Here is a 55770-nt window from a genome sequence, read left to right on the forward strand (position 1 = left end):
CTCAGGGGATAGCACCGAAGATACGCCCTTGCGCACGTCAGGGTGGGTTAAAAAGCGATCTGCTTCGATAATGGCTTTACGGGTAGTGATGTCCCTGATCTCGTCCTTTAAGATCCTAGGCAAGGTATCAATCGAGAGCAACATCGGCTTAGCGTAGTTTTCATTACGCGTATTCTCACGGCCAGTAGAGGTATCGGCTTTAGCAAAAATATTATCTTCAAATAAAGAAGCTTCATGCTTTGCGTTGCGCTCCTTGACGGAATGGCTACGCGCTGGGTCATAGCTGATTGGCCAATACCAACCAGGCATATCGCCGTGCTGGGTTTTGAAAGCGATCTTATCTACTAGCTTAGGCTCAGTGCTACCGAGTTCGCGCATCATTTGTGCTTTTAAAGGGGCAAGCTCTTCAAAGGTTTCCGATAAGCCTTTTACAAAACCCCATTCTTCCTTAGCCATGTTCTTATCTAAGAAATCAAGAACGGCATCAGCGCTCCACTTCTCGCCTTTAAGCAACTTGGCAAAGTGGCCAGCATCGCCACGAATACCAGCTAATGCAATCTTCTCGCCCCAAGTCAGCTTTTGAGTTTCGCCAGTTAGAGCATCGATAACGCCAGGCATTTCAATTGCCCCGCGGTTATTCTTAATTAGCTCTTTAGGTACCGAAGCTACATAGCTCTCAACCATCTTAGAAATCTTTAGGTCAAGATCATTGCGCTTGCCTTCTGCATCAGCAATCTTACGGAACACTAAGCGGTTAAATACGCCGTTAGAGTCGTGGTTATCAAGCCAATCGCACATTTGCTCAGTCTTCATTAGCGAAGCAGCAAAGCTTCTACCGAGAGATTTAGCCCCTACCCACTTTTTAGCGATCATGGATAGGCCACGGTTGCCATCGACTTTACGCTGAGGCAGCGCCTCTAATTGCTTTTCAGCCTCTAAAGCGACATCGGCTAGTAAGCGGTTCTCAGCGCCATCCATTACTTTTTGGGTGGATCTTCCTAAATGCTCAATGGATTTAATCGCGTCAATCATCCCGCGGAATTGATCTACCGTGAGGTCTTTGTAGTGCGTGCGGTTAGTGGCATCGAGCATCCACTCAGGGACATCCACAGCAAACTTCATCGCAGATAGCTTTTCAACAAAGGACTCAAGAGATTGCAAGCGATTCTCTCTAGCCGCCTCAGGTGTCATGCTCCTACGGAAGTCGTACTGCGCACGGATCGCATCAATCTGATCCCGAAACGCTACGTCGATATTCTCACGCACGCTTGGTTTATCAAACTTGGCTTGATAGTCCAATCCCTTGCGCACATCGGCAATAGCTTGTTGCGAAGACTTGACCAATTGATTGTTTAATAATGCAGCGCGTTGAGCCTGCACTGCCGTTGCTGGGTCTTTGGCGGCATCTTTGATAGCCTGCTTATTGGCTTTGGACTCTGCTACCTCATACTGGCGTGGGTTTAGGTCTTTTACCTTCTTGCTACCCACCGCCGTATCGGCGGCTTCTCTTGCGCCTTTAAGCAGCTCTCTAGCGGATACTGAAGACTTGGCCAACACCTTAAGGCCCGTAGCCATGAAGCGGGCGCGAACGTCATTATGTATGGCTGCACTAGCGGCATCATCAATAGCCCGATCCGTAGCGAGTTCGCCGTGTTGCTCTAGCATGCGGCGGTCAGTAAGACCCTCAATGATTGCCTTAGGGTGCTCAGTTTCAACCAAAGATTTAACCAGGTCTTTGCCGGAAGGCAGGCCAAATAGCTCTGCCACAATTTGCGGATCTAGGCCGTCTTTTTTGCTAGTCATTTTGAGCGCTTCTAGCTTACGCCATGGCGCATCTTTAGCATCACCGAACATGTACTCAATGTCTTTAACGCTAAGCTTGCCGTATGCCATATCAGGCAAATCGGGGAGAGCTTGCCAGCCATCACCGTAGGCTTCATTCATATCACGGTTAAATGAATATCGATCTACGCCACGACGTTGATCTTCAAACATGGCTTCGAGTTCAGCCACATCGGCTTTGCCGTGCTCGTCCTCAGTTAGGTAGCCTTCACGCGCTAGCTTCTCAGCCATTTCGTCAATTTCTACGCCACCAGTTTTATGAACCACTGGCTTGCCCTTAGAGCCGTGCTCGTTAATCTTTTGACGTTCGCTATCCTTAACGCCCCAAGCGTGCTCTACTGCCTCAAACTTCAAGCCGCCAAGCTTAGATATAGCCGTAAAGATATTGTCTTCGTTAGGGTTTATTTCACCGGCTTTATAGGCTTTATCGCCTTTGCCCGCTACCTTGTCCCCTTGTTTAGCGGTAAGGAATGTCCAGGCACGATATAGCGGCTGGCTCATCACTTCTTTAGTTACCTCCATACGTACTTCACGACGTAGGCTATCCGCCTGTTTTTGAGCCGCTTTGAGAGCTTTGCTTTTTGCGCCACGTGACCACTTCATATCTCGCAGGGATTTAGCTTGCATCGCATCTATGGCTTCTTGGGTACCCTCTTGGCCAAGGGTAATGTAGTTAGCCCAATCTGCGTCGGTCATGCTATCGGGCTTATCTTTAAACAAAGGCTCAAAGACTCGGGCGGCCTCCGCTTGGCGAATAGCCTCTTCACTAGCTAGCATCCTGTCAAACACTCCGCGAACCTCAGGAGTGAGTTCTACGTTAAGCCCGCTTAGGCTCTTATAGAAATCTAACATCCACGTTTTGATACGCGCAAATATCGGGCGCAACTCTGAACTAGGGGCTTTGCCTTCCATTAAATATGCTTCAAACCCTCTAGCGAATTGCTCATGGTATTGACGCTGTTCGTCAATGCTCATTGAATTCCATTTTTCTAGTGAGTCAACGCCAAACCAATTAAGCAACTTGTCCATTTCACCGCGGATTGCTGGGTTATTTTCAGCGATATGCGAGTACATATCTAAAGCCCAATGGCCCGTTTCGTGAAGGTACGTAGTTAAGTTCGCATCTTTTAACAGAGCGATGGTACGGTTCTCAGGCGTATAGGTACCGCGGTTATCTTGAAAGAATAAATGTTCAAACTCACCGATCTTGGCAGCCCTATCAACTTCATCGCCCTGCTTATAGGTACGAATATCAGTAATGCCTTTGTCACTCAGCGCTTTAATAACTTTTGCATCCACATCATCAGGCACTACAGCACCCTTGAACTCATGCAATTCTACGGAGCGTAATAGCTTTGCCTCGAAATAGGCGGTTGGAAGATTGCGTAACTTATTCATAAACTCAACAATTTCTTTTTGCTGAGCTTCAGGCACATCGTTAAAGCCATTCTCCTTTAGGGCTTTAGGCAGTCCCATAGTGGCTGCATCTTGCATTGTTAGCGATACTGAATCTAAAAAGCCAAACCCCTTACTTGCTGGATGGAAGTCAACAAGACTCTCAGCAACCTTAACAAAGTCACTGTTAATCTCTTTTTTAAGCGCATCAAAAGACTCTTCACTTACCAGTGAGTCCTTAGATTTTCTAATTTGTTCAATGCTTTTAAATTGCGGCGATACCTTAGATCGAATACTGCCAACTCCGTAGTTAAAATTCTCACCCCCGCGAAGGTCTTTTTTTAGGATCTTTACAACGTTATCTAGGGTGTGATCTATGTATTGGCGATAGCCGCCATTGTTGTAACCCTTAAATATTTTCTCTTTAGCGCCGACATCGCGTAATGTTTTTTCAGCCAAATCCTTGAGTGCGTGGTATTCGTTTTTATTTACGCCTTGTGCTTCAGCATATTTTTCAAAAGCCTTCACTCTAGCCAAGTCTTCTGCCGAGCTAATAGCGCCGCTATATATCTCACGGCCCTCGCTAAAATCTTTAAGCTTTTCGTTAATTGCTTTAAGAGCGTGCTTATCAAGCTTTACGTCAACACTTGGGTAGCGTGGGCTGTATATGTCAGAGCCAAAAACCTTAGCGCCCCCTTTGGGGTCTATTAACCCCTTATCTGCAAGTAAAGTTATATCGCCAAAACCCTTAATTGGGTTTTCTCTTTTTGTGATGGCCAAAGAAGGTACAGGCAAACCACCCATGAGATCCGCATGAAGCAGGTTTTCGCTGCTTAAATTGTGTTGTGCAATTAGACTTTTATCTTGATTAAACCCATTGCCGATAGCAGTACCAGTTACGTTTGCGCCATACTTTACAAAAGCCTCTTCCGGTGTAATCCCTTCCGCTGCGGCAATGCGCGTAAGCACAGAAGCTTGCACGCTCGCATAGACTTTATTCACATCAGTAGAGTGGCGACCCAAACCATCTAATTGGCTTTGGATATGGTTTTGGACTTCTTCTTGCGATTGCTTAAAGGCATCAATTTGCGCCTGATCCTTAACTCCTTCCAAGGCCAATGCTTTAAGGCTTTCAGTATGATCCTCGTAAAACTTTTGAGCATCGGCATAGGTCATGCCGTCGGGGTCAGTCTTTAAGTGCTGGAGTATTTCTTTATCAAGCTCACCACCTGCAATATGCGTTAAGTAATCTTCCGTAGGGATACGAACATAGCCATCAGTTTGGATGGCTTCATTCATTTGACTGGCCACATCAGGCATCATGTTGCGCACTTCATCGGGGGTAATCCCCGCCTTTTCTAATCCTTGCGCAAAACTCTTACCCTCGATGTAAACCCCATCAAGCTTGCCGTCTTCAGTCACGGATTGGACAAAGTTTTTAAAACCTTCAGGATCGCGCTCACGCCATTTTGATGTTGCTGAAAGTTGGCCAATAGTGCTGAGGGTTTGAAAGTCCTGCTCAGCCACCTTCATTTTGGTAGCGTCGTGCAGCCAACCGCCTTCAGTGCGACCAGCGCCATGCAATGAAAATACGCTGTTCAATAGTACGTTAAATACCCGCTCTTCCAAGCCTGGAGTGTTATTGCCTTGGAGCACGTCTTTAACGGTATCAAAAGCCTCCATCGGATCGCCATGTAGTGCGCCCATAGCAGTATTTACACCGATACCGCGCAAGACGCCTTGCAATATCGTGCTGTCAGGTAGCACCTTTCCAGCTGCGCCAAATATAGCGCCAGTACCCGCACCTCCGAGCACTGCATCTTTTTCTAGCTTAGCGGCATCACCCACATTATTGGTATCAAGTAGCGCATGCCCAGCTTGTTCAAGACCCGAAGCGATAGACAAAGTAGCTGCCTGCTCGATAACATTTTTCGAGAGGCTTTTAAGAAAAGACTCTCCCGCAACCTTTTCAGTAAGCGCCGCTAAAGGTGTCATACCCGTAAGCGCATTGGCACCCTTTACAGGCCCCGTTAAAAATCCCGCTAGTTGGCCAAGGCCGCCAGCGACAGAATCTTGCCATGAGTGTGATTTAGTTGGGTCTGTTGGCGCAACTAATCCAAACGTTGCTGAGTCGATAAACTTCTCAGCTGCAATATCTGGTATTCGTGAACTACCGCCAATAGCCTTGCGTGAAGCCTCCCACGCTGCATCGTCACCCGCAACGCCTGCACGTCTTGAAGCGATGATTGCATTAGCCTCAGCTGAGCGTTGCGCAGTTCTATCTTCTTGAACCGTCGGTTGACCAAACACGCCACGCCACCAATTACTTAGTCGATCCCGCATCCCTGGAGTGTCATCGGGAGCATCCCATTTCTGAAAGGTAGGAGCGCTACGAAGACCTTGCTCTAATCCCGAAGCATTAGGCAAATCGTCGTGAATAATATTGGCCGTGTTTTGATTAACTAGGTTCTGCGCCAGCGTAGGCGAAGTTTGTACAAGGTTTGAGGGGTTAGCCTGCTGGACCTTTAATTGACGCTCAGGATCCTCGGGATAGGCCATTACCGATTGCGTTGGGATACCTAAGGTCTTACCAACGGCTTGGGCGCGTGCCGCCTTATCGGGATCCACCCCTGTAGCAGAATAAATGCTAGTGCCCACTTGGGCAGTGTGCTTGTCAAGATAACTTTGAGTGGCCGCTTCCCACGCATCCGGCGAGGTCAGATCATCAATTTTGGCCATGCAATCTCCAGTAGTAATTTAGAACGTCTTGATTGGTTGGGTTGGCGTTACCCCGTTTAATAAGGGCGTTACGAATTCCCTCTTTTGCATCCTTAGGTAGGCTGCCGTAATCCATCTTCACTAATTGTTTTGATCCATTACCGGTATCAATACCCATAAAGGAAGTTCTGAATTCCACATTGGTGGACATGAGTCGATCCAATGATTTACCGATCTGATCGTCATTGAACTTATGACCGGCGGCGGTTTGATCTTGAATAACCCATTCTTTTGCAAATTGTTGAAGGCCGCCTAGACGCGCCTTATCGTCAGGGTTTTTCATTCGTGAAGGGTCGATACCAACTTGAACTAAGCGGGATTTAAGGGCACCATTAAATACGCCCTCCGCAACGCTACCTGGGTCAGTGCGAGAGGAAACAATCCCTTTCTTACTGTTATCCCGTTGGGTGTTCCAGTACTTCCAATCTTTATCGGATAACTTGCCGTGCATGCTCAAGAAATCAGCATCATTCATTTTGGTAATGTCGTTATCGCTTCCGTCCCCAAAATGACTTTGAACTGTTTGCAAAGTAGCCATATCGGTGTGATTAGCTTCTCTGCGTGAAAAGCCATCGAGTGCAGCCAATTGACCTTTACGCTCTAGGGCCGCGTAAATAGTTGGCGGCAAGTCTGTCATCGTCATGCCTGGATTCTTGATAAAGAAATCTTGGGCTTGACCTACGACGTTTGCCGTATTTTGATTATCAGCTTCACGAGCGCGAGAATTTAAGTGACTAATCCGTGATTCAATTTGCTCACGTTCAGCACCACTAATTTTGCCCGCTTCAAAGTCTTTACGAATTTGAGCAAACTGAGCGCTTTCGCCCTTTTTGCTATCCATCAAGCTATCGGAATAGCTTAGCACCGTATCTTGCATTGCACCCGCTTTAAGTACGGATTGAATTTTGTCGCGTTGCTCTAAAGGGATATTGTCTTTTACGGCATCAAAATAGCTTTGTGCCATTTGAATGGTTGCGCCGTTAGCGTTTTTTGCTCCCTTGCCGATACCGTCTACCATGTGAGAGATCACACTCACATAGGTTTTGCCCATTTGATCTTTGATGAATTCGGCGCGTAAATCAGGATCGCGGATACCTTGCAGATCAGCAAGGCTATTGGCTTCCGCGTTTACTGTTCTAAGATTTAACTCATAAGGACTACTCGCCTCGTTGGCCTTAGTGTCGTAGTTAAGCCCTGGTTTATCTACTACAGGATTAAATGACAATGCCGCGCCATCTGCGGCGGCTTTAATTCGCGTAGCCCCTGCAGCTTGTTGGTAAACCCCAATTTGTTGAGCGTTATGCTGAGTAATTTGAGCAAGCGCGGATTGCACCCGCATATTGGTAGAGGTTTGAGCTAATCCGCTTGCTTCACCGGATAGATTTTGAGCTTGACTAGGAGCAAGATTTTGAAGAGATTTAACCGTATCTTGGTAGGTATCTACTGCGTTTTTACCTTTTTGATTTAGGTACCCTGAGGTTGGGTTATCAGGAGTGCCGTACAGGATTCCTTGAATAGACCCAATCAGTTGAGCATCAGCTTCAGTTGCGGCCGCTTGGTGAACACCGTTACCAAAAGTTTGAATCGCATTGCCTAATCGGACTTGTTGTTCGGGGCCAATACTGGCACCTAACAACATTCGGTTTGGGGTTTGCTGTCTTACTGTTGGGAGTTCTTGTAAGCCTACAGTAGGGCTATCGTATTCGGGGACTTTTGGCATGATTTATTTAATTTGCTTGTACCAGTTAGAAGCGACAGTGCCGGCACCACCAAGTAGCGAAGTAGCCGCGGCCATTCGAGGATTAATTGCGTTTGCCGTAGCGGAGTCCGCTGCGGCTTCTGAGGTGTAATTTTGACCTTGGGTTTTGTAACCCCATACCTGATTAGCGGTGTTGTTTTGGATTGTGAGTGCATCTCGCTCACCCATGTATTTAGTGGTGGCCAAAACCTCATTAGCAGAACCCGACCCTAAATCAACGCCATTTGCCGCAAGCGTGGCGCGTTGGGTACCGAATAGCTGGGCAGATCTTAACTCTGAGTTGTTTAGTTGCTGATCGCCCACTTGCTGAGCGACATTCGCTTGATAGTTTGCTAACGTGGCGTTGTTAGTGGCAACAGAAGATTCATAATTCAATACGGATTTTTGAGCAGTTGCCGTGTTGTAAGACCCAAAGGCAGAAGCGCCTACGCCAAAAGCCTGTAGGCCTAATCCAGCGCTTTGTAAATTTGCATTTCCAGCGGCTCCTAATCCCATAGCCTTAACCCCCCATTTCCATTTCTAAAGTAATTGCCGCTATGTCAAGTGGCAAAGGGTCTGTTTGTTGAATACACACTTGACCGTTCACGCCCGATGAAGGGCTAAGTACCACTTCAATTACATCGTTAATTAAGTTAGGCGGTGATCCGTAGCTCTCTGTCGTGCGTTGACCGTACTGCACTAGGTTATTAAAGTCTGGTCCAACACGAATACCGCTTGAGCGATACACGCGAAGCCAAACCTTGTTTACATTCTTTTGGTTGCCGTGGCCGGCCGCTGGATCCGAAGAGATAATGGCGGGCAACGTTTGCAATTGCGCCGTAATTGGTAGCCCAATAGTTACTTTCGTTGCAGGCTGGTCTAACGTGATCGCGCCACCCGTAACTACTCTTGGGTTCATTACTGCGCCATCAGCAAGAATGTTGACTGTTTGACCTTCTAACCAAGTCAAACCTGAGATTGTGGTTACTGGGCTGCCCGTGTTGTAGGTTGTGCCAGCATCAACATAAAACGCATCGGCCGGAGTCGCGTAGAGGCGAGTGTGCAAGCGTTCAACGTAGCGTACTGTAGAGCCATTTATAACGCGATTAACAATGACGTAGAGCATATCCTCATTGTTCTCAGTAACAACGCAACAGGACTCGAATACGCCGCTTGCAGCCGTATCGTGGTGATGCCATGCGGCTAATTGTTGTTCAGGCACATACGTCATGCCAAGCAATGAACCGCTTGAAGAGATTGCCCACAAAATTGGTACTGGCCCACGTGAGTAAGCCATATCTAAAATCGTGTTGTAGTCAAATAGGTGCGGAGCCATTAGACAAATATCGCTTGAGGTATAGCCACTTACTTGCCAGCTATAAGACACTTCTCGAATGTGGCCTCCCCTGGCGGCAGCGTATAAAATTAAATTGTTGACTACCTGAGGCGTAACGTTATTAGCGCCGATATACGACTGCGGCGTAACACTCACGTTAGAGGGCGTTAGTACTTGATTGCCTGGTGCAGCTACCAACCATTCACAGCTTGCCGTAAAGAGAAGCATTTGAGCCGAAGGGACAATATGGCGAATCGCACTAGCTTCACGAGCGGCAATACGAAGCGATACCCTATTGTCATCACGCACGGGAAGCGTGTAACTCATATCGGATTCAGTACCGCTACGTGTAGCCCAAAGGTTTTGTGGCCCGTTGCCGGTTCCAGCAAAGAGCCTGCGTTGTTGAAAGTAACTTACCGCAGCGGGGTAGTTGCCTGCGCTATTGAAAGCGGCATTAGCATCAGGGATTGGAGGTGTTTTAGATACGTCAGGAGTGATGTAAGTATCAATAAAGCTACCACTAGCCGATTGGCCAATATACCCGTACAGACCGTTGATAAGTTTGTAAATGTAGTACCGAACATTGGTACCCGCAGTGCTAGGATCTGTCCAAGTAATTGTATTGGTGTGGTTCGCCACGGTTAAATCATTGCTGCAAGTTGCCGCGCTCGAAGCTACGGATTCTTGTAAATTAGTGGCCAATACTGTGGTGACAACATAGCTTTGAGTTACTGGTGTACCGCCGGTGCCTGTGGCCGTGGCGGTTAAACCAGTAATAGGGTTTGCAGGTGGCGTAAATACTGGAGTACTGAGTATCCAATTTGTTGCGCCGTAGCGTTTGAGCTCTTGAGGTGGGTAATTAGGGTGTACCAAGGTCATTACATCGGCTGATTGGATATAGTGAATATCAAACAGATCAGCAGCGGCGTAAGAGTTGACTACTTCATAAGGTAATCCGGTACCTGGATCTAAAAGCGTTGCGCCATTAGTGTGAAAGCGAAAATACCCTGCCCCCAATTCAATGGCAAAGGTTTGAGTATTGGAGTATGAAAAAGAAATTAACCGAGTAGGATTAGCTGAGTTTTTAACAGCACGAATGTACTCAGTGCCTGGACGATTAACTGCAGGGCCGTGGGGGAGCGTAATAAAATTGCGACAAAGGGCTAAACCTTCTTGACGCTTAGCTAGATCCACCCGACCGAAGAGTTCAGGAGTAAGCTCTCCAGCAGAGAACGAGTGCTCAAGTAACCGAATACTCATCCTCTATTCGCCATCCAAGGAGCGCCCTGCGTTGGTTTAATATTGCGTTGGTTTGCGTCTGAACTACGCGCTTGTCCCATCACGTTATTAAATAAAATCGTTTGATCCTTTGCGGCTGCTCGTCCTGAATCCCCTTTTAATAAAGGGCCTGCCAACATACTGGCCAATAGGTGTGAGAGCGCTAAGGTAAAGAGAGAAGAAAACTTGGTGGTATCAGTAATCGCCACGGTGTAACGCAAAATAGCGTTTTGCACATTCGTCAAAATAATGACGTTTCCGTTAATGTCGGTTTCTGTTTCGTATTGTTGCGGCGTGTACTTACCTACCATGCCACCGCCAAAGCCGTAAGTGTTGGGCGCGGGGATACCCACGCTGTAATCATCTCCGGCTGCGGGATCTAAAACCGCTAAATAGTTCACTAAATCGGCGGGTTCAGCATAGGCATACTTCCAAAGGCCATCGGCATTTTGGGAAGTGATTGTGGGGTTAGCCACTGAAGCTAACGCTACGCGCCTTGTAGAAAACGCCCAGGCGTGTAACTCTAAAAGTGCGTCACGTGCTGCAGGATAAAAACGCGCACAGTGAGAAGATTGAGCACTGCCATCAGGGGGGCTAATATTCTGAACAATAGCCGCATCACCCAAATGGGCTAAGGCTAAATTACAAATATCAACATCAGCGCTCATTACAAACTCCTAGAAAAAACGGGGGCGCGAAGTCCCCCGTTACCTACAACAATGGGTACCGCGTTAAACCAGTGGGGCATCCGGTTCAACAGGGGGAAGATCCGCTACGCCCTTTGCAGCAGCTTGTTGCCGCTCCAAGGACACTGCATCAATACCCTCTGCCGCTTGTTCGGCTTCCTTAGCTGGTTCATCGATCGCTTCCAAGTTGTCGCCAGGGATGCCGTCAAAATCGATAACAGCGCCCTCTTCAACTACAGAATTGCCGAGGAATGATTTTGTTTTTACGCGGTACTTAGCCATGTTTTAACTCCTATTAAAGAACTGCAAAGCCGGATGGCAAGAACTTCTGACCATCTTGGATTTCAACGCCGATGTCTGCAAAAATCGCACCGGCAGAGCCAGCGCCGACGATTACAAAACGGCCGCTTAAATAGCGTTGGCCTTTGCTTGCAATACGTGGGTTGATTTCAGCAACAAAACGTGCGCCAGCTACTAATGAAGCGACAGGAATGGCGCCAGTAGAGCCGACAACAGTAACGTTGGTAGATTGGGCTGTATCGTCGTGCTGGATAGCTTGGAATTCCACGCTAGTAGCGCCCGCAAATGCGGTCATTACTTCAACGCGCAATGCTGGAATATCAGAGCCTTCACCAATATCACGTACTTGGCCAGATGGAATACCACCAGTGGACAAGTCAATCACGTTGGTTGAGAGCACGTTGGTATTTGTACCCGTTACTGTTTGAGGAGTAACGGTATTACCAACGATAGAACCCGCTAAGGTTAAGAGTGCATCTAAAATCATAGTAATTCTCCTAAATTTAAGTCGATTAAGAAATCGTGGCTTCAGTGTTCAGAAGCTGATCGACACGACGCAATGGGACACCCTCAAAGTTGAGCCAGCTTGCTGCTGTACCGAACTGATTGAGGCCTTTCTCAACGGACAACGCGTAGTTGCTCTTGTTCAAAGCTTGTAAGCGTAGGATTGAGTACACAGTGCGGTTCATGTAGAACGCTGCACGGCCCATTCCGAAGTTAGGAATACGGTCAAGTGCACGGCTCATCAACGCGATCAAGTCAGCAGCCGAAGTGTTGGCTACCAAGTTGGCAGTATTGATGTTGGCGATACGAACAACATAGCGCCAGTCTTTTACTACCAAGCCATTTTTCCACTGGTAGTGAGTTTGATACGCTTGGTATGGGTTGTTGTTGCTGTCATAAACAGTCAATACGCCCATATCTTCGTGTGTCAAACCAGCTTTGGAGCCTTTAGGGAATGTGCAGAACACAGTATTCTCACCCCAAACAACCAACCAAATAGAAGTGTTGTTAGTAGACGCGCCACCAGCATTGATGATGTTCTGAGCGTTACCTGCACCAGAGATTGCGCTAAAACGTGGAGCTAAGCCCAAGTATTGACGTGGATCTGTTGAAGGGTTGCCGTAGAACATAGTACCGGCTTGAGTTTGATTCATTGCTTCCAAGAAAGCAGTATCTTCAGACAAGCGGAATTGGCTAGTGTTGCCGTTCAGTTCAGCTAAGTCTTGGTCAACGCGGCAGTAAGCTTCGAGCATACCAACGGATTCATCAACCTGAGCAGTTGCCGACTTGCTAGATGGCACACCTTGGTTGATTGAGCGCCAGTAAACTTGTGGCAAACCAGTACGGATTGTGACGCGGTGGCCTGTTGGCAAATTGCCTTCAGTAAACACAGCATCTTCGAGGATTTCATTTGATTGAGAAAGCAACTCAGCTACAGTTGGCACTTTGCCATCCGGATCTAAGCGTTTAGCCCAATCCGCTAGCGTTAAAGCATTGGTTCCTAAGGTTGTCATTTTTTAATTCCTTTAAGCAGTTTTTTGTTTCGGATAGAGGGCGCTCGCAGCGTCACGTTCACCTTTAGTAGGTTGTGTGCCGCCTGGTACGAAACGATCCTCGCTGATGGATTTACCGGCTTTGAAAAGCACGCGAATCACCTCAGGGTGATTAGCTAAGCCGGTATCGTCTAACAGCTTGCGCAACTCCGGCGTGCCAAAAGCGTTTAAGGCCTTTTTGGCTACCGCAAGGTTCTCGTTAAGCTTGTCACCGCCTAGTTCCTTATCGGCACGAGTTTGGGCTTCTAGCCCATCCTTAAATGCGTTAAAGGCTTCCACTTGTGCGGCAGCGGTGCGCTCGGCCAATTTCGGGGCCAGCTTATCGATTACCTTCTGCGCGGCTTCTTGTGACAAGCCCAACTCTTTGGCAACGGTGGAGTATTCAGCAATGACGGCTTCATCTAACGATGTGCCTTCAGGAGCTTTGAACTCGTACTTTTCCGGTGCGCTAGAAGGCTGATCGCCCTTAGTGCCCGTGTCGCCTTCAGTGTTGGCCGCAGCTGGTGTTGCTGCGGGTTGTCCTTCAGTTGCCTGCTGCGAAGTGGTTGCAGGCGCGGCGGTAGTAGCATCACCCGCTGGGGCCGAAGCCGGAGCTGATGTTGCCGCTGGTGCCACGCTTGCAGCCGGTTGCGCATCCCCGCTAATTGGTGTGTTTGCGGTTGCCTGCGTAATTGGTGCTGAATCACTCATCTTTACTTTCCTTGAGCATCAATGATTGAAGTTCGGGGCAATGCAATTGAAGTTTGGATAACAGCGCCAAGCCTTCATTACGACACCCCTCGTTAAAAGCCATTTGCAACGCGTTCGTATGAAACGACAATCGCCATACGCCCGCTCTTTCTAAAATTCCGTACACAACACGGCGACCTCGTTTAACACCCATCAGCCACTTAATGTCTTCGAGTTCGGCATGCGCTTTTTGCTTTGCACGATCTTTAGCTTTTTCGGCAGCGTCTTCTTGCTGCCGTAAGTTGTCGAATGGGTCAGGTTGCATGTAAGGGAATCTACAAGCGATTAGCTAACGTATGGAAACTTAAGAGCCGTAGAGCGCACTTGCAATGCTCGCGCTGGTTTGCTCCTCTTGCACTGAGCCCAGTTCCATAGCGGTAATTTGAAGTGATACGTTTGCTTCTTTTTCACCCGCTTGATCGGAATACTCGGAAGTGCTACACACTTCACACATTGCCGTAACTTGTATCTTGGAGCCGACTTTAGGCAGTGCAGTTACGCCCAGCTTCTCCAACGCGCCATCGTCTAGGCTAATGCGCAAACCATAGGGGTACATCGGCGCATCTTGGCCAACTTCAGGAGAGTTCTCTTGCGCTTCCTCAGCGCTTTGTTTCATATCGATCATGGTCATGTCTATATCCTTAGTAGCAGGCAAAAATGCCGGAAGAGGTTGTGCCAGTAGCGCGAACACGCTTAGCTCGTATGTAGATCACAGCGCCAAACCAACTTGAATTGACGGGGATCGTGACCGTTGTGCCTGCGGCGGTATCGAATGTGATGTTTCCTGCGGCCGTAAAAAGCAAGCCACGGCAAGGACCGTTCGGCAAATCAGTTGAATCACTTGGGGTAACGGCCTTCAGATCATTGATCGGCGATAGGTCGTTAGTGGTGTCCATAATCGGATACATGTCATTACTCCTTTATGCGTTATCGGTGTAGCCGGAGAACATGCCAATCGCGTCGTCTAATGCGGTGCTACCACCGCCCTGCGTTGGTGTGTTTCCGAGTTTGTTAGCTGCGTTTGCTTGTTGCTCAAGCGCTTGCTGTTGCTGCGCTTGTTGTTGTGCCTGGGCGCGTTGTTGACGAATCACTGCTACTTGATCGTCCGACAGGACTAACTCAGGATCTACGCCGAGCATGTCGCTATAGCTATCTGCCCAGTAGTCCGAGTTCAGCTTATCGAGTACGTCCGGCTTGAATTGAGCTACTTGGCCAAGCGCACCGACAAAGCGATCTACCCCGTTGGTGGCAATTGCCCGTTGCGCTTGCGCTAGCATCGAGATCAACTCAACGTTGAGGTCTTGGCCAGCAAGTTCAGGTGGTGGAGGTGGCACGATCCCCGCCGCCATCATGCTTTCAAAAGTGATGTCGATAAGCGGGTTGAGCAATTCGTTGTGCAAGCGCTCGAGCACTGGCCCGATCATCAGCATCTTCTCTTCATGCAACTCGGCTACTTCCGTAGCGGTCTTACGAGTGTCGGCTGAATCGTTTTGCAACATCAAGAACATATCGGCATAAAACGAGCCGCGGATACGGCCACGTACATCTTGAATATCCGCACCCAAGTGCGATAGATCCAAAGCCACAGAGAACATACTTTCGATCTTGTCGTTACCGCCAGCGCTATCACGGAAGGTAATACCCCCAGGTAAGCGATCTACGTCACGATTTTTCAGCGAGGTAGGCACTTGCAATGGGGGGTTGGTCATGTAGTCAATGCCTTGACTCTTGCGTAATTGCTCTTGTTGTAGTTGCTTAATGTCGCCGAGCGCTTCCATGCCTGGCGAATTGCCGTAGATGTCACCACCGGCAACATCCCAACGTGGCGCTAAGACTCGGAAAGTCTTGTAGCCGGATTCACGTAAGCATTTGTCGTGCTCACCGCCTACTTCGTAGTACACCGACTTCCAAGCCATGTTCTGCGCGTCTTGTTTAGTAAGGTCCCGATCGGCTCTAGGCTCAATGGCATGCACAATCGTGATCCACTGATCAAGGCTTCCCCGATCGAACATGCTCACCACATGGTTGCTGCAATTTTCTTTACCGAATTCTTTAACGACTTCGCCAACCGTCTTTTGGAATTCGCGGTAGAGCGTGCATACGTCGCCCTTCCAATCGGTAGCAATGCAATACTCACCGGCCGTAAGTGGAAAATGGTGAATCACATTTTGAAAGTCCTCAGCCACAATGCAAGCTGCGGTACCGAACGCGCCCAACTCTTTGTACATGGAGTGCAGTGATCGATACGTATTGGACTTTTGGAAAATGTCGAGCATGATCCGTGTCGCATGCGCTAGCCATTCTTTAACGGGCGCGTACTTCATCAAATCGTTATCGGCAATGCCCAACCTGAACCACGGACGTGCTGGCGATGTGAGTCCGCCCATGAGGCCTGCTGCGAGAATCCCTAAGGATTGAGTAGCCGTGTTGTCGTAAATGTTGTTGTGGCGCTTCCAGCCCTTGTTGTGATCTTGCACAAAATAGCGGCCATTGCGGGGGAGCAAATACACGGTAATGTCTTGCCAATGGGAAAACCAACTCGCCCGTTCGGACTTGAGCTGGCCTAAGCGTGTGAGAATTAACTGTCGTTGAGTTTGCTCAGCCATCATGTCCCTAAAAGAGTGTTTTTGCCGAGTTTCAGAGAGTTAGGATCAACCCCGTTCGTGCCTGAAAGTAACGTTTGCGCTACGCCTAATTGGCCCCCGCCCTGCCCCACTCCGCTTAACTGAGAAAGTAATGAGGTAGGTGTTGAAGCCGATTGCATCGCCGGTGGTGGTGTGACGGGCGCGGGGCTTGGAATTTGCGGTTGTTTTTGCATTGACCCGAGCAATGAGCTTGCAGCTAAACCCAGCATGACCCCTTGACCAGCCGTAAGGCCGCCCATCAAGCCATCAAAAAGCCCGCTACCTCCGGCACTAGCGGCTTCGATTGGAAGACCCGCAGCATCTACAGCAACACCGCCAGTAGCTTCGCCTGCGGCAGTGGCGCCCGTAGCGCCCACTTCACTTGCCGTTGCTGCGGCGTCTGTTGCGGCAGCTGCGTCTGTTGTAGCGGCCGCGGCGTCACCAGCTGCGGCAACATCGGCACTGGCTCCAAAGCCCGCTGATCCAGCATCAAGCCCTGCGGCAGTAGCATCCCCTACCGTAGCCGCTTCGCCCGCAGTTGCGGCCGCCTCACCTGCTGTTGCGGCCTCGGTACCAACGGCTGCACCATCGGCTAAAAGTGAACCCGAAGCGGCTCCAGCCGTTGCGACAGTGGCGGCAATCGCTCCGAGTGTTCCCCAGCCCCCAGGGACTGAACTGCCTACGGCTTTATCGACACTGGCCAAACCACTACCAATGCTTTGCACTGCGCCACTTATTGCGTTGCCAATACCGCTAACAAGGCCGCCGCCTCCGCCTCCGCCCATATCAAAACTCCTTCATCATTACTGCATCACCGGCTAAGTAGCCACGGCGGCGCAAAGTACTTGCCAATGAGGTGCCTGCTCTTGTATGCCAAGAAATGAAATTGGCACCTCGCTTTAATGCTGCTTGTTCTGTTTGCAAAATCAATCGCCCACCAATCGTTCCTGAACGGTTTTGTGGCCGTACATAAAGCGCATCGGTGGCGCAATACTTCATCGCTGGATTGAATTGATGAGGGGAGATAAAAGCCGTGGAGTAGCCCACAAGCTCCTCGCCCTCGAAAGCTGCCAAAGCGAATAAAAACCCTTGGGCTTGTGCGTTCTCGTAAAACTGTTTATTGGGGTTGAACTCGAAGTTAAAACCCGTTTCTTCCCAATTCAAACGCATCAAGGGCAGCGCTTGATCGAAATACTCCGTAATGTTGACTTCGCGTATAGACACGTTCGCACCTAGCGTATGTTGGTAAGCGGATCGTAGTCACGATTTTGCGAACTATGGAAACTGTGGGACTCTTCCATCGGGTCATAGTTGAGCGAACTACGCGCCCCTTTTCCGAAAATCGCTTTGAGGTCACGGTTCTTAGGCGTATCAATTAGCGCGAGTACGTAGGCACTAGCCCAGTCTGGGGAGCGTCCTATGCGGTCAACAATTTGCTCACGACTCTCGACGTAGATCGTAGAGCCTGAGAGCGACCAAGTGGGTGCGCACAAGTCTGCAAGTAGCCGTGGGTCAGGTGGCAGGGCAATGCCGGTGTTGTTCACGGGATCCAATGCTTCGCGCATCATCCACCACAGCTGCGAACGTAGATTTTTAAAGCGCAATCGTCCCGACTTGTCAGTACCCACAGCACGTTCCGATACGTTTACGCCGGTTACTTGCTGGTGGGCTTCAACCAAGAAGTCGTAAGGTGACGCGCCCACACCGATTACGTCAATGTGCTGAGGTGCGCCATCACGGGTTGCGGCAATCGTCAAGCCCGCAACGGTTGGGCCATCCTTGCTTTGCTCTCCGGTGTAGGTCAGCGCTTCGTCAAACCACATGCCAGCATGGCGACGGGCAATCACGGTGTTGTCGCGCCCGCCTCTAGCCACGTCCACGCCAACACTCACCATTTCCGCTAAGCGCAAAGGCTTGACCCAACGCTTTTGTGCAATCTCCACCCAGTCCGTTGGGATCACTTGCCATGGGTCATCCTCAATGCCTGCTTGGAAATCGCCATAGAGCATTTGACTACGTAAAGGTTCGGGCATTGCTTGGAGCGTGGCCATATATCCGGTTCCAGTGAGGTAAGGGTTGTCTGATACGCGTGAGGGGATGAAGGTACGAGAGAGCGGGATGATGATGTCTTGAGCCTGAAACTTCTTGGGATCAAAGTCATAGACACGTTCACCCTTGACAAGCACAAAAGGCCGCTTGTCTGCTACCTCAATGTCCTTGCCATCGATTGTTGCGAAGCATCGAATCTCGCCTGGTTGCGCAGGGTTCGGGTGCTTCTTGTCCAACCATGGCGCAAAGAAGCCAATCACCCAGCGCCCTTCGGCAGTAGTAGGCGGGTTGAACGTTAAGAGCGCTTGGCACTTCTGACCTGGCGTAGTAGTGCGCAGCCAACCGAGCAAAAAGCGCACAGAAGCTTCCAAAAAGTTAGCGGCTTCGTCAAATACGAGCAGATCGTGAGGTCTGCCCTGATATTTCATTTCGTCACCAACGTTAGGCACAGAACCAAACTCAATTTGCCCTTGTGGTAGTCGCCATATTCGATCTTGGCCGTTGTAACCATCGCGCCCACCGAGTAAATCGGTGAGTCGATCGAGAATTCCGGTCAATTGCGTGGCTTCACGGCGCAGCATCATCACTTTGCGGTGTTGCATGAGAGCTTTGCCACACGCTAAATCGGTTTTGCCCCCGCCTGCTGCCCCACCGTAGCCGATGATGTCGGCATCAGAGAGATAGGCCTGTGTTTGTGGCCCTGGCAAAGGCCGCCAGGGGACAATATCGGCTTGCAAAATGGCATCTACTTCCTCACGCTCTTGCGCAGTGAGAAAAGGCAATGCGTTTTCAATATCGCTAGACGAGATCGCTTGCATCATTGGCTTGTCGCGCTTGGGCAGTAGCAATGATCGCGGCCAACTTAGCGGCCTTTTCGCTTTCCGTGAGTGTCAAGCTGCCATCGGGATTACTCACATTGACCTCAGAGCGTTCACGATAGCGCTCAGGGCGATGAGCCTTGAGCAAGAACATGGCCAATTGATCGGAATACTTCTTGACTGTGGCAATAGCTGGTTGCCCGTTGGCATCTAGTTTGAGTTTAGGGATCCCGTTTTCGTCCTTGACAACGCGCCCAGTGCTATCGAATTCGTATTGATAGGTGAAGCTACCTTGATGGGTTAAAGGCTCGTCTATGCCATCTATGGCGCGTCTGTGAACCTCTTGCTCCATGCGCTCAACACTCTCTTCAAGCGCTTCATCCCAGGCATCGGAAAATTCTTTGTTGGTCTTTTTGTAATTACGAAACGTTTTGGGCGCGAGGCCGAGGGTTCGTGCAGCGCGAGTCACGTTGGGAACTTCGCGTAGTAGCGTTAAGAAATCCTCTAGGGATTTTTCGGAGATAGCTCGGCCTTGTGACATGCTGCCGAATGTGCCACCTCTTTGCCGAGGTATGGAAACTTAACGCTGCTTGTGGTTGATGATCTTGCTTACTTGCCCTTTGCTAATTTCAAATTTCTCAGCTGCTTGCTTCTGAGTGAGTTCGCCACTCTCAACCATTTGCCGTAAGGTTTCTACTTCACGGTTCGATAATTTCGCTTTCCAGTAATTTTTTACTAGTAGGTATTTATTTACAAGTTTCCTATTCACTTCTATTCTCCGTGTAATAAATTGCAAGTTAGTGATTTTTATTTGCTAATCCACTTCATTACTTCTTTACTTCCCTAAAGGGTAAAGTAAAGAAAGTAATGTAAAAAAAGTGGATATTTACCTTTGTTACTTCTCATTACTAATCACAAAAGTAATAAAAGTAACTTCCATCAATTTGCAACTTGCAAAGTTTTGCATCACTCCCAACCACCTTCGTACCAAGATTTTTTTTTAGTTAATTGAATAATCTCTTGTGCTTTTTTCTCATGCTTAAGTGTTAATTGCTCACTGCAATCAGCCAAACAAAGCTCAAGAAACAGCCTGTCTTCTGTGCTTTTAGAAGCTTCCCATTCATCTTTTTGAAAATCTATTTCCCCCATTGCGCCCCCATAGCCTCTGCTACGCCTTTATATGTTGTGCTCCTTAACTTCCACCTATCAACACTTGGCGGCATCTTATGAACTCTTTGCTCTCTACCCTCTACTATGTCCGTAGGCACAAGCTTTGGCAGTCCTTTTAGCCACAAGCAAGTAGCTTTTGTTTCACCGTGGCCGAACATCCAAGGTTGAATAACTTGATCAGGCTTTCGATAAAGTGAAGACATGATGCAAATTGGATTTTCAATAGCGATACGTGGAATATCCAGCTTGGCCAACATCATAAAAAAGGCGACGCTCGCCTGCTGACGCCCAGCCAATTGCTTTGCTTTAAAGTGCCGAGCTCCACTTACAGACAGGTCGGTGCAAGGGGGATGGGCGATCATTAGGTCCCATGGGTAGTCAAGGACATCCCTAACGTCGCCTTGATAGTGTGGTCCAGGGGCGTCGGTAGGAAGAAGGTCACAGCTCATAGAATCATGCCCCCCCCCCCTAATGAAAGCATCGCGCACAATACCAGAGTATTCGCAAGCTACAAGAACTCTCATTCGCCGCCCTTTATGAACCAAAGCGCCATCGATACCGCGCCCAAAATAAAACTCAAAGTAACAACTACGCTAAAGACAAGGACAGTAGCAATAAAATCGTGGTATTCAGTCATCTCTTACCCTCCGAGATATAGGCAGAAAAGAATATGCAAAGTAGCCCCAACAACGGCCTGTCAATAGTTACCAAATAGCAAAAGCCGGCGCAGGCAACTACCTTAGACAGGAGTACATAGGTCTTATCGGTCATATCTTTGAAATAGTTGATCATTCGTTTTCTCCGTCATACCCAAACTCAATACAAAGATTGCTTAATAGCCCATTGACCCTGTTATTCCATGTTTCTGAATCCACGCTAGAAGGCCAAGGAATTAACTGATTCTTAATAACCTTGACTGCCAATAGGTAACATTGCTCCCTTGCTACCGCTTGCTCTGCTGAAATACGATCTTCCTTAGTAAATGTAGTCATTTCACACCTCCTTAAATTGCAATTTGCCATTGGCTGATTCAACCCTGCCGTCTGCTACCAGTGAATCAACCGCTCTTAAAGCCAAAGTCCTACGTTGATCTTGCTTACCCTCGCCTCTCAACATATTGCTCACCATTGCCTCGATGAACTCTCCAACTTGCACACCATCACCACTTAAATCACCATCAATCAACTCAGTAAGTAATCGAATCGCTAAGCGCTCGTTCTTGCCTTTAGGTTCTTTACGCTTACTAGGGCGGCCGCCATCGTTGTGCTCAAGTACGCAGCTGGTGATCTCGTCGCCGTCCAGGTCAAGGCCAACTGTCACGGTATGCAACTTGAACCCGAAGCTAGCGCTGTCTTCACCATCTTTAAGTTTTGTCACAGTGGCCGCCCTGGCATCTTCGGAGCGCATCACTTCAATCTCTGCATCGGCAGCTGCACGAAGACCGGACCAACCTCGGGCCCCTTTAGATGAATCCTTACCGGAGTGATGCACCAAGAGCACTAATGCGCCTGTAGCGCGATGAATACCTTTGCAGTGAGCCAAGGCCTTACCAACATCCTCACCACTGTTCTCATTGGCTCCTGGCATCACCTGAGCGAAGGTATCAAGTACCACAATGTCAGCGCCACCCGAAGCTACAATGGCCTTAGCAATTTCTACAGCATCATTCTTTTCCATCATGTTGGGGGCTGCAGCGATCACACCAATAGGCAGATTACTCAGTTCAATTTGGTGTTGATGCGAGTAAGCTTTTAATCGATTGCGAAAGCCACCAGCGCCTTCGGCCGCGACATATACGACTTTGCCTTGATGCACTTTTTTGCCGCGCCACTCTTGGCCAAGGGCAATCGCAGCGCACAGATCCAAGGCAAAGAAGGTTTTGCCTGAGCCTGAATCGCCGTAAAGCACCGCCAACTCTGCTTTAGGCAATATGTCTTTAACAATCCAGCGAGGTGCGGGGCGTAGCGAGAACTCATGGGCAGGCTCTACGACGAATTTAGCTTTTAGTGTTTGAGAATCGCTCTCTTCTGTTTGAGTTTGAGCGCTAACTGTTTGACTGATAGCGTCAAAATCAGCCAAAGTATCTACATTGACATACCCGATAGCGTTAGTGAACTCTGCATCGCTACGATGTTCACAATGGGCGTGCAGGCACTTGAAGTGGCCAAGGGCGTAGCCACCGGTATGGGCCGGCCAATAGGTAGTAGAAGACTCTCCCGATTCAGAGGTGTGCTCATCCTCCCAGGGGCAAGCAATATGCAAGCGCCCATCGCGCTCAGCTTTCTTGACTAAGTTCTTATCTACAAGATACTGCGCTACTGGATCGGTAGAGAAGACATCGGCAAGCTTTTGTTGCTTGATTGAACTGGTTGATTGTGTAGGTGCTTCAACCGCAAAGCGCTGCGCAAGATCGTCCCACAACTGCTCAAATTCTTGGGTGCTTATTGTTGGTAGCTCATCGGGCAGGCCATCACGCCATTCGTACCGTGAACCTGAGGGATGTTGACCACAAGCAATGAACTGTTGACCCGTGGCCAAGAACTCCACCATGCCGTGCGCTGTCTTGAAACGCTTTTTAAAATGCTCACCTTCAGAGATAAAGGCCAGCAAGAACTTAGGACTGTTAGCGCGGTACCGCATCGGTAGGTTAAAGCGCTCAGTAATAAAGGAGTGGATGGCAGCCGCTTCACTAGCATCGCTTACATCAACGTCCAAGGCGCGAACCTTTCGAGTCTGTAGGCAAATTCCATAATCAGGCTCACGACTCCACTTTTCAATATCGCCCGTAGTGGCTTCGTACTGAGTCCATTGAGAAAAGCCAATGGCTTGGCGCTGATTGTTGTATTGACTGGGTGTTTTACCCGTCGATTGCATTGATGAATTCGGACTAATAGCCGCATCGGGATTGGAGATCACGGGAAGAAGATCAGCACCAAGACCTAAAAGCATGTCAAAGTGCAACCATTCTTCGCGGGTGGCTCCGCAGCCCTTTAAGGGAAGTTTGAGGACGTTCGGCATGTAGGCGGCCTAGTTGTCTGCGAAACGTTCGGGGTAGAGGATCTCTATTTCAGTAATGGCGTAGCCAAAATGCTTAGCCAATCGTTCCGCTAATTCAGGAGAGGCATTACTCATCCCGTTTTCAATTCTTGATAAGTGTCCTGGATTGGTTCCTACAGCTGATGCCACGTCTAAGAGGGTTTGCCCTCGTTTTATTCTGTTTTGCTTTATGAGGGAAATCGGCATTTGGCACCTTAAAGTTTAGTGGGGAGAAACTAATTCCCCGCTATGTTGCCTCATACGCAATTACCTTGTCAACACCCTTGTTAAATAAAATTGCCTCACAGGCAAATTAAGGGTATAAATGGTTTATATGAATAAGCTAGACCAACCATCCCCTAACGTTGACCGCTTTGCCGCGAACGTGGGTAGCGCCATCCATTTTTATAGAATTAGAAAAGGGCTAACAATTGCCGATTTAGCTACACAAGTTGGGGTAAATAAAAGCTCTATTTCCAAAATTGAAAACGGCAAACAAGGGTACACCGGCGAAACTATTAAAAAGATCGCAGAGGCTTTAGATATAAGCGCTACAGAGATTTTTAAATTTGCTGAAGCGCACACTGCAGCTGAAGAAGCAAATGAGCATATTGATTGGGAGAAAGAAGCGGCGCACGCCAGTCTTGAAGCTATTGAAGATTCAGTTCACGACAGGATAAGGACGACAGTAGTGCCGCTAATCTCTTGGGTGCAAGCCGGTACCTGGCAGACCTTAGCGGATCCGAATGTGGACTCACCAGGCGCGAATGAGTTAATAGCCACCACCTATAAGGCTAAACCCCATACCTATGCCTTAAGAGTGCGCGGGGATAGCATGGAGCCTAAGTTTCCTGAAGGCTGCATCATTATCGTAGAACCTGAAGAAGACGCCCTACCTGGTAAGTATGTAATTGTTAGGCAAAACGGGGATGAGGCTACCTTTAAGCAGCTGATAAAAGATGGATCTACCCTGCTTCTTAAACCTTTAAATGATCGATACCCGATCATGGAACTGCGAAAGGATGCCGTGTTTTGTGGTGTGGTCCGCAAAATGGAGATGGATATTTAATGAATAATTTATTTTCTAAAGCCGAGGAAATTAAAAAGTCGGATGATAAGCAAATACGCAATGCTTTATTGGTATGCACCCTTATAGCTATTGGCTTAGCCGTTGTTTTAAACCTCACGGGTTGCGCCGCAAGTGCCACTCAAAAACAAGATTACGCGGTTTACTTTAATTGCTTAGTAGCCCAGGCTCGGCAGGCAGATGACAAGCGATCAGATGCCGTGAGCATTGCAATGGCAATTCAAAACATGTGTATTCAAGATTTAAACAACGTAAGCTGGTCGGCCGCTGCGAGCTCTGGTCAAGCAAGAAGAGAAGTAGCTTTGAACGCAGTGCTATACGCCCGCAATCACCCAAAATAAAAGGCTTCAACATCGCTCAGCCCGCTCTTTAGCGGGCTTTTTTATGACCCTTTCTTATTCTTTTAAAGAATAAAAGTTGCTCGCTAAATAACTATTCGATCTAAAGAAATAGAAAATTTCGTTTGACGCAACTTATTTGTTGCGTGTACAGTCTCCCTATGGTTGCGTAGTAAGCAACTTTTAAAAGCCTAGGGAGGGCACGAAATGTCAGCAAAACCAATCTTAGCGGGGCGCAGCTACCTCGTAAGCCTTAACGGCAACTTACAAATTGTCTTGGCCAAGAACCCAATCGATGCGTTGTGGATTGTTTTAGGGAACGCACTATGAGCTATCACCCTAAATCAACCTTAAGCGACAACGAATTTCTCACCTATGCCGAGCGTTTGGTTGATGACCTTACCAGCACTGAGTTAGAAATTGAGCTAATTCGCCGCTTCAAAGCAACAGTTGGCCTTTCTGACTATGCAGCTGCTTGCGAAGGCTACGAGCTTAAAGAGCTAGATGAAATTTTTAAGTTCTACGACGAGAACAGAGCCTTAGTTAATGACTTAGCCGAACTAGGCATAAATGATTCCGATGATCTTGAGAGATACGTTGATGTAAAGAACGAATACCAAGAGCGTTGCGATGTAGCAGAAAGCCGTCTTTTAAATATCCGTACCTTAACTAACCAGGAGTAAATATGTCATTAGAACTTGCAATCCAACAAAACACTGAAGCGTTGAACGTTTTGGTAAGCCTACTCAAATCCGGCAATGTGTCTGCTGCACTTACGCCAAAAGCTGCACCAAAAGACGCGGTAGTGAAAACAGTCACTCCTACACCAGCCGCACCGGCCCTCAAGGTTGAAGCCGTAGCCGTTGCTGCTGAACCTAATGAAACAGCACAGGCCAAGATCACCTATGAGGATATTCGCAAACCCTTCCTTGATATGGTCAACAAGAAAGGCCGCGCTGTAGCAGAAGCTTTATTGCTTGATCTTGGGTTAGAGCCTGGTCAAAAACTTTCAGCAATTGCCGAAGCAGATTACGGCAAAGCATTGTCAGCAATTCAAAAGGCGAGCGCTTAATCATGTCCGGTAAACACGCCATTTTGTCGCCCTCGTCTGCGCATCGCTGGATGGTGTGCACTGGTGCTCCAGCTATGGAGCAAGGCATTGAAGATAAAGGCAGTGAGTACGCCGATGAAGGTACTGCTGCCCACTTCCTAGGTGCCACCTGCCTAACAGAAAAAACAGATGCAAAGAACTATATCGGCAGAGGGATAGTTCTGTGGGAAAGTGAAGATGCTAGCGGCGAAAGCTGGCGTGAGCACGTCCCTACCCTTGCAAAACGTAAGGCTGAATTTGTGGTTGATGGTGACATGATCGATTATGTTCAGCGCTACGTTGATCTAGTGCGCGAATACGCAGTTGGTGGAGAGCTATTAGTTGAGCAGGCGCTACCCATTGGCCACCTCACCGGCGAAGAAGATGCTGAAGGTACTGGGGATGCCGTTGTATTGCGTGAGTCTGAAATTACTGTAGCCGACTTGAAATACGGCCGTGGTGTAGAAGTTAGCGCGATAGATAACGAGCAGTTAAAGCTCTATGGTTTAGGCGCACTAGAGAAGTATTCAATCTTAGGTGACTTCACATCGGTTCGCCTAGTCATTATTCAGCCCCGTATTAGCTATGCACCTAGTGAATGGGTTATCTCGGTTGACGAACTATTACTCTTTGCAAAAGAAGTAATGATCCAGTCAGCACAGGCTATGGAATTGTGGGATAGAGAAATTGAAGAATTAACTGAGTTCTTAACCCCTGGTACTGATACTTGCCAATGGTGTAAAGCAAAAGCTACTTGCCCAAAGCTATCAGGGTTCGTAGAAGAGGCAATCGGCGCTAAGTTTACCGATCTCACTACGGCCGATGCCCTTGAGCAAGAAGCTACCGTTAAAAAACTTATCCCTTCTGATGCCTCACTTGGCGCAAAGATGGACACCCTAGAGTTAATTGAAGGTTGGTGCAAAGCTATTCGCGCAGAAGTTGAGCGTGAGCTCCTAGCGGGCAAACCAGTAGCAGGCTACAAGTTAGTACAAGGCCGTAAGAGTGCACGCTCCTGGTCTGATGACACCGAAGCTGAAACCGTACTTAAGTCAATGCGCCTTAAACAAGAGCAAATGTATGACTTGAAATTGATAAGCCCAACAACAGCCGAGAAGGTTCTTAAAGAATCACCTAAGCGTTGGAAGCGTATCGAGTCGTTGATTAGCCAATCTGAAGGTAAGCCAAGCGTAGCGCCAGTTACCGACAAGCGCCCTGCTTTAGAACTTAAGCCACTTGAAGATAGTTTTGATGTGATTGAGCCATCAGTTGCGGAAGACTTGGTATGAAATTAAAAATTCCATTCCGAGGGTGGCAGCCACCAATTTACGAAGGGGCATTGCCTTTTGATGCAAGGCAAATCCTAAAAGAAGCAGCGGCAGCCCCTATTGAAATTCGTCGCATGGCGGTAGATGCCGCCATAGATCGAGTGATGTTGATGTACCCCCAATTTTTTAAACAAGGAGATTCAAAATGAAAGTGAAATTAACAAATGTACGCTTGGCCTTCCCTGCATTATTTGAGCCAAAATCTGTAAACGCTGGTGATGATCCTCGCTTCTCAGCCGCCTTTCCTATCGCACCAACTAGCGAAAATGCTAAGGCATTAAGCAACGCAGTAGCTTCAGTAGCAAAAGAAAAATGGGGCGCTAAAGCCGATGCCATTTTGACTGAACTCAAAAGCAAAGGCCGTGTCGCTTATAAAGAATCAGCCTTATCAAAAGACGGTGAAGTGTACGACGGCTTCGAGGGTATGCACACTTTTAACGCCACCAACAAAGTGCGCCCATTGGTAATCGATAGCAATAAAACACCGCTTACCGCAGCCGATGGTAAGCCTTACGCTGGTTGCTATGTTGATGTGATCGTCGAGTTTTGGGCTCAAGACAACTCATACGGCAAACGTGTTAATGCCACCCTATCAGGCGTTCAGTTTCGCGCCGATGGTGATGCCTTCTCCGGTGGCCGCCCAGCTAGTACCGATGAGTTTGATGATCTTGCTCAAGGGGCTGAATCAGAGGCACTTGCATGAGCGAGAAAACCGAGCTCTTAAGGGTCGAATTCCACAAGGACGCTATGCGCGTAGCAAAGAAGGCCAACCCATTGGACTTCATTGTTTCAGAGCTTGGCGCGATTGTGGAGCGTATGCCGAGCAGTTTGATGGCAGACGTTCATACGGCTCAAAAGATCACCGTGATCTTTACCACCGAGTAACACCCATTGTGCTTTCTAGCGAGAGCACTTTGGCGGCCAGCGTGCGACAAGCTCCTTCACGTGAGGACAAGACCCTCCCAGGGTTGTGCGCTGGCCACCAAAGTTAAACAGGAGAAAAAGAATGAGCTATAAAAATTTGAAGTTTGAAGAGCCGATTAAATACCCAAGCACTTTCACTAGAAAAGGTCCTGGGCGTAGGCATAAAGCTAAGGCAGATAAAAAACGGGTAACAAAAATCAGCTTTGCTTCTGCGATTACCGAGTGGATTACTCAGCAAAACTTAAAGCAAATGGCTATTCGTCTATCCAAAAAGCAAGCCGCCTAATGAAACTGTGGATTGATACCGAAACGTACTCAGAAGTACCTATTAAACAAGGTACCTATAAGTATGTGGCCAACACCGAAATGATGGTGGTTACTTGGGCTATTGATAAAGAGCCAGTGCAGCTATGGGATCTTACTTCTGACCCTGCAATGCCTAGCGATCTAGCTATGGCCATGTTAGAAGCCGAGATTGCATCAGCGCACAACGCCCTATTCGATCGCTTGGTGACAAATCATCATTTGCCTCAGTACGCCATCCCCCTAGAGAAGTGGCGCTGCACAATGGTGAAGGCACTGGCTCACTCCCTACCTGGCAGCCTTGATAAGCTTTGTGAAATTCTGAAGGTACCACAAGATAAAGCCAAATTAAAAGTAGGTAAAGAACTGGTAAAACTTTTCTGCAAACCGCGCCCTAAGAATTCAAAAATGCGCAGAGCTACTAAAGAAACTCATCCCGCTGAATGGGCGCAATTTCTTGAATATGCCAAGATGGATATTGACGCTATGCGCGAGGTTGATAGCCGCCTACCAAGCTGGAATTACTCAGGGTTTGAGCTAGACCTTTGGCACCTTGACCAACGAATTAACGATAGGGGCTTCAAGGTTGATCTTGATTTAGCAGAGTCGGTAATTGAGGCTGTAGCAAAAGAACAGGCCAAGCTTGCTGATAAAACGCTAGAGATCACAAACGGGGAAGTATCAAGCACTACCAAACGTGATGCCCTGCTTGAGCACATCCTTGGAGAGTATTTAATTTCCTTGCCGGATTTACAAGGGTCAACCTTAGAGCGTCGCCTAGCCGATCCTGATATTCCCGAAGGTTTAAAAGAGCTTCTACGCATCCGATTGCAAGCTAGCACTACAAGTACCTCCAAATACAAAGCGCTTGTCAACGGCACTACTGAAGGCCGCCTAAGGGGCACTCTACAGTTTGATGGCGCTGGCCGTACTGGGCGCTGGTCGGGCCGTACCTTCCAGCCTCAGAACTTGCCACGCTATGCACTAGATACGATTGCCAATTACTTTGATCTAAACGCATGGGATATTGAACCGGAGCACATTGAGCAATATCTTGATGAAGGCATTGGCTTATTGAAATCCGGCGCAGCCGACTTGGTTTTTGAAAACATCATGGCCTTGTGCTCTAACGCAATCCGTAGTTGCATTGTTGCACCTGAAAATAGAAAGCTGGTAGTAGCCGACTTATCCAATATCGAAGGTCGAGTACTCGCTTGGCTAGCTGATGAAGAATGGAAGCTTAATGCCTTTAATGAATTTGATATGGGTACTGGTGCCGACTTGTATAAGTTGGCCTACGCTAAATCATTTCGCATTGAACCAGGCGCGGTAAATAAAGAGCAACGTCAAGTTGGTAAGGTTCAAGAGCTCGCCCTCGGTTATGAGGGTGGAGTTGGGGCGTTCTTAACGTTCTCACTAGCATATAACATTGACCTAGAAGATATGGCCCAATCGGCTTATGAGTCTTTACCTAGCCAAGTATATGAAGAGGCGGCAGGTTTTTACGATTGGGCGCTAAAGCAGAAGCGCTCTACCTTTGGCCTATCCCGTGAAGCCTTTATTGTTTGTGATTCATTCAAGCGTTTGTGGCGCTATGCCCACCCTAATACCGCCTCCCTTTGGAAAGAATTAGAGTTCGCTTGCATTGAAGCGGTAAGCAATCCAGGCACAACAATTTATTGCCGCAAGTTTAAGGTTCGCCGTGATGGTGCTTGGCTACGCATTGGCTTGCCCAGCGGCCGCGCCCTTTGCTACCCGCAACCCCAATTAGAAAACGGCAAGTTGTCCTATATGGGGATGAATCAATACACCCGCCAGTGGTCACGCATCAAGACCTATGGGGGCAAGTTGATAGAGAACTGTTGCCAAGCCGTAGCACGTGACGTGATGGCTTCAAACATGCAGCAAATTGAAAACGCTGGCTTTGACATCACGCTAACTGTGCATGACGAGATCATTTGCGAAGCTGAAGACCACGACCTATGGAATGAGCACCGGCTAGCTGCGCTGATGAGTCGGCAGCCTGATTGGGCCGAAGGACTACCGCTAGCGGCAGCTGGATATGAAGCCTACAGATACAGAAAGGAATAGACCATGAGCAATCGACTATCAACCACCTTAAAGCTTTACCGAATCTATCGCAAAGCGCGGCACTATTCACGTCGTCAAGCCCTTGTTCAAGCATGGAGATTAACTGCGTGAGAAAAATTAGAGAACGAGATATTGAAAGCTATCTCCGTATTCGTGCTAAGGCAATGGGTGGCGAAGTGCGTAAGGTTGAATGGGTTGGCCGTCGTGGCGCTCCCGACCGCTTGCTCATGGTTAAGGCTAGACCACTTAGCAAGTCACTAGATTGCGCTTGGTGCAGACCCGTTGGCCGTGCAGTTTGGATTGAGTTGAAAGCGCCAGGCGAGAAACCCGAACCCCATCAATTACGCGAGCACATTCGCATGAGAGAAATGGGCCAAGACGTTCGAGTGATTGATTCTTTTGAGTTAGTAGAAGCCGTTATGAGTGAGCTATTTATATGATTACCGTACACGTTGAAAACATCGAACCGACTATTGAAGAGATTAGTCTTATCCATCCTACGATAGATAAAGACCAGTTGAGAAAAGCATTAGTTGATTTTACTGAGAGCTTAAAAGTGCATCTTGAAGCACGCGCTACGCTCGATGCCCTTTTCCAACTAGCAGCTAGTAAGGCGACAATACATTGAGCCGGAAGATATACACCCCTCGGCAGTATCAAGGCCTCATTAGTGGTCATATCTTTGATGTGCCCCGCTGCGCTATATGGGCGGGCATGGGCTTGGGTAAAACAATTTCCACCTTAACCGCTTTAGATGGTTTATTCCTAGCGGGTGAAGATCAACCCGCCTTAGTGTTGGCCCCGTTGCGGGTAGCTCGTACTACTTGGCCCGAGGAAGCAAGAAAGTGGCAACACCTTAGACACGTATCGGTTATGCCGATTGTTGGTAATGAAGCTGAACGACGCATGGCTTTAAAGCATGAGGCTTCTGTATATACAACCAACTATGAGCAATTACCTTGGCTGGTTGATTACTACGGCGACCGCTGGCCCTTCAATACTGTGATCTCTGATGAGTCCACCAAGCTTAAATCCTTCCGGCTGAGACAAGGCGGTAAACGCGCCCAGTCTTTAGCTCGGGTAGCTCATACCAAGATCAAGCGCTTTGTCGAATTAACGGGTACTTGTGCGCCTAACGGCTTGCAAGACCTTTGGGGGCAAATGTGGTTTATCGATGGCGGTGAACGCTTAGGGCGTACCTACTCCAGTTTTAAAGATCGTTGGTTTCAAAAGGCGCATAACGGCTTTGGCACTATTGCCCTACCCCATGCCCAAAAAGAAATCCAAGAAAAGCTAAGAGATATTTGCCTAACAATTGATGCAGCCGATTGGTTCGATTTAGAAGATCCGATTGTGAATAACATTTACGTGGATCTACCTGTAAAGGCAAGAGCCCTTTATGACGATATGCAAAAGCGTATGTTCATGGAGCTAGAGGGTATTGAGGTTGAAGCCTTTAATGCAGCGGCAAGAACTATTAAATGCTTGCAGATTGCCAATGGTGCCGCCTATGTAGATGACTCTCAAAACTGGCGAGAAGTGCACGATGAAAAGATCCAAGCACTAGAGGATATTGTTGAAGAGGCTGCAGGCGCTCCGGTACTGGTGGCCTACCATTTCAAATCAGACTTAGCCAGACTGATGCACGCTTTCCCTAAAGGCCGTGTGCTTGATAGCAACCCCAATACGATTAAAGAATGGAATGAAGGCAAGATCCAAATTCTGTTTGCTCACCCTCAATCGGCAGGTCACGGCTTGAACCTACAAGATGGCGGCAATATTTTGGTGTTCTTTGCGCATTGGTGGAATCTTGAAGAGCGCTTGCAGATCATCGAACGTATTGGCCCAGTGCGCCAAATGCAAGCAGGCCATCACCGCCCCGTATTCATTCACAACATTATTGCGCGAGATACCGTTGATGAAATGGTTATTGAGCGAGTTGAAACCAAGAAAGAAGTTCAGGACATTTTGCTTGATGCAATGAAGAAGAAAGGAATTATTAGATGAGCGGTAATAAATTTGATAGTTACGTATTGCACATTGAACAATCAACTTTAGATAAGTTAAATGGTGCCCGTGAATTGCTTATTGAAAATAGAGGTAGAGCCTACGACTTTGATTTAATTATTCGTAAGGCTTTGGGTAGGTACCTTACAGCGCTTAAATACGAGGCAAAGCAGAAGTGTTCCTAACGGCAGCCGAACTAAGAGAGCTTACGGGGCGTATCCAAAAGAACGCCCAAGCGGAGGCATTGCGTCACATGGGAATTGAGCATAAGCTTAGACCTGATGGAAGTGTGGCCGTCTTACGCGCCCATGTTGAGCGCTCACTCGGCCTTAACGAAGCAGTAAAAAACATGAAAACAATTGAGCCAAACTGGAGTGCGCTTTAAATGAAAGAACTATGGGTTTGCAATGCTGACAAAATGGTATTCAAAATTGATAGGGCTACGCTTGAGCCCATAGGTAGTTCTGTTTATGATGCGTATTGTTTTTCTGCTCCTGATTACGAAAGAGAATACATAAACATAGCAGAGTGGTATGAGTTAAGAAAGGCAAAGGAAAATGCCTAAGCCAAGAAAAGCAGAAAACAAAGGGCTACCCGCTCGCTGGAAACTAAACCACGGAGCCTACTATTATCAAGTTCCTCCAGGTCTTGAAGCCAAATGGGAAGGCAAGAAAATGTTTAGGCTTGGCAAGACTTTGCCGGAGGCTTATGCAAAATGGGCTGAGCGCATTGGCCATCTTGATAGTGCTGAAACAATCTCGGAGCTATTAGATCGATACCTATTAGAGGTAGTGCCGACTAAAGCACCCTCTAGCCGTGAATCAAACATTCTTTGGATCAAGCAAATTCGTAGTGTCTTCGGCTCTCTCAAGCTAAGCATGATTCAACCCCAACATATCTACAAGTACGTGGATAAGCGCAGTCAAAAGAAGCTAAATGAGAACGGCAGAATGACTGGTGGGAAAACTACCGCCCATCGTGAAATGGAAGTGCTCTCCCACGCCTTCACTAAAGCCGTGGAGTGGGGCTATATCCATCGTCACCCGTTCAAGAATGAAGTAAGACTCAAAGGCGAGATAGCTAGGGATAGGTACATCGAGGATTGGGAGATTGTCGAAATGCTCTCAATGGAGTCTCGCCGTAAGAAAGGTAGCGTGGGTGCGATACAAGCCTACATACGCTTAAAAATCATTACTGGAATGGCTAGGTCTGACCTACTTCGCCTCACCATGTCCAACTTTAAAGATGATGGAATCCATATTCAGCGTCACAAAACCGCTAAATCAACCGGTAAGCGCACGATCTACGCTTGGGATGCCGAGCTAGGGGATTGCGTTGAAAAGGCTAAGGCGGCCCGTCCAGTGCTCTCAGCTTTCCTATTTTGCAAGCGCAACGGGGAAGGCTACATCAATGAGGAAACGGGTAAGGCCGATGGCTGGGACTCGATGTGGCAACGCTTTTGCGCCAGGGTACTCAAGGAGACCAAGATTGAAGCTAGCTTTACCGAGCATGACCTAAGGGCTAAGTGCGCTTCAGATGCAGAAACCCTAGAGCACGCAAGGGCATTATTAAGCCATGCCGACGCTAGAACCACGGACAAAATCTACCGCAGAAAGCCTGAAAAGATCGCTTCGTTAGGCATGAAAAAGGCTTCTTAGAGTGGTTTTCTATAGTGCAATTACGATTCTATAGTGCAAAAGGTAAGGGCCCCCGACAGGAGGCCCTTATAGTTGGTGCGGCTGGCAGGAATTGAACCCACGACCCCTTGGTTCGTAGCCAAGTACTCTATCCAGCTGAGCTACAGCCGCAACAGCCATAATTATGCCATGGAAGAGAAGAACTACATCACCCCCGCTGGTCACGAACGCATTAAGACCGAGCTCCTTCAGCTCTTAAACCTTGATAGACCGGAGGTTGTCAAGGTTGTGCACTGGGCTGCCAGCAATGGCGATCGATCTGAAAATGGGGACTATATCTACGGGAAAAAGCGTTTAAGGGAGATAGATAGACGCATCCGCTTCCTTAATAAACGCCTAGAATTTGCCGTGGTTGTCGATAATTCTGCTCGAAAATCAGGAGAAAATGACTCTGAGCAGGTGTTCTTTGGGGCTACTGTGACCTACGCAACCCTGGAAGGACCCGAAGCCAACAAGAAGACCTTCATCACAATTGTGGGCGTTGATGAGGTTGACCTCGATAAAGGGCATGTCAGTTGGGTCTCACCTATAGCCAAGGCCTTAATCAAGTCTCGGATCGGAGACTGTGTTTTTATACAAACACCCACCGGCCCCGCTGAAATTGAAATCTTAGACGTTCAATACTTGTAAAACTTAAACAGCACGAGTTCGGGTCACGCGCATGACATCAGGATTGGCACGTAAACTGCGCATCACCTTAGAAAGATGCAATCGGTCATAAACTTGGATCGTAAAGCGAATAGTTACCGAGTCTTCTTTGAAGCGATCTTCCATGGATACATTCATGATGTTGGAGTCTGCTGAAGTAACACTACTCGCCACTCTAGCCAAAACACCTTTGCCCTGACGCGTATCGATCGCTAGATCCAATTCAAACTCGCGATTCAGCTCTTTGCCCCACTCGACCTCGACCCACTTATCACTATCCTTAGAGAGCATGCGCAATGCCACCGGACAATCGTTGGTGTGAACTTGCAATCCTTCGCCCTTGCCAAGGTAACCAATGATGTTGTCGCCTGGTATAGGATGGCAGCAAGTTTGGAAATGAATCGAATTGCCCTCGCGTCCATCGACCAAGATGGCTTGGCGTTGATGATGTTGGCTTGGCTCTTGATTAGGTGCGACCCAATCAGCAACGCCTAAACGCATTTGCTCAGCCCCGCCCTCATCATCAATCAAAATTTTCAGACGAATAGCTAACTCCTGGGGAGAGCGTCTGCCTAAAGCAATATTGACACATGCTTCTTCGCGGGTTTTATCACCCGTCCAATGCGTTAGCTTTTCCCAAATTTCTGGACTTAACAGGGCTGCATCAACACCTTGCTGACGTAAAGCATTTGCCAAAAGACGCTCGCCAAGTTGAAGTGATTCAGAATAATGTTTTGTTTTAAGGGAATGTCGTATGGAGGCACGTGCTTTTCCGGTACGCACAAATGCCAACCAACCTGGATTAGGTTGTGAGCTTGCTGAAGTAATGACTTCAACAATGTCACTATTCTTAAGCTCACTACGCAAGGGCAATTGCAGGCCGTTGATTTTGACAGCTACGCAGGTATTACCCAGATCACTATGGATAGAGTAAGCAAAATCTAGAGCAGTTGCGCCCCTTGGTAAGGCCCTAATCTGCCCAGTGGGGGTAAACACATAAACCGCATCTGGGAACAAGTCAATTTTGACATGTTCTAAAAATTCTTGAGAGTCACCGCTGCTATCCTGAATATCAATCAAGGACTGCAGCCATTGGTGGGCCCTGTTTTGCACCTCACTCATATCAGGGGAGCCGTCTTTATAAGCCCAATGCGCAGCTACTCCAGCTTCAGCTACCGCATGCATTTCCGTTGTACGAATCTGAAACTCCACCGGCACGCCTGAAGGACCCAATAAAGTGGTGTGTAAAGATTGATAGCCATTTAATTTAGGGATCGCAATGTAATCCTTAAATTTCCCTGGCATAGGCTTGTATAGAGAATGCAAGATACCGAGTGCGCGATAGCATTCATCAATGGAATGTACGGTAACCCGGAATGCATACACATCTAATACCTGCGAAAAGCTTAAATGCTTTGAGCGCATCTTGGTATAGATGCTAAAGAGCGTCTTCTCACGACCGCGCAGGTCAACCTCTAAATTGGCTTTAGCAAAGGCCATGCGTGATGCCTGCAAAATCTTCTCAACCATTTCCTTGCGGTTGCCGCGCGCACGCTTAACAGCCCCCTCAATGACTCGGAAACGCATGGGCATGGAGTATCGGAAGCTGAGATCTTGTAGATCACGGTAAATGATGTTCAACCCAAGACGATGGGCGATTGGTGCGTAGATTTCAATTGTTTCAGCGGCTACACGACGGCGCTTCTCCATGGGTACAGCATCCAGGGTGCGCATATTGTGGGTGCGGTCAGCAAGCTTGACCAAGATGACACGAACGTCACGCGCCATGGCCATAAACATCTTGCGAAAGCTCTCTGCTTGCGCCTCCGCATGACTTTGAAATTCTAATTTATCGAGTTTGGTTAAGCCCTCAACTAACTCTGCCACCTTATTGCCAAACTTTTCAACCAAATCTGCTTTAGTACAGCCGGTATCTTCAATCACATCATGCATCAATGCGGCCATGATGGATGGCGCATCCAAGCGCCACGTTGCACATAGTTCAGCCACAGCAACTGGATGGGTAATGTAAGGTTCGCCGCTATGACGGTATTGACCTAGATGAGCAGCATCAGAAAACTGAAATGCCTTTTTAACCTGTGCAATTTCTTCAGGCTTGAGATAGGAAAGCTTAGACAGCAATCCCTCAATAGAAACTACTTGATGTTTGAGCGGAAGTATCGGCGCAGATGTCGGGCCGAACAAATGACGACTCGATTGCGCCAATAAACTCGCAATGATGGATTTTTTACCACTTTGAATTGGTGTGTCGGAAATTGCATCCAACAACTGTGCTTGAGCTGAATCTCGTGAAGAGTCAAGCGAAGCATCCTTAGACGAGATGCTTCCTACTTTTTCCGATGTATTGGCTAGTCCTAAAGGGAGCTCCACACCGGAACTCCTTAATTACAGAGGTACTTTGGTCAACATGTCACGGTCAGTCACACCAGCAGCCACTTCACGCAATGCAACTACGGTAGCTTTATCTCTGGACTCAACACGTGGGGAGTGACCTTGTACTAATTGGCGAGCACGATATGTCGCAGCCAAAACCAGTTCAAAACGGTTTGGAATAGTTTTAAGGCAATCTTCTACAGTAATACGTGCCATGCTGGACTCACTTAATTTAGCTTCAATACCTATAGGATAACTGATTAGACCCCGAGACGCTTCAAAAGTGCTGGATTTCTGGCCATACTGGGGCCAGAGCGCAGCCGGCTGGAAGCTAATATGTGCTTTAAATCGATCAATGCCTGATCAAATGAATCGTTCACCACGATGTAATCCGCCTCATGGGCATGCAGAAGCTCTACATGGGCAGCTGCCAAGCGGCGTTGGATTGTGGCTTCATCATCCTGACCGCGCTTACGTAGCCGGTCTTCTAAAGCCTTTATCGATGGCGGGAAGATAAAGATCCACTGCACAGAAGGTATTAACTTCCGAATTTGTTGGGCACCCTGCCAATCAATCTCTAGCATGACATCACTGCCAGACTGCATTTGAGATTCAATCCAAGGTTTTGAGGTGCCATAAAAATGACCATGGACTTCTGCCCACTCTAAAAAATGTCCCTGATCACGTTCTTGCAAAAAATCTTCTTTTGCCAGAAACCGGTAATCCTTGCCATCCACTTCACCAGGTCGTGGTGTGCGTGTGGTGGTTGATAAAGATAACTTCAGTCCAGCTTCGTCTTTAAGCAAGGCATTTACCAAAGAGGATTTTCCTGCGCCTGAGGGCGCAACAATCATCAACATGCTGCCTTGGTAGGATGGTGTCGGAGTGGAGTTAGTCATAAATCAATAGTAAGGATTACTCGAGGTTTTGAACTTGCTCACGCATTTGCTCAATCATAAGCTTGAGTTCTAAGGCTGCTTGTGTGCACTCCCCTGATACAGACTTTGAGCTTAAGGTATTGGCTTCGCGATTTAACTCTTGCATCAAAAAATCTAAACGCTTACCAACAGGGCCTTTGCCTGCAAGCGCGGTATCTACTGCCTGAAGATGGGTCTTTAAGCGTGCGAACTCTTCAGCCACATCGATGCGCACTGCATAGAGCACAACTTCTTGACGAATGCGCTCCATCAGTTCAGCGCCTGCCTTGGCTTTTTCTTGAGCAGCTAGCGCTTCAGCGAGACGCTCTGTGAGTTTTTCTTGGTACTGAGCCACATACTCTGGAACTTTAGGTTCAATCACTTTCACGATGTCACGCATCTTGCCAGTGATACTGATAAGTACACCAACCAAGGCCTTACCTTCGGCGTGACGACTCTCCATGAGGGCTGCTAGGGCGGCGCGCCCAGCTTCAACTGTGGCAGTGATCCAGCCATCTTCCTCACCACGAGGCTCGGAAACAATACCTGGCCAACGCAACACTTCAGCAATACTCAATTCTTGTGCTTTTGGAAAAGCCTCTTGGGCTTTCTCTTGAAGGGTGTATAGGGCATCAAGACGATCGCGACTAATTGCACCTAGAGCGTGGGGATTACTTTTGGCAGCACCTGCTGCGGCGCTATTGACCCGCCATGCTGCTCTAAACTCGACTTTTCCGCGCGATAGGCTTTGTGTGGCCAGCTCTCGCAAGGCAGGCTCTGCCCCACGACACTCGTCCGGAAGACGAAATCCTAGATCTAGAAAGCGGCTATTAACAGCCCGACATTCCACCTGCAGATCAGCAACTACGCCCGCTCCTAGGGAGACTTGGCGAGAAGCGCTGCCATAACCAGTCATGCTCGATATCATATGGACATTGTAGATTCATTATTGAACTAGACCCGATTCAGACCCTAACCCCACAGGACCCCTATCCATGAGCACAGCAAACCCAGCCAATATTGCCCGCCCTAGCGGCCGTAAGCCCACCGATTTGCGCCCAGTTACCATTTCTAGAGCCTTCACCAAACATGCTGAAGGATCAGTATTGATCGCCTTTGGGGATACCAAGGTACTGTGTACTGCCAGCATTCTCGAAAAGGTGCCTCCGCATAAGAAAGGCTCTGGCGAAGGTTGGGTTACTGCTGAATATGGCATGCTGCCCCGCTCCACCCATACCCGTAGTGATCGTGAGGCGGCCCGCGGCAAACAATCAGGCCGTACCCAAGAAATCCAACGCCTCATTGGTCGTGCCATGCGTAGCGTCTTTGATTTAAAAGTATTGGGCGAAAGAACCATTCACCTCGATTGCGACGTACTGCAGGCTGATGGCGGAACACGTACTGCATCTATTACCGGCGCCTATGTTGCGGCTCGTGATGCAGTAAACCAACTTCTTAAAAGTGGCGCCCTAAGCAAGGACCCCATTATCGATAGCGTTGCCGCAATTTCTGTTGGCATTTATCAAGGCGTTCCAGTGCTGGACTTGGATTACCCAGAAGACTCTTCATGCGATACCGATATGAATGTGGTCATGACGGGCAAAGGCGGAATGATTGAAGTTCAAGGCACAGCAGAAGGCACTGCTTTCTCTCGAGCAGAACTCAATGCACTCCTGGATCTGGCCGAGCATGGTATTCAAGAACTCACCCAAATGCAAAGCGATGCATTGAAATAAAGATCCACATGCAAAAGCTCGTTCTCGCATCCAATAATACCGGCAAGGTCAAAGAGTTTGAGGCGCTATTGGCGCCCTTAAACTTTCAAGTGATTCCCCAGGGTGAATTAGGCATACCTTCTGCTGAAGAGCCTCACTTCACCTTTGTTGAAAATGCCCTTGCTAAGGCAAGGCATGCAAGCGCTGCGTCAGGCTTACCGGCATTAGCTGATGACTCCGGAATTTGTGCTCATGCTCTAAATGGCCAGCCTGGCGTTTTATCGGCTCGCTTTGCGGGTGAGCAAGGTGATGATGCTGCGAACAATCGAAAACTCATTCAAGATTTAAAAGATCAGGCAGATCGAGGCGCGCATTATGTGTGCGCATTGGTTTTCGTAAATAGCGCAAATGATCCTGAACCTATCATTGTGCAAACACGTTGGTATGGGCAAATTGTTGATCAAGCTGCTGGTAGTAATGGTTTTGGATATGACCCCTATTTCTTTTTGCCGGATCAAAATTGCACCGCTGCTGAGTTAGGGCCAGAAAAAAAGAATTCAATCAGTCATCGCGGTCAAGCACTACGTGAACTGATTGCACAACTCAAAAGCCGTGCTTAATTCAAGCCTCACCAAAGTAACGCTGACTGCATTGCCACCTTTGGCTTTGTATATTCACTTTCCTTGGTGCGAAAAGAAATGTCCCTATTGCGATTTCAATTCACATCAAATTAAAGAGGGTATTAGTAAGGCTGGGTTTGACGAACAGCGTTATATCAATGCACTAATTGCTGACCTAGAAACAGAACTTCCTAATATTTGGGGGCGTCAAGTCCACAGCATCTTTATTGGTGGCGGAACGCCAAGCCTGCTATCTGCCGAAGGCATGGATCAACTGCTTTGTGCCGTTCGCGCTCGAGTGAACCTTGAGCCCGATGCTGAAATTACGATGGAGGCAAATCCCGGATCCATTGAGGCAGATAAATTTGCAGGATTTGCAAAGGCAGGCATTAATCGAGTATCGATCGGAGTTCAGAGCTTTCAGGATGAACAGCTCAAAGCCCTGGGACGTATACACAATGGCGAGGAAGCCAAGCGCGCAATAGCAATTGCCCTGAAACACTTCAAAGCGGTGAATCTGGACTTGATGTACGGACTCCCAATGCAGACTTTAGAGTTGGCTAAAGCGGATATTGAGATGGCCCTTTCTTTTAAAACTCCTCATCTCTCTTTTTACAACCTCACGCTGGAACCAAATACCTACTTTGCAAACTTTCCTCCGCAATTACCTAGCGATGATGAAGTGGATGCCATCTTTGAGCAGAATTTAGATTTACTCACCAAGGCAGGCTATAACCGTTATGAAGTCTCTGCCTATGCTCAGAAAAACCAAGAGTGCAAACACAATCTGAACTACTGGCGCTTTGGTGATTACATTGGCATTGGCGCAGGTGCTCATGGAAAGATTTCTTTTCCAGACAAGATTACTCGCCAAGTAAGGGAGCGTCATCCAGAAAGTTATATGCAAGCAATGGAAACTAAAGGCAATGCATTAATTGAATCTAGGGTTCTTGAAGCTAAGGATCTGCCTTTCGAATTCATGCTCAATACTCTAAGGCTGACCGATGGCGTTGCCACCAATACTTTCAGCGAGAGAACTGGTCTGCCTTTAAACGTGATTAGCAAAGGCTTAGCTGAGGCAAGTAATAAGCAATTGCTGGATGAGAATCCCAGTCAGCTTAAAGCTACACCACTAGGCATGCGCTACCTCAACAATCTTCAAGAGCTGTTTTTGGATTAAACCGTTTTGGCTGCTGTGCGTTGAGCGCTAGCTACCTGTCCAAATAGGTGGCTCACCCTTTAGGAATGAAGCAACTCCGTTTTGGAAATCATTGCTGCCATAGGTTTCACTAATGAGGTCACTACAGTCGGGCAGATTATTTTTAATTAATCTTGCCAATACTAGCTTGCTAGATTTTTGCGTAATGGGAGCTAACTTACTCAGTCGCTCTGCGAGATTGACGGCCTCTTGACCTAGCTGCTCTTGTTCATATGTTGCTAAAAGATATCCTTGTTGGAGCAACTCTTTTGCAGTAATCATTTCCGCAAGAAGCAGCATACGTTTAACAATGTTGATTCCTAAATGAGCGACTAACCAAGCAATATTTGCAGCAGATAAACAGTTACCAAGTGTTTTGGCTATAGGTACGCCAAACTTTGCATCAGGAGTTGAGATTCGGAAATCACAGCAACTGGCTATCGCCAGGCCGCCGCCTACAGCCATACCATCGATAACGGCAATTGTTGGAATAGGCAAGGTGGCAAGCGGACCTAGGTAATCATCAATCCCCTCTTCATAGCGAATGCCGTCTTGCCCCTCTTTAAAACTAGCAAATTGCGCTATATCGCTACCGGATATAAAAGACTTGCCGCCAGCACCGCGCAAGATGGCTACACGTATCTTGGGATTCTTGGCAATATCTTCACAGATTGACTTCAGGCTTTGATACATCCCTACTGTCATTGCATTGCGAGCTGCTACATGATCAAAATTTATGTAGGCAATGTTACCCTGCGTCTCTAAAACGACTTGAGCAACATTGCCCCCTTTTTCGGAATCACTCATAGAGAGTTTATTCAGCCTTAATATTCAGACTCTTTACTAAACGCTGGTATTTAGCCAGTTCGCCAGCCAAGAACAAACTAAATGCAGCTGGTGTTGCCGGCCCCTCAGGTTGCAAGCCCTGTGAATCAAGTGTCTTTTTAATTTGTGGATCGGCCATGGCGGCTTTAACAGCCTGGTCAATCTTGTTCACTACTGCTGGATCCATACCCTTTGGACCCATGATGGAGTACCAGTTAGTGACGTCAAATCCTGTAATACCCACTTCGTTAAACGTAGGTACGTTTGGAAGAATAGACAATCGCTTTGGGGTGGAGATAGCCAAAGCCTTCAAGCTGCCATCTTTAATTTGTTGCAAGTTCGGCGGCAAGGTATCAAAGTTCATCGTAATTTGACCACCCAGCAAATCAATGATGGCCTGACCGCTACCCTTATAAGGAACGTGATTGAGCTGGATACCAGCAATCTTGGCAAACAAAGCGCCTGCTAAGTGTTGAGTACTGCCAATACCAGACGAACCATAAGTCATCTGACCTGGATTTGCTTTAGCAAGAGAAATCAATTGTGAGACTGAGTTCACAGGCAGCGAAGCTTTCACCACCAAAACGTTAGGAACGTATCCCAAATAAGTAATGGGTGTGAAATCCGTTGCAGGATTGTATTGAACGTTAGTAAGAACAAATGGTGCAATCGCATTGGAATTGGAGTGCCCTACCAGCAAGGTGTAGCCATCTGGATTCGACTTGGAAACTTGATCGGCCGCAATAGTGCCCGCTGCACCTGATTTATTTTCCACAATCACGCTTTGACCGAGAATTTCACCCATTTTTGGAGCAAGGGCTCGAGCAACAATATCGGTGCCGCCACCAGGTGCAAAACCCACAATCAGTCGGATTGGTTTTGTTGGGTAAGGCTGCTGACCTAAAGCAAAGAAAGAACTCGTGGCTAGCGTAATTGCGAGCAAACTACGAACAGCCCACTGAGGCGATTTAAGCAACATAAAGTCTCCAAAATTGTTTTTATTGTGTTTGATACTATTAGAGGCTAATTCTAAACATATAAGAAGCAACGAGACAATGACGAAAACACCTAGAAATGACGCTTTAAATAGCGTGCGAGATGGATCAAGGCCATTACCGCTCTCAGGAGTCCGTGTGCTTGACGTCAGCCAGGTTATGGCTGGTCCTTACTGCTGCATGCTGTTGGCGGACTTAGGTGCGGATGTCATCAAAATCGAGCCTCCTGGAATAGGGGATCAGACGCGCGGCGCAATGGGATTCAAGATGAAGGGCTCAGACAGCATGGGCTTTCTGAACATGAACCGCAATAAACGCAGTCTCACCCTAAATCTCAAAACTGAGGCTGGTAAGAAAGTGTTTTTCGAGCTGGTCAAGACTGCAGATATTTTGGTGGAGAACTACCGACCTGGCGTTATGAAAAAACTAGGAATCGATTACGCCTCTTTAAAAGATATCAATCCTAGTTTGGTCTATGCCAGTATTTCTGGGTTTGGCCAAACTGGTCCGTGGGCAGATCGCCCTGGTTTTGATCTCATGGCTCAGGCAATGTCTGGCGTCATGAGCGTTACAGGCTATCCAGATGGTCCTCCAGTTAAAGCTGGCGTTCCGGTAGCTGATATTGGCTGCGCACTTTTTGCGGTATACGGAATATTGTCGGCATACATCGGCAAAACTAAAACGGGTGAAGGTCAGTTTATTGATGCGTCACTCTTTGATTCTGCCTTGGCATTCTCCATTTGGGATACCGCTCAATACTGGGGTACCGGAGTTGAACCTTATAAGCTTGGCACGGCCAATCATATGAGCGCCCCCTACCAAGCCATGAAAGCTGCTGATGGGTATTTTGTGATGGGTGCAACCAATCAAAAACTGTGGAAGTTGCTATGCGACAAGATTGAGCGTCCTGAATTATTTGAAGAAGCCCGCTTCAAAACAAATCCACTGCGCTTAGCCAATCGCTTGGAGCTGGCTTCTGAGCTTGAGAAAACGTTTATCTCCAAAACTGCGGATGAATGGGTAGACACCTTATTGACCGCAGGCATCCCTGCAGCCCCCATCAATACCTATCCAGAAGCATTCGATAGTGAGCATGGCCGTCATCGTAAGATGCGGATGGAAATTGATCATCCTATTGAAGGCAAGGTACCCAATATTGGTTTTGCCGTCAAAATGAATGGCACGCCACAACAAGTGTATCGCCACCCTCCTCTATTGGGTGAACATACGAGCGAGCTTCTTGCCGAGCTTGGTATTGCGGGTGATGAACTGAAGTCTCTTGAAGCGGGTGGCGCTTTTGCGCCCTAGTTTGCAGCTTAATAAAAATAATGATTAAGTAAAAAGATAATTAAATAGGACTCCGCAGAGTCCTATTTAATTTTAGAGAAGCCTAATCACCATGGTTGCTCTGGTTACTCGCCACCAGTAATAGCCATCTCCTGTGCCGCAAATGGATCTTTGGCTGGAGCAGCTGGCTTAGGAGCGGCCTTACCTTTAGTGCCTGGCATGAGTTCAAAATCAGGGACAAAGACCGTCAAGGTGCTTCTGAGTTGATCGAATGATTTGCGATCACCATCAAACCTCACCTTACCTTCAGCCAGCAACTCTTCAAAAGTTGTTTGTCCACCCATCACCTGCTCGAGATCACTGCGATTTAAGGTGATAGTGAGATTTGGGTTCTTGGCCTGCTGACCTTTAATGTTGGTCAAAGCAGAATTACTCATCTCAATTACAAATTTTTCACCATTGTCTGGTGTAGAAAGATTAATTACAAAGTTCATGTCTGCTGCTTTCTTGCTGTCCATACTGATAGCCAAAGCATTGAGCCAGAGTTCGGTTGTCATACCCTTAATCATGTCTGGGCCATTAGACTTTGGCGAGGCTCCTGTAGGCATACCATGACGTAGCTCGTAAGCAGCCCCCAAGAAGCTATTGCGCATACTTGGGCTTTCTTTTTGGTAGCCAATCTGCTCAAAAATATCTGCCAGTAAGTCCTTGGCGGCCGTATTGTTCGGTTGCGCATAAACTAACTTGTTAACGATTTCCATCGCTTCACGGTATTTACCCTGCTTATAAAGCTCTTTACCCTTGGCCATGATCTTGGCTGAGCCACCCATCATCTCTACATAAAGTGGTGCCGAATCTTTTGGCGATAGTGGCGCTAATGTTGCTGGATTTGCGTCCCAATAACCTAGATAACGATTTATCACGGCACGACTATTGTGCTCTTCGGAACCATGATAGCTATGGGCTGCCCACTGCCTCTTTAGACTATCAGGCTGTTTATATACATTTTGGATTTCATTAATAGTGACGCCATTATTTGCTAAATGGAGCACTTCGTTATGCAGGTGAGCATAACTATCTCGTTGGGTACGCATCACCTCTTGTATACGTTCATTACCCCAGCGTGGCCAGGTATGCGATGCAAACATGACCTCACTCTCGGTGCCATAACGATATAAAGCATTGTTAATGTTCTTGGACCATGCCAGTGAGTCGCGAACTAAGGCACCGCGTAAGGTGTATATGTTATGAATGGTACCGGTGATATTTTCTGCTGCCCAGAATGCTTTAAATTGCGGGAAATAGGTGTTCATCTCCGCAGGAGCTTCAGTGCCTGGTGTGTTTTGGAATTCCATTTCTACGCCATCCACCGTCATTTTTTCATAAGGTTGATTGATATAGACGTTAGGCTCGATCAACCCTAAATTACCAGCGGCAGTATTTTTACCAATGGATTGGTCGACGTGACCAAATGGGCTGCGAGGCAATAACACGCCATACTGGAAATACATTCTGCGGGTCATAGCATTACCTGCGTAGACGTTTTCAGCAATGGCATGATCCATAAAACCAGCTGGTGCAATGATTTTTACCTTGCCGCTCTTCACATCCGCTTCATCAACTACACCACGCACACCACCAAAGTGGTCTGCATGTGAGTGCGAATATACGACTGCTACAACAGGACGTTTTCCCAACTTCTCATTGACAAGCTCTAGGGCTGCGCGTGCAGTTTCTTTAGCGGTTAGTGGATCAAAAACTATCCAACCAGTATCTGTTTTGATAAAACTGATATTGGCTAAGTCAAAGCCACGAACCTGATAAATTTTTCCTGGTACAACTTCATATAAGCCGTAACCCATATTGAGAATGGCTTGACGTTGTAACGAAGGATGCACGCTATCAAAGTCTTTGCCTTGTAGAAGGAATTCATAGCTACCCATGTCCCATGCCACATTGCCGGCATCAGCCATGATGGTTTTATAAGCAGGCGCTGCTATAAAACCTTTTTTGGATTCCTCAAAATCACGCTGATCTTCGAAAGGCAGCGTCTTACGTAATCCATTTTGCAGTTCAACGGTATAGCTTGATGGCGCCTTACCTTTTGAATCGAAATGCTTCCCCTGCATAGCGCCTGGATCCGCCACTACACCACCACCCCCTGCCGCCATTGCCAACCCAGAGGTCATTAATATTGCCGCTACCGAAAACTGTGTGAGTTTGATTTTCATAAGAGCCTAAAGTAAGAGTGTTTTATTACTTCAATGATATGTTTGAGCTAATCAATGGCAATTAGCTCTACAGCTAATGTCAGTCTACTCAGGAAATGAGATTGAGTAGGCCGCAATAACAGGTAAACCAACAAAAAACGTTGTTCCTTTGCCAGGGAATGACTCAAACCAGATAGATCCCCCGTGCCTCATTACGATATGCTTACATAGCCAAAGGCCAATTCCCATACCGGAACCCTTGGTAGTTGAAAGCAGCTCAAACATGTGGGCCTGAACATTTTCATCAATACCTGAACCTGTGTCTGAGATCGAAATTTGAACACCAGCGCCGCTGTGCTGACCTCGAATCGTGATTAATTTATTTGAATTCTCTGTCAAGTTCAATGCATCAATTGCGTTGATCACTAAATTCAATAGCACTTGTTGAAGCTCTCCCTTATTAGCGGTGATAAACAAGTTTTCCTCTAACTTAAGAACTATCTGAATATTCTGCTTAACAATTTCTGGGCGAGCAATGGTAAGCACTAAATCAATTAATTCAGCAAGGTCAACTTTGGCAGATGCCATCTTTTCATCAGCGAATACCGATCTAAGGGAGCGAATAATACTTGCTGCACGCTGATTGTCTGCCAACAAAGAATCCAAAACTTCTCCCTGTAAGTTAGGATTCAATTCTCCTTCCGATAGCTTCTTTTGTAAAAACTGAATATTCAGACCGGAGGCACCTAATGGCTGATTGAGCTCATGTGCAATAGAGGCCGACAAAGCACCAGTACTAGCGGTTTTATTAGCCTTTAGCAGTGAAGCTATTAAGATTTCTCGCTCCTGTAATAGCGCTTTAGTAGATTGACTCTCATTGGTTGCGTTGATATTGGCAATGGTGATTTGTTCGGCCCAATAACCCCCAATTGCAATGTAGGATAGGGTATTCATCACCAGCTGAGCAATGGTAAACAGAATCAGAAGCTGAGGAATTTGATCAACTTGACGGATCGTGAAGGCCGAGGCGACCATAATGAGGAATCGCCCCATAGCAAAAAACATTTCAGCAAAATTGGCATATTGCATATAAACCAATTGCTTGGATGGAGAAGATTTTCTCTTCTTGCCTAGCTCATATATTTGCCAGCAATAAAAAATACTAGCAAGCCCCGCCATTACCGCAGTGCGACTTTCAAAAGATCCATATAGACGCATGGAATCAAATACGGCAATAAAAATGAGGACTGAAACTGAGGCAGCTATCTTTACTCGTTTAGAAACCTCATGATTGAGTGACCGACAAAATAATGCTTGCAGCATCGTTGCTATATAGAAGAAGGTATTTGCTACAGTGAAATTAAATTCTGGATTAGCAATATTTTGGATGGTAATAATTCCCGTCCCAAAAATAAACAACCCCACCACATTCACTAGCAGGGAGGACATCCAATATAAACTGGGTCTTAGGAGGTTCTGAGAGCGGTAATAGTGATAGATTCCAAAAAATAGGCCCATCTGAATAACGGCCAGAATAAAGAAGTAAATAGAAATGAGCAGCTTCATAATTGCTATGGTACATCTACTGAATTGATTCGCTAAAATGCGTGTCATGCAGCTTTTTAGTAGATCCCAGCTTCTTTTCTTTGTCACCCTATTAGTCGCTGGGATTGGCTTTGCTCATGCCCAATCGGCTTTTTATAACGCCGCTAACAACTACCTCAAAAAGCGCGCTGATGCTTTTATGACGATTACGGGTTATTCACTCACACCGGATGTGACAACAGGATCGTTGTCGATCCGTAACAATGGTGGCGATAATTCTGACTTGCAAATGATTTCTCTAGGAGGTGGTGATCGAATTAGCGCAAACTTTCCTCTGTATTTAGAGGGGACCTTAGCAGTTAATCGATATAACCCAACGTTTACTGATGGAATCGCTAATACATCCGTTACGGTACCAGTTCATTGGAACAGCATCACAGGTACCGGCGGTATTGGTTGGGATTTTCCGATCACCAATGAATTGCGCTTCCGCCCAATTGCCAATGTCATGCTGGGGCATTTAGAAAGCGACCTTTCGATTGCATCTAGAGTCATTCAAAATCAGAAAGGCGTTGACTTACAGTTCCTCAATGGCGGCCGTATGAACTCGTATGGTCTGGGCGGGTCGGTCATGCTGGACTATGAGAACTACCAACCCGATCAAGAAATTGATGTAGAGCTGCGTTACACCAATATTCCGGTGCAAACATTTGACACCTCTACTGCAGTTCAAGGTTCAGCTGATTCGCAAAGTCTGGCGCTTTGGGCTCGCAGTCGTATCCCAACCCCAATTACATTGTTAGATAGACCATTACGAGCGGTATTTGAAGTGGCGCATACCGAATTCCTGGGCGACTTACGAGGGGCTCTGGGATTTAACTCCCTATCTTCTGTAGGTACTGGCATTGAACTAGATCGTAGCGCATCTGATCCTATTTTTACTCGCATCAGAGTGGTGTTTCGCTACCAATTTGGTCAAAATGTGCACGGAACCTCCATTGGCTTGGCTGCCAGCTTCTAATATGGGCAATACAATAGTTACAAATGCTAACTTACTGGTATTTACTCATTTCCGCATCGCCACTTAATGGTGATGCTCTTTCAACATCCTTAAGGATCAAATTATTATGAAAAAAATTATCATTGCTGTCGTCATCGCTGCAATCGCAGTTGCCGGCTACTTATTTCTCACTAAACCAAAGGCTCCTATTGCTGGCGTAGCTGCTCAAGAATCCGCGCTTATCTATGATGGTGAAGTCACTAAAATTGATGCTGCGACTCGCACAGTTACCCTCAAGAACAAAGATGGTGAAACCTCTATCGTTGCAGGTCCTGAAGTAAAGAACTTTGCAGAGATTAAAGTAGGCGATCATTTTGACGTTGTCTATGAACTTGCTGTAGCTATTGAGTTGGTTAAGGTAAAAAATCCAGGCACAACTAGTGAGCAAGTTAGCACCAGCACTACAACTGCTCCACAGGGTGACAAGCCAGGCATGATCACTACAAAAACTGTTACTGCAACAGCTACTGTTGAATCTATTGATGCAGCTAAAAATATCGTTTCTTTAAAAGGTCCACAAGGAAACATCTTCAAGGTTAAGGTTCAGAACCCTGACTTGATGAAAGATATCGCCGTAAACGATCAAGTAAAAGTGGTTTACACAGAAGCGATTGCTGCAGTAGTAAGCGCACCAGCTGCTAAGAAGTAATGCAATAACGCTTTTCTAGTTACTAGAAAGACAAAACCCCAGCAAGTGTGAACTTGCTGGGGTTTGTATTTTCTAGGTTGAAAATTGGGAGGCTAACATTTGGACCTTCTCTTCCATACCCATAAAAATTGACTCCGCCACATCCATTGGAAATGGCCCTGTAATGCTCGACCTTACTTGGTTGATGACAAACCCAGTCATCTCAATAACTTCGCCAATTAATTGCTGTGCTACATCAGCACCAAGACCTGCCTGCTGAGCCTGAGCCAGCCAGTGTCTATAGTGAATTTTATCTAGCAGGTAGTAGTTGGACGATCCCCGAACAGCCATTGCTAGCTTCGCTTTTTGGGGTGCCATTTGATTTGCCCCAAAACCTATTACTGGGTGCGCTGATAACACGTCATAAATTGGAGTTGCTTGGTATTGAGAGCCCGGCAGATGCGCAATGCTAAAGTTTTTACCATGTCCATCAGTTGCAGCTAAGATCCAAAAAATAATTTGTGTTTTAAAAAAATGTATTCGATCTTGCTCTGCGTTCACCGACCCCAGCAATAACTTCATTGCAGATGTGATACTCGGACCTCCATCCGCTTGATATTTGCTCATTGGCGATATGCCCATTGCCTGACAAAAATCCTCCTGAGGGAGACGCATAATCCATTGCCCATCAGCAGCTAATCTCCGGTCAAAGCGCTCAATGATCAATACTTTTTGATCCTCAAAAGAATTAATTTCACAGGAAGCAGTTGGAATACCATATGCAGCCATAATTTTAGAGCAGAGCCACTCATTCTCAACCGATGTGCGCATGTCAGCACGCATATGACCAACCAAACCCAAGGGCAATTTCAAAATATGTGTAGTTGGAGTGCTACCTTGAGGCAAGAGCCAACGTCCATCGCACTTAAGTAGCGCAGTTTTTTCTTGCGCACCGGCTATGGATAGTCTTAAATCATTGCTTTGCTCTGCTTGCCTGAAAACTGAATCCGACGAGACGCGACGAAGATGATCTGCAATCTCCTCATTACTCAATGCTCGACCTTGAATTTGATAAATTTCTGCTGGCAACTCACCATCGGGCAGGAGCTGTATAGCCCCAACACAATCGCGACCAAGCTGAGATAACAAGTCAAAGGCGCCCAAACTTTTTACCTGATAACGACTCGCTAACCTCCTACGAATCACGTCACTATCAGGCAATAAGTTATCAAAATAATAATTAACAGGATCGCCTTGATGCGCCGCATTACCCGGCAAGAAAGGAAGAGATAGCGATAAGGGTCTTGCTTCTGCCCGCATAATCCATTCATTAGAATAGGAGAAGCTTTCAAGTTGTCTTGTGATTTGCCAAGTGCCCACTTGAACACCATTCATCCAAATGGTTAGGCCTCTTGATTTTGTGCGAGCTGCCATGACTACCAAATCTCCTTGGACTCAGATTTCATGTTGGTTTTTGCTTCTTTTGAGTTTTTAATAATCTGTTCCAGTGATATTTTGACATCCAGGATCCGCAAGACCAGGAACAATCTTTCAAGAGTGGCTAATTGCGGATTGCCCTCAAAACGCGCATAAGCTTGCTGACTAATTCCGAGCTTTTGCGCCATATCGGCCTGAGTCACCCCCTTTTGCTTTCGGAAAGCCCTAATGAATAATTTCAAGGTCTCTAGGGTTTGAATTTGATAAATCATCTGCAGCCTCGCTAATAATACAACTTTTAAATTGTAATGCACAATAACAACATATGTTTTGTATATTAACATAACAACTTTTAAATTGTAAATAACAGTGTAAGCTTACCGACACCGACCCTTTTTGTCGTTCAGACCTCAACGATCAATGAAGGGTTGAACTCTGGATTTTCCGCATGGCTAGAGCGAACATAGCCGCGAGGATTGCACACCACTCTAGTGCCGTTCATTTCATAATCACAAGAGTCATGGGTATGACCATGAATCCAAAGCGACATCTTTCCAAATAAATACGATAACTCTGATGCAAAACACGCTGACAACAAATCAGGTTTATAACGCTCTGCAACAGAATGCATTGAGGGAAGATGATGGGAGATAACTACAGTCTCACCATCGAAAGGAACATCCAACTCTCCCCTAAGAAAAAAGAGTGACTGCTCATGCAATTGGATCGACTTTTGTGGCGAGAAGCCAATTCGTCCATCACCGATTCTCCTGAAATCATTTAAATACATTTCGCCATACATGATGCATTTTTCTCTCAACTCATCGTCAAACAATAAGAAATCTGTCCATAAGGTGGCACCTAAAAAACGGACGGGTTTTTTATCATTAGCACTTTGCAACTGAATTGCTCGATCATCTAAAAAATGAACTTCATAAAGCACGCATTGCTCTTGTAACTTCGAAATAAGTTCAAGTCGCTGAGATCCATAAAACTCATGATTTCCGGCAACATAGATAATTTCCTGATCTAGAAAGGTATCACGCGCCCATCCAACACCACTAGAGCGGACATCAATATCTCCTGCTAGAACCACAACATCCGCATCAGTTGGCTCGGGATTGAAAGCGGCAAACTCTAAGTGAAGGTCGCTCAAAATATGAATTTTCATATGCACTATTTGATAAATTTTTACATTGGAATTAAGAAGATGAATCTCTTCTTAAGGCAAGGATTGTATTGAATCAATTAACCATGCCGTCCTACAAGGCATTGAGGATATAGTTGACTACTACACTGCTACAACCTAAATTACAAACTCGCCAACTCAATGTAGAAAAAAATGGATCAAAAACAGTGTTATTTTTCGTTAGATCTTGAACTGAATAATGCGCAAGATAATACAACCGTACATCCCAAGATCATTCAGGTGGGAGTTGCGATTGGAAGTTATTTAAATTACAAAAATAACAGTATTGCTAAGTACAAATGGTATTTAGATCCGCAAGAGCCTATCTTCGAATTCATTACCAGTTTGACCGGCATATCTAATGAAGACATCCTCAAAAATGCCGTGCCTCATGAACAGGTCGCCAAAGAAATCGGCGAGTTGATCGAAGTTCACCAGTGCTTCATCAACCCGATTAGCTGGGGTGGTGGCGATTCAACAGAGTTGAAGCTTGAGTTCAAAAATCGAGGCGTTCATTTTCCCTATTTTGGGCGTAGATGGATTGATGTAAAAACTTGGTACACCTTGCATATGCTGGCAATAGGAAAGAAACCAAGTGGCGGACTGTCATCTGCGCTTGCTAGCTTTAAGCTTCATTTTGACGGTATAACCCACCGAGCGGATGATGATGCCTTTAATACGCTACGACTTTTCTTCGCTATCCTGGAAAGACAAAACCAACACTATCAATTGGTAACAGATGCCAAGAAAATTCACTGGGGATCATAAAGCCAAGATTAAAGGGTGGGTAGAAGAGCTCCAAAAACAAAGGGCCTCATCTATAGGGGCTCTGCTGTCGTATATGGCGGAAGAGGTGAGATTCGAACTCACGGAGGACTTTCATCCTCGCCAGTTTTCAAGACTGGTGCATTCAACCGCTCTGCCACTCTTCCTTTGCGAATTGAGTCCTAGATTATAAGGAATTCGGTGAACCCCTACGTAAAAATGCAATACGCACCCTTCTAAAGATTGCTTCCATTGGCTTAAATACTCTATGTGCACCAACCGATATAGCCTTTTCTCTGATAAACTAGTCAGATAACTAGTCAGGAGCACAGGTGATGAATAAGCACTGGGCAGTTCAAGATGCCAAAGCAAAATTTAGCGAGTTACTAAACGCCTGCCTTGAAGAAGGCCCTCAAGTGGTTACTAAGCGGGGGCATGAAGCAGCCGTATTAATCACCATCCAGGAGTGGAATACATTGAAAAAGTTAGCTAAACCTTCTCTTAAATCGCTTTTGCTTTCAGAGCAAGCTAAGGGTGACCTAGTACTGCCAAAGCGTGGCCAAGGTGCATTTCGCAAATCCATCAAACTGTAAGACTACTCATGTACTTACTAGACACCAATATTATTTCAGAACTACGTAAACCAAAACCGCATGGAGCAGTATTAGAGTGGTATGAAAATATTTCAGATAATGATCTTTATATTTCTGCAGTCTCGATCGGTGAAATTCAAGCAGGCATTGAGCTAACCCGCGATCAAGATAGAAATAAAGCAGAGTCTTTAGAAGGTTGGTTGCAACAAGTTTCAAATGCGCATCATGTATTACCGATGACAGGGTCAACCTTTAGATTATGGGCAAAGCTCATGCATAAAGAAAGTAATACCGTTTGGGAAGATGCCATGATCGCAGCGACAGCTATTGATCAGAAACTCATCGTAGTCAGTAGAAATACAAAAGACTTCAAACAATTTAAGATTAATTTACTGAACCCATTCGAATATCGAACCCAAGCAGATTAAGACCTCTTAATTAAGCCCTCTAAATGCTTGGCAATTGCAAGGCTGGAGGTTAATCCAGGGGACTCAAAGCCATATAAATTAAAGAGGCCCTGAAGTCCATGGTCCTTAGGGCTGTTAAAACAAAAGTCACCTGCCGGGGCATTAGGCGGGACTATTTTGGCTCTGACACCTGAATAATCGGGTTGTAATGCCTGGTCTTTAAGTCCTGGCCAATAGCGCCTTACTGCTTCATAAAAGCCCTCACCTCTTTTGGGGTTGACCGTGTAATCAATTTGGTTTTCTTCATCGATTTCAAGCCATTCCACATCGGGACCAAATTTAGCTTGCCCTCCCATATCTAAAGTGAGGTGTACCCCTAGACCACCAGGCTCAGGAATGGGATAAATCAAATGATTAAATGGTGACTTTCCGGAAAGAGAAAAATAATTGCCTTTAGCAAAATAGGCTTTTGGAATTTGATCTTTGCTTAATGATGCAATTTTTTGTGCCACTGCTGGAGCACTCATACCTGCGCAATTAATCAGAAGCTTTGTTTGAATCTTCATTCCATCAGCGCCACCAATTTCTAACTCAAAGCCATCTTTGGCGTTTTCACCGATAGGCTTTGCACTGATCAGCGGTGACTGATAAGCCACCATGCCACCCGCATCCTCAAAGCCACCTAAGAGAGAAAGCATAAATCCATGGCTATCGACAATGCCTGTACTTGAAGACAGAATGGCTGCTACACAATTGAGTTGTGGCTCTAGCTGCTTGGCCTCATCCCCCGAAATCATCTTGATCTCAGGCACACCGTTGTTCTGAGCTTTGTACAAAATGGCTTGCAAATCATCAATTTGGCTTGGATCAGTAGCCACGATAAGTTTGCCGTAAGGCTGCGTAGCTACTTGATGGCTCCGGCAATACTCATAAAGCATGCGATTGCCCTCAACACATAGCTTGGCCTTTAGGGAATCTTTGGGGTAATAGATGCCAGCGTGAATAACTTCGCTATTGCGCGCGCTGCTGATCGTGCCAAAAGAAGCTTCACTCTCGAGCAAAATCGTTTCCCTGCCTTGAAGTGCCATTTCTCTTGCAACGGCCAATCCAACCACCCCGGCTCCGATGACGACACAGTCG

At 47.0% G+C, this 55770-nt stretch carries 62 protein-coding genes and 2 tRNA genes (2 of these 64 cut by a window edge); 27 read left to right on the top strand and 37 right to left on the bottom strand.

The window, feature by feature from the left end:
• The 23 genes from ICN40_RS02460 to ICN40_RS02570 all read right to left on the bottom strand — a co-directional run.
• Positions 1 to 5976 carry the 5' portion of a hypothetical protein gene (locus tag ICN40_RS02460; protein WP_216241884.1) on the bottom strand. It extends 1269 nt beyond the left edge of the window, so only the first 5976 of its 7245 coding nucleotides appear in the window; it begins with the start codon at positions 5974 to 5976; the stop codon falls past the left edge of the window.
• A complete protein-coding gene (locus ICN40_RS02465) occupies positions 5963 to 7735 on the bottom strand; it encodes a hypothetical protein (protein ID WP_216241886.1) in 1773 nt (590 codons plus the stop codon). Before ICN40_RS02465 ends, ICN40_RS02460 begins: the two co-directional genes overlap by 14 nt.
• Positions 7736 to 7738: 3 nt before the next feature.
• Entirely contained in the window at positions 7739 to 8269 is a 531-nt protein-coding gene (locus tag ICN40_RS02470; RefSeq protein WP_216241888.1) for a hypothetical protein, read from the bottom strand.
• Positions 8270 to 8273: 4 nt separating this feature from the next.
• The gene (locus ICN40_RS02475; RefSeq protein WP_216241890.1) at positions 8274 to 10349 is read right to left on the bottom strand and encodes a hypothetical protein; all 2076 of its coding nucleotides are present in this window, start codon (positions 10347 to 10349) and stop codon (positions 8274 to 8276) included.
• Positions 10346 to 11035, bottom strand: a complete 690-nt coding sequence (locus ICN40_RS02480; RefSeq protein ID WP_216241892.1) for a hypothetical protein — start codon at positions 11033 to 11035, stop codon at positions 10346 to 10348. Before ICN40_RS02480 ends, ICN40_RS02475 begins: the two co-directional genes overlap by 4 nt.
• Positions 11036 to 11098: 63 nt before the next feature.
• A complete protein-coding gene (locus ICN40_RS02485) occupies positions 11099 to 11335 on the bottom strand; it encodes a hypothetical protein (protein ID WP_216241894.1) in 237 nt (78 codons plus the stop codon).
• A gap of 13 nt (positions 11336 to 11348) precedes the next feature.
• Complete coding sequence (locus ICN40_RS02490) at positions 11349 to 11840, bottom strand: Bbp16 family capsid cement protein (RefSeq protein WP_216241896.1); 492 nt, start codon at positions 11838 to 11840, stop codon at positions 11349 to 11351.
• A 25-nt stretch (positions 11841 to 11865) separates the two neighbouring features.
• Complete coding sequence (locus tag ICN40_RS02495) at positions 11866 to 12870, bottom strand: major capsid protein (RefSeq protein ID WP_216241898.1); 1005 nt, start codon at positions 12868 to 12870, stop codon at positions 11866 to 11868.
• A gap of 12 nt (positions 12871 to 12882) precedes the next feature.
• Positions 12883 to 13599, bottom strand: a complete 717-nt coding sequence (locus ICN40_RS02500; RefSeq protein WP_216241900.1) for a protease — start codon at positions 13597 to 13599, stop codon at positions 12883 to 12885.
• The gene (locus ICN40_RS02505; RefSeq protein WP_216241901.1) at positions 13592 to 13903 is read right to left on the bottom strand and encodes an endopeptidase; all 312 of its coding nucleotides are present in this window, start codon (positions 13901 to 13903) and stop codon (positions 13592 to 13594) included. Before ICN40_RS02505 ends, ICN40_RS02500 begins: the two co-directional genes overlap by 8 nt.
• 39 nt (positions 13904 to 13942) lie before the next feature.
• Positions 13943 to 14269: a capsid staple protein gene (gene gp10 / locus ICN40_RS02510; RefSeq protein ID WP_216241903.1), complete on the bottom strand. Its 327-nt coding sequence runs from the start codon at positions 14267 to 14269 to the stop codon at positions 13943 to 13945.
• 10 nt (positions 14270 to 14279) lie between these two features.
• Positions 14280 to 14546, bottom strand: coding sequence for a hypothetical protein (locus tag ICN40_RS02515; RefSeq protein ID WP_216241905.1), 267 nt, complete (start codon positions 14544 to 14546; stop codon positions 14280 to 14282).
• Positions 14547 to 14558: 12 nt separating this feature from the next.
• Complete coding sequence (locus tag ICN40_RS02520) at positions 14559 to 16247, bottom strand: portal protein (protein ID WP_255561092.1); 1689 nt, start codon at positions 16245 to 16247, stop codon at positions 14559 to 14561.
• Entirely contained in the window at positions 16244 to 17047 is an 804-nt protein-coding gene (locus tag ICN40_RS02525) for a hypothetical protein (protein WP_216241907.1), read from the bottom strand. Before ICN40_RS02525 ends, ICN40_RS02520 begins: the two co-directional genes overlap by 4 nt.
• 1 nt (position 17048) lies before the next feature.
• Positions 17049 to 17486: a GNAT family N-acetyltransferase gene (locus ICN40_RS02530; protein ID WP_216241909.1), complete on the bottom strand. Its 438-nt coding sequence runs from the start codon at positions 17484 to 17486 to the stop codon at positions 17049 to 17051.
• 8 nt (positions 17487 to 17494) lie between these two features.
• Positions 17495 to 19132 (bottom strand): terminase, encoded by a 1638-nt coding sequence (locus tag ICN40_RS02535; protein ID WP_255561093.1) that lies wholly within the window; start codon positions 19130 to 19132, stop codon positions 17495 to 17497.
• Positions 19110 to 19670 carry a hypothetical protein gene (locus ICN40_RS02540; RefSeq protein ID WP_216241911.1) on the bottom strand — a complete coding sequence of 187 codons (561 nt, stop codon included), beginning with the start codon at positions 19668 to 19670 and terminating at the stop codon, positions 19110 to 19112. The genes ICN40_RS02535 and ICN40_RS02540 overlap by 23 nt, the downstream gene beginning before the upstream one ends.
• Before the next feature lie 39 nt (positions 19671 to 19709).
• Complete coding sequence (locus ICN40_RS02545) at positions 19710 to 19898, bottom strand: hypothetical protein (protein ID WP_216241913.1); 189 nt, start codon at positions 19896 to 19898, stop codon at positions 19710 to 19712.
• A 197-nt stretch (positions 19899 to 20095) separates the two neighbouring features.
• Entirely contained in the window at positions 20096 to 20278 is a 183-nt protein-coding gene (locus tag ICN40_RS02550) for a hypothetical protein (RefSeq protein WP_216241915.1), read from the bottom strand.
• Positions 20266 to 20748 (bottom strand): DNA cytosine methyltransferase, encoded by a 483-nt coding sequence (locus ICN40_RS02555; protein WP_255561094.1) that lies wholly within the window; start codon positions 20746 to 20748, stop codon positions 20266 to 20268. Before ICN40_RS02555 ends, ICN40_RS02550 begins: the two co-directional genes overlap by 13 nt.
• Positions 20749 to 21087: 339 nt before the next feature.
• Positions 21088 to 21291 (bottom strand): hypothetical protein, encoded by a 204-nt coding sequence (locus ICN40_RS02560; protein WP_216241919.1) that lies wholly within the window; start codon positions 21289 to 21291, stop codon positions 21088 to 21090.
• A 1-nt stretch (position 21292) separates the two neighbouring features.
• Positions 21293 to 23317, bottom strand: coding sequence for an AAA family ATPase (locus tag ICN40_RS02565; RefSeq protein ID WP_216241921.1), 2025 nt, complete (start codon positions 23315 to 23317; stop codon positions 21293 to 21295).
• 9 nt (positions 23318 to 23326) lie between these two features.
• On the bottom strand, positions 23327 to 23542 hold the full coding sequence (locus ICN40_RS02570) for a helix-turn-helix transcriptional regulator (protein WP_216241923.1): 216 nt from the start codon (positions 23540 to 23542) through the stop codon (positions 23327 to 23329).
• A gap of 127 nt (positions 23543 to 23669) precedes the next feature.
• Between ICN40_RS02570 and ICN40_RS02575 the strand changes: the two genes are divergently transcribed.
• The 17 genes from ICN40_RS02575 to ICN40_RS02650 all read left to right on the top strand — a co-directional run bounded on the left by ICN40_RS02575 (position 23670) and on the right by ICN40_RS02650 (position 34158).
• A complete protein-coding gene (locus ICN40_RS02575) occupies positions 23670 to 24404 on the top strand; it encodes a LexA family transcriptional regulator (protein ID WP_216241925.1) in 735 nt (244 codons plus the stop codon).
• Positions 24404 to 24763, top strand: a complete 360-nt coding sequence (locus ICN40_RS02580; protein WP_216241927.1) for a hypothetical protein — start codon at positions 24404 to 24406, stop codon at positions 24761 to 24763. Before ICN40_RS02575 ends, ICN40_RS02580 begins: the two co-directional genes overlap by 1 nt.
• A gap of 204 nt (positions 24764 to 24967) precedes the next feature.
• On the top strand, positions 24968 to 25090 hold the full coding sequence (locus tag ICN40_RS11705) for a hypothetical protein (protein WP_255561095.1): 123 nt from the start codon (positions 24968 to 24970) through the stop codon (positions 25088 to 25090).
• Positions 25087 to 25443 (top strand): hypothetical protein, encoded by a 357-nt coding sequence (locus ICN40_RS02585; RefSeq protein WP_216241929.1) that lies wholly within the window; start codon positions 25087 to 25089, stop codon positions 25441 to 25443. Before ICN40_RS11705 ends, ICN40_RS02585 begins: the two co-directional genes overlap by 4 nt.
• A gap of 2 nt (positions 25444 to 25445) precedes the next feature.
• Positions 25446 to 25832, top strand: a complete 387-nt coding sequence (locus tag ICN40_RS02590; protein WP_216241930.1) for a hypothetical protein — start codon at positions 25446 to 25448, stop codon at positions 25830 to 25832.
• Between the two features lie 2 nt (positions 25833 to 25834).
• Positions 25835 to 27136 carry a DUF2800 domain-containing protein gene (locus tag ICN40_RS02595; RefSeq protein ID WP_216241933.1) on the top strand — a complete coding sequence of 434 codons (1302 nt, stop codon included), beginning with the start codon at positions 25835 to 25837 and terminating at the stop codon, positions 27134 to 27136.
• Positions 27133 to 27324 carry a hypothetical protein gene (locus ICN40_RS02600; RefSeq protein WP_216241934.1) on the top strand — a complete coding sequence of 64 codons (192 nt, stop codon included), beginning with the start codon at positions 27133 to 27135 and terminating at the stop codon, positions 27322 to 27324. Before ICN40_RS02595 ends, ICN40_RS02600 begins: the two co-directional genes overlap by 4 nt.
• Positions 27321 to 27878, top strand: a complete 558-nt coding sequence (locus ICN40_RS02605; protein ID WP_216241936.1) for an ssDNA-binding protein — start codon at positions 27321 to 27323, stop codon at positions 27876 to 27878. The genes ICN40_RS02600 and ICN40_RS02605 overlap by 4 nt, the downstream gene beginning before the upstream one ends.
• Positions 27875 to 28060, top strand: a complete 186-nt coding sequence (locus ICN40_RS02610) for a hypothetical protein (protein WP_216241938.1) — start codon at positions 27875 to 27877, stop codon at positions 28058 to 28060. The genes ICN40_RS02605 and ICN40_RS02610 overlap by 4 nt, the downstream gene beginning before the upstream one ends.
• Before the next feature lie 121 nt (positions 28061 to 28181).
• On the top strand, positions 28182 to 28385 hold the full coding sequence (locus tag ICN40_RS02615) for a hypothetical protein (RefSeq protein WP_216241940.1): 204 nt from the start codon (positions 28182 to 28184) through the stop codon (positions 28383 to 28385).
• On the top strand, positions 28385 to 30493 hold the full coding sequence (locus ICN40_RS02620) for a DNA polymerase (protein ID WP_216241942.1): 2109 nt from the start codon (positions 28385 to 28387) through the stop codon (positions 30491 to 30493). The genes ICN40_RS02615 and ICN40_RS02620 overlap by 1 nt, the downstream gene beginning before the upstream one ends.
• Positions 30494 to 30600: 107 nt before the next feature.
• Positions 30601 to 30933 carry a VRR-NUC domain-containing protein gene (locus ICN40_RS02625; RefSeq protein ID WP_308281759.1) on the top strand — a complete coding sequence of 111 codons (333 nt, stop codon included), beginning with the start codon at positions 30601 to 30603 and terminating at the stop codon, positions 30931 to 30933.
• Positions 30930 to 31121, top strand: coding sequence for a hypothetical protein (locus tag ICN40_RS02630; protein ID WP_216241944.1), 192 nt, complete (start codon positions 30930 to 30932; stop codon positions 31119 to 31121). The genes ICN40_RS02625 and ICN40_RS02630 overlap by 4 nt, the downstream gene beginning before the upstream one ends.
• The gene (locus ICN40_RS02635; protein ID WP_255561096.1) at positions 31118 to 32500 is read left to right on the top strand and encodes a DEAD/DEAH box helicase; all 1383 of its coding nucleotides are present in this window, start codon (positions 31118 to 31120) and stop codon (positions 32498 to 32500) included. The genes ICN40_RS02630 and ICN40_RS02635 overlap by 4 nt, the downstream gene beginning before the upstream one ends.
• Positions 32497 to 32685 carry a hypothetical protein gene (locus ICN40_RS02640; RefSeq protein ID WP_216241946.1) on the top strand — a complete coding sequence of 63 codons (189 nt, stop codon included), beginning with the start codon at positions 32497 to 32499 and terminating at the stop codon, positions 32683 to 32685. The genes ICN40_RS02635 and ICN40_RS02640 overlap by 4 nt, the downstream gene beginning before the upstream one ends.
• Positions 32676 to 32885: a DUF4224 domain-containing protein gene (locus ICN40_RS02645; RefSeq protein ID WP_216241949.1), complete on the top strand. Its 210-nt coding sequence runs from the start codon at positions 32676 to 32678 to the stop codon at positions 32883 to 32885. Before ICN40_RS02640 ends, ICN40_RS02645 begins: the two co-directional genes overlap by 10 nt.
• A gap of 172 nt (positions 32886 to 33057) precedes the next feature.
• Positions 33058 to 34158: a site-specific integrase gene (locus tag ICN40_RS02650; protein WP_216241951.1), complete on the top strand. Its 1101-nt coding sequence runs from the start codon at positions 33058 to 33060 to the stop codon at positions 34156 to 34158.
• Between the two features lie 73 nt (positions 34159 to 34231).
• Here the strand turns inward: ICN40_RS02650 and ICN40_RS02655 are convergent.
• Positions 34232 to 34308 (bottom strand) — tRNA-Arg (locus ICN40_RS02655).
• Between the two features lie 18 nt (positions 34309 to 34326).
• Here ICN40_RS02655 and greB point away from each other — a divergent pair.
• Positions 34327 to 34827, top strand: coding sequence for a transcription elongation factor GreB (gene greB / locus ICN40_RS02660; RefSeq protein WP_072582514.1), 501 nt, complete (start codon positions 34327 to 34329; stop codon positions 34825 to 34827).
• Positions 34828 to 34830: 3 nt separating this feature from the next.
• Here greB and ICN40_RS02665 read toward each other — a convergent pair whose 3' ends face one another.
• Genes ICN40_RS02665 through ICN40_RS02680 form a run of 4 tightly spaced genes read right to left on the bottom strand, consistent with a single transcriptional unit; the run spans position 34831 to position 39084 of the window.
• On the bottom strand, positions 34831 to 37236 hold the full coding sequence (locus ICN40_RS02665; protein WP_216241953.1) for a bifunctional (p)ppGpp synthetase/guanosine-3',5'-bis(diphosphate) 3'-pyrophosphohydrolase: 2406 nt from the start codon (positions 37234 to 37236) through the stop codon (positions 34831 to 34833).
• A gap of 15 nt (positions 37237 to 37251) precedes the next feature.
• Positions 37252 to 37455 (bottom strand): DNA-directed RNA polymerase subunit omega, encoded by a 204-nt coding sequence (rpoZ, locus tag ICN40_RS02670; protein WP_011902918.1) that lies wholly within the window; start codon positions 37453 to 37455, stop codon positions 37252 to 37254.
• Between the two features lie 44 nt (positions 37456 to 37499).
• Positions 37500 to 38138 carry a guanylate kinase gene (gene gmk, locus ICN40_RS02675; RefSeq protein WP_216241955.1) on the bottom strand — a complete coding sequence of 213 codons (639 nt, stop codon included), beginning with the start codon at positions 38136 to 38138 and terminating at the stop codon, positions 37500 to 37502.
• Between the two features lie 16 nt (positions 38139 to 38154).
• Entirely contained in the window at positions 38155 to 39084 is a 930-nt protein-coding gene (locus ICN40_RS02680) for a YicC/YloC family endoribonuclease (protein WP_216241957.1), read from the bottom strand.
• 67 nt (positions 39085 to 39151) lie between these two features.
• On the opposite strand from ICN40_RS02680, the gene rph reads away from it, so the two are divergent.
• Genes rph through hemW form a run of 3 tightly spaced genes read left to right on the top strand, consistent with a single transcriptional unit; the run spans position 39152 to position 41671 of the window.
• On the top strand, positions 39152 to 39892 hold the full coding sequence (rph, locus tag ICN40_RS02685; protein ID WP_216241959.1) for a ribonuclease PH: 741 nt from the start codon (positions 39152 to 39154) through the stop codon (positions 39890 to 39892).
• Positions 39893 to 39900: 8 nt separating this feature from the next.
• The gene (rdgB, locus tag ICN40_RS02690) at positions 39901 to 40491 is read left to right on the top strand and encodes an RdgB/HAM1 family non-canonical purine NTP pyrophosphatase (protein ID WP_216241961.1); all 591 of its coding nucleotides are present in this window, start codon (positions 39901 to 39903) and stop codon (positions 40489 to 40491) included.
• Entirely contained in the window at positions 40484 to 41671 is a 1188-nt protein-coding gene (hemW, locus tag ICN40_RS02695) for a radical SAM family heme chaperone HemW (protein WP_216241963.1), read from the top strand. Before rdgB ends, hemW begins: the two co-directional genes overlap by 8 nt.
• A 27-nt stretch (positions 41672 to 41698) precedes the next feature.
• Here hemW and ICN40_RS02700 read toward each other — a convergent pair whose 3' ends face one another.
• Together ICN40_RS02700 and ICN40_RS02705 are read right to left on the bottom strand one after the other, a co-directional pair.
• Positions 41699 to 42496, bottom strand: a complete 798-nt coding sequence (locus ICN40_RS02700) for an enoyl-CoA hydratase/isomerase family protein (protein ID WP_216241965.1) — start codon at positions 42494 to 42496, stop codon at positions 41699 to 41701.
• A 7-nt stretch (positions 42497 to 42503) separates the two neighbouring features.
• Positions 42504 to 43493 (bottom strand): tripartite tricarboxylate transporter substrate binding protein, encoded by a 990-nt coding sequence (locus ICN40_RS02705; RefSeq protein ID WP_216241967.1) that lies wholly within the window; start codon positions 43491 to 43493, stop codon positions 42504 to 42506.
• A 76-nt stretch (positions 43494 to 43569) separates the two neighbouring features.
• Between ICN40_RS02705 and ICN40_RS02710 the strand changes: the two genes are divergently transcribed.
• A complete protein-coding gene (locus ICN40_RS02710) occupies positions 43570 to 44817 on the top strand; it encodes a CaiB/BaiF CoA-transferase family protein (protein WP_216241968.1) in 1248 nt (415 codons plus the stop codon).
• A gap of 104 nt (positions 44818 to 44921) precedes the next feature.
• On the opposite strand, the gene ICN40_RS02715 is transcribed toward ICN40_RS02710, so the two are convergent.
• Positions 44922 to 47027 (bottom strand): alkyl/aryl-sulfatase, encoded by a 2106-nt coding sequence (locus tag ICN40_RS02715; RefSeq protein ID WP_216241971.1) that lies wholly within the window; start codon positions 47025 to 47027, stop codon positions 44922 to 44924.
• 84 nt (positions 47028 to 47111) lie between these two features.
• Positions 47112 to 48572 (bottom strand): sensor histidine kinase, encoded by a 1461-nt coding sequence (locus ICN40_RS02720; RefSeq protein WP_216241973.1) that lies wholly within the window; start codon positions 48570 to 48572, stop codon positions 47112 to 47114.
• Positions 48573 to 48618: 46 nt separating this feature from the next.
• Between ICN40_RS02720 and ICN40_RS02725 the strand changes: the two genes are divergently transcribed.
• Entirely contained in the window at positions 48619 to 49572 is a 954-nt protein-coding gene (locus tag ICN40_RS02725; RefSeq protein ID WP_216860706.1) for a hypothetical protein, read from the top strand.
• Positions 49573 to 49678: 106 nt separating this feature from the next.
• Complete coding sequence (locus ICN40_RS02730; RefSeq protein ID WP_216241975.1) at positions 49679 to 50260, top strand: hypothetical protein; 582 nt, start codon at positions 49679 to 49681, stop codon at positions 50258 to 50260.
• 72 nt (positions 50261 to 50332) lie between these two features.
• Here ICN40_RS02730 and ICN40_RS02735 read toward each other — a convergent pair whose 3' ends face one another.
• Genes ICN40_RS02735 through ICN40_RS02745 form a run of 3 tightly spaced genes read right to left on the bottom strand, consistent with a single transcriptional unit; the run spans position 50333 to position 52847 of the window.
• The gene (locus ICN40_RS02735) at positions 50333 to 51673 is read right to left on the bottom strand and encodes a type II toxin-antitoxin system HipA family toxin (RefSeq protein ID WP_215319933.1); all 1341 of its coding nucleotides are present in this window, start codon (positions 51671 to 51673) and stop codon (positions 50333 to 50335) included.
• Between the two features lie 2 nt (positions 51674 to 51675).
• Positions 51676 to 52020 (bottom strand): helix-turn-helix domain-containing protein, encoded by a 345-nt coding sequence (locus ICN40_RS02740; RefSeq protein ID WP_216241977.1) that lies wholly within the window; start codon positions 52018 to 52020, stop codon positions 51676 to 51678.
• A gap of 59 nt (positions 52021 to 52079) precedes the next feature.
• Positions 52080 to 52847, bottom strand: coding sequence for a metallophosphoesterase (locus ICN40_RS02745; RefSeq protein WP_216241979.1), 768 nt, complete (start codon positions 52845 to 52847; stop codon positions 52080 to 52082).
• Positions 52848 to 53018: 171 nt separating this feature from the next.
• Between ICN40_RS02745 and ICN40_RS02750 the strand changes: the two genes are divergently transcribed.
• Positions 53019 to 53633 (top strand): 3'-5' exonuclease, encoded by a 615-nt coding sequence (locus tag ICN40_RS02750; RefSeq protein ID WP_216241981.1) that lies wholly within the window; start codon positions 53019 to 53021, stop codon positions 53631 to 53633.
• Between the two features lie 74 nt (positions 53634 to 53707).
• Here ICN40_RS02750 and ICN40_RS02755 read toward each other — a convergent pair.
• Positions 53708 to 53797: transfer RNA gene (locus ICN40_RS02755), tRNA-Ser, on the bottom strand.
• A 168-nt stretch (positions 53798 to 53965) separates the two neighbouring features.
• Between ICN40_RS02755 and ICN40_RS02760 the strand changes: the two genes are divergently transcribed.
• Both ICN40_RS02760 and ICN40_RS02765 read left to right on the top strand, forming a co-directional pair.
• A complete protein-coding gene (locus ICN40_RS02760; protein WP_072582527.1) occupies positions 53966 to 54223 on the top strand; it encodes a type II toxin-antitoxin system Phd/YefM family antitoxin in 258 nt (85 codons plus the stop codon).
• An 8-nt stretch (positions 54224 to 54231) separates the two neighbouring features.
• Complete coding sequence (locus ICN40_RS02765) at positions 54232 to 54651, top strand: type II toxin-antitoxin system VapC family toxin (RefSeq protein ID WP_216241983.1); 420 nt, start codon at positions 54232 to 54234, stop codon at positions 54649 to 54651.
• Here ICN40_RS02765 and ICN40_RS02770 read toward each other — a convergent pair.
• A protein-coding gene (locus ICN40_RS02770; protein WP_216241985.1) for an NAD(P)/FAD-dependent oxidoreductase crosses the window boundary here: on the bottom strand, positions 54648 to 55770 show its 3' portion. Its footprint extends 11 nt past the window's final position; 1123 of the gene's 1134 nt are visible here — the last part of the coding sequence; its start codon lies beyond the right edge, outside the window; its stop codon occupies positions 54648 to 54650. The genes ICN40_RS02765 and ICN40_RS02770 overlap by 4 nt on opposite strands.

The sequence above is a fragment of the Polynucleobacter sp. Fuers-14 genome (assembly GCF_018882045.1).
In the GTDB taxonomy this organism is placed as follows: Bacteria; Pseudomonadota; Gammaproteobacteria; order Burkholderiales; family Burkholderiaceae; genus Polynucleobacter.

What these genes read in the sequence shown, in the direction of transcription:
- ICN40_RS02465 (WP_216241886.1), bottom strand. Translation starts at nt 7,735, where the DNA reads ATGCCAAAAGTCCCCGAATACGATAGCCCTACTGTAGGCTTACAAGAA.
- ICN40_RS02470 (WP_216241888.1), bottom strand. Translation starts at nt 8,269, where the DNA reads ATGGGATTAGGAGCCGCTGGAAATGCAAATTTACAAAGCGCTGGATTA.
- ICN40_RS02475 (WP_216241890.1), bottom strand. Translation starts at nt 10,349, where the DNA reads ATGAGTATTCGGTTACTTGAGCACTCGTTCTCTGCTGGAGAGCTTACT.
- ICN40_RS02480 (WP_216241892.1), bottom strand. Translation starts at nt 11,035, where the DNA reads ATGAGCGCTGATGTTGATATTTGTAATTTAGCCTTAGCCCATTTGGGT.
- ICN40_RS02485 (WP_216241894.1), bottom strand. Translation starts at nt 11,335, where the DNA reads ATGGCTAAGTACCGCGTAAAAACAAAATCATTCCTCGGCAATTCTGTA.
- ICN40_RS02490 (WP_216241896.1), bottom strand. Translation starts at nt 11,840, where the DNA reads ATGATTTTAGATGCACTCTTAACCTTAGCGGGTTCTATCGTTGGTAAT.
- ICN40_RS02495 (WP_216241898.1), bottom strand. Translation starts at nt 12,870, where the DNA reads ATGACAACCTTAGGAACCAATGCTTTAACGCTAGCGGATTGGGCTAAA.
- ICN40_RS02500 (WP_216241900.1), bottom strand. Translation starts at nt 13,599, where the DNA reads ATGAGTGATTCAGCACCAATTACGCAGGCAACCGCAAACACACCAATT.
- ICN40_RS02505 (WP_216241901.1), bottom strand. Translation starts at nt 13,903, where the DNA reads ATGCAACCTGACCCATTCGACAACTTACGGCAGCAAGAAGACGCTGCC.
- gp10 (WP_216241903.1), bottom strand. Translation starts at nt 14,269, where the DNA reads ATGACCATGATCGATATGAAACAAAGCGCTGAGGAAGCGCAAGAGAAC.
- ICN40_RS02515 (WP_216241905.1), bottom strand. Translation starts at nt 14,546, where the DNA reads ATGTATCCGATTATGGACACCACTAACGACCTATCGCCGATCAATGAT.
- ICN40_RS02520 (WP_255561092.1), bottom strand. Translation starts at nt 16,247, where the DNA reads ATGATGGCTGAGCAAACTCAACGACAGTTAATTCTCACACGCTTAGGC.
- ICN40_RS02525 (WP_216241907.1), bottom strand. Translation starts at nt 17,047, where the DNA reads ATGGGCGGAGGCGGAGGCGGCGGCCTTGTTAGCGGTATTGGCAACGCA.
- ICN40_RS02535 (WP_255561093.1), bottom strand. Translation starts at nt 19,132, where the DNA reads ATGATGCAAGCGATCTCGTCTAGCGATATTGAAAACGCATTGCCTTTT.
- ICN40_RS02540 (WP_216241911.1), bottom strand. Translation starts at nt 19,670, where the DNA reads ATGTCACAAGGCCGAGCTATCTCCGAAAAATCCCTAGAGGATTTCTTA.
- ICN40_RS02550 (WP_216241915.1), bottom strand. Translation starts at nt 20,278, where the DNA reads ATGGGGGAAATAGATTTTCAAAAAGATGAATGGGAAGCTTCTAAAAGC.
- ICN40_RS02555 (WP_255561094.1), bottom strand. Translation starts at nt 20,748, where the DNA reads ATGAGCTGTGACCTTCTTCCTACCGACGCCCCTGGACCACACTATCAA.
- ICN40_RS02560 (WP_216241919.1), bottom strand. Translation starts at nt 21,291, where the DNA reads ATGACTACATTTACTAAGGAAGATCGTATTTCAGCAGAGCAAGCGGTA.
- ICN40_RS02565 (WP_216241921.1), bottom strand. Translation starts at nt 23,317, where the DNA reads ATGCCGAACGTCCTCAAACTTCCCTTAAAGGGCTGCGGAGCCACCCGC.
- ICN40_RS02570 (WP_216241923.1), bottom strand. Translation starts at nt 23,542, where the DNA reads ATGCCGATTTCCCTCATAAAGCAAAACAGAATAAAACGAGGGCAAACC.
- ICN40_RS02575 (WP_216241925.1), top strand. Translation starts at nt 23,670, where the DNA reads ATGAATAAGCTAGACCAACCATCCCCTAACGTTGACCGCTTTGCCGCG.
- ICN40_RS02580 (WP_216241927.1), top strand. Translation starts at nt 24,404, where the DNA reads ATGAATAATTTATTTTCTAAAGCCGAGGAAATTAAAAAGTCGGATGAT.
- ICN40_RS11705 (WP_255561095.1), top strand. Translation starts at nt 24,968, where the DNA reads ATGTCAGCAAAACCAATCTTAGCGGGGCGCAGCTACCTCGTAAGCCTT.
- ICN40_RS02585 (WP_216241929.1), top strand. Translation starts at nt 25,087, where the DNA reads ATGAGCTATCACCCTAAATCAACCTTAAGCGACAACGAATTTCTCACC.
- ICN40_RS02590 (WP_216241930.1), top strand. Translation starts at nt 25,446, where the DNA reads ATGTCATTAGAACTTGCAATCCAACAAAACACTGAAGCGTTGAACGTT.
- ICN40_RS02595 (WP_216241933.1), top strand. Translation starts at nt 25,835, where the DNA reads ATGTCCGGTAAACACGCCATTTTGTCGCCCTCGTCTGCGCATCGCTGG.
- ICN40_RS02600 (WP_216241934.1), top strand. Translation starts at nt 27,133, where the DNA reads ATGAAATTAAAAATTCCATTCCGAGGGTGGCAGCCACCAATTTACGAA.
- ICN40_RS02605 (WP_216241936.1), top strand. Translation starts at nt 27,321, where the DNA reads ATGAAAGTGAAATTAACAAATGTACGCTTGGCCTTCCCTGCATTATTT.
- ICN40_RS02610 (WP_216241938.1), top strand. Translation starts at nt 27,875, where the DNA reads ATGAGCGAGAAAACCGAGCTCTTAAGGGTCGAATTCCACAAGGACGCT.
- ICN40_RS02615 (WP_216241940.1), top strand. Translation starts at nt 28,182, where the DNA reads ATGAGCTATAAAAATTTGAAGTTTGAAGAGCCGATTAAATACCCAAGC.
- ICN40_RS02620 (WP_216241942.1), top strand. Translation starts at nt 28,385, where the DNA reads ATGAAACTGTGGATTGATACCGAAACGTACTCAGAAGTACCTATTAAA.
- ICN40_RS02630 (WP_216241944.1), top strand. Translation starts at nt 30,930, where the DNA reads ATGATTACCGTACACGTTGAAAACATCGAACCGACTATTGAAGAGATT.
- ICN40_RS02640 (WP_216241946.1), top strand. Translation starts at nt 32,497, where the DNA reads ATGAGCGGTAATAAATTTGATAGTTACGTATTGCACATTGAACAATCA.
- ICN40_RS02650 (WP_216241951.1), top strand. Translation starts at nt 33,058, where the DNA reads ATGCCTAAGCCAAGAAAAGCAGAAAACAAAGGGCTACCCGCTCGCTGG.
- greB (WP_072582514.1), top strand. Translation starts at nt 34,327, where the DNA reads ATGGAAGAGAAGAACTACATCACCCCCGCTGGTCACGAACGCATTAAG.
- rpoZ (WP_011902918.1), bottom strand. Translation starts at nt 37,455, where the DNA reads ATGGCACGTATTACTGTAGAAGATTGCCTTAAAACTATTCCAAACCGT.
- gmk (WP_216241955.1), bottom strand. Translation starts at nt 38,138, where the DNA reads ATGACTAACTCCACTCCGACACCATCCTACCAAGGCAGCATGTTGATG.
- ICN40_RS02680 (WP_216241957.1), bottom strand. Translation starts at nt 39,084, where the DNA reads ATGATATCGAGCATGACTGGTTATGGCAGCGCTTCTCGCCAAGTCTCC.
- rph (WP_216241959.1), top strand. Translation starts at nt 39,152, where the DNA reads ATGAGCACAGCAAACCCAGCCAATATTGCCCGCCCTAGCGGCCGTAAG.
- rdgB (WP_216241961.1), top strand. Translation starts at nt 39,901, where the DNA reads ATGCAAAAGCTCGTTCTCGCATCCAATAATACCGGCAAGGTCAAAGAG.
- ICN40_RS02700 (WP_216241965.1), bottom strand. Translation starts at nt 42,496, where the DNA reads ATGAGTGATTCCGAAAAAGGGGGCAATGTTGCTCAAGTCGTTTTAGAG.
- ICN40_RS02705 (WP_216241967.1), bottom strand. Translation starts at nt 43,493, where the DNA reads ATGTTGCTTAAATCGCCTCAGTGGGCTGTTCGTAGTTTGCTCGCAATT.
- ICN40_RS02710 (WP_216241968.1), top strand. Translation starts at nt 43,570, where the DNA reads ATGACGAAAACACCTAGAAATGACGCTTTAAATAGCGTGCGAGATGGA.
- ICN40_RS02715 (WP_216241971.1), bottom strand. Translation starts at nt 47,027, where the DNA reads ATGAAAATCAAACTCACACAGTTTTCGGTAGCGGCAATATTAATGACC.
- ICN40_RS02720 (WP_216241973.1), bottom strand. Translation starts at nt 48,572, where the DNA reads ATGAAGCTGCTCATTTCTATTTACTTCTTTATTCTGGCCGTTATTCAG.
- ICN40_RS02725 (WP_216860706.1), top strand. Translation starts at nt 48,619, where the DNA reads ATGCAGCTTTTTAGTAGATCCCAGCTTCTTTTCTTTGTCACCCTATTA.
- ICN40_RS02730 (WP_216241975.1), top strand. Translation starts at nt 49,679, where the DNA reads ATGAAAAAAATTATCATTGCTGTCGTCATCGCTGCAATCGCAGTTGCC.
- ICN40_RS02735 (WP_215319933.1), bottom strand. Translation starts at nt 51,673, where the DNA reads ATGGCAGCTCGCACAAAATCAAGAGGCCTAACCATTTGGATGAATGGT.
- ICN40_RS02740 (WP_216241977.1), bottom strand. Translation starts at nt 52,020, where the DNA reads ATGTTAATATACAAAACATATGTTGTTATTGTGCATTACAATTTAAAA.
- ICN40_RS02745 (WP_216241979.1), bottom strand. Translation starts at nt 52,847, where the DNA reads ATGAAAATTCATATTTTGAGCGACCTTCACTTAGAGTTTGCCGCTTTC.
- ICN40_RS02750 (WP_216241981.1), top strand. Translation starts at nt 53,019, where the DNA reads ATGGATCAAAAACAGTGTTATTTTTCGTTAGATCTTGAACTGAATAAT.
- ICN40_RS02760 (WP_072582527.1), top strand. Translation starts at nt 53,966, where the DNA reads ATGAATAAGCACTGGGCAGTTCAAGATGCCAAAGCAAAATTTAGCGAG.
- ICN40_RS02765 (WP_216241983.1), top strand. Translation starts at nt 54,232, where the DNA reads ATGTACTTACTAGACACCAATATTATTTCAGAACTACGTAAACCAAAA.